The sequence below is a fragment of the Myxococcus sp. SDU36 genome, from assembly GCF_030168875.1.
GTDB classification, from domain to species: domain Bacteria; phylum Myxococcota; class Myxococcia; order Myxococcales; family Myxococcaceae; genus Myxococcus; species Myxococcus vastator.
The window spans coordinates 4,131,330-4,189,000 of the sequence record NZ_CP077414.1 but is presented as its reverse complement, the minus strand read 5'-3'; the positions used below and the strand labels follow the sequence as shown (position 1 = coordinate 4,189,000).

46 protein-coding genes (2 of these 46 cut by a window edge) are annotated in these 57,671 nt (G+C 69.6%); 28 read left to right on the top strand and 18 right to left on the bottom strand.

What is annotated here, in order from left to right; genetic code table 11:
* The 4 genes in view from KGD87_RS16470 to KGD87_RS16455 are tightly spaced (at most 5 nt apart) and all read right to left on the bottom strand, a layout consistent with a single transcriptional unit that may run on beyond the window.
* Window positions 1–2,192, bottom strand: partial view of an IPT/TIG domain-containing protein gene (locus KGD87_RS16470; RefSeq protein WP_284668354.1) — the 5' portion only. 1,123 nt of this gene lie to the left of the window's left edge; 2,192 of the gene's 3,315 nt are visible here — the first part of the coding sequence; the start codon lies at window positions 2,190–2,192; the stop codon falls past the left edge of the window.
* Window positions 2,193–2,197: 5 nt separating this feature from the next.
* The gene (locus KGD87_RS16465) at window positions 2,198–3,046 is read right to left on the bottom strand and encodes a sugar ABC transporter permease (RefSeq protein WP_284668353.1); all 849 of its coding nucleotides are present in this window, start codon (window positions 3,044–3,046) and stop codon (window positions 2,198–2,200) included.
* Complete coding sequence (locus KGD87_RS16460) at window positions 3,043–5,223, bottom strand: extracellular solute-binding protein (RefSeq protein WP_284668352.1); 2,181 nt, start codon at window positions 5,221–5,223, stop codon at window positions 3,043–3,045. The genes KGD87_RS16465 and KGD87_RS16460 overlap by 4 nt, the downstream gene beginning before the upstream one ends.
* Window positions 5,220–6,308: an ABC transporter ATP-binding protein gene (locus KGD87_RS16455; protein ID WP_284668351.1), complete on the bottom strand. Its 1,089-nt coding sequence runs from the start codon at window positions 6,306–6,308 to the stop codon at window positions 5,220–5,222. The genes KGD87_RS16460 and KGD87_RS16455 overlap by 4 nt, the downstream gene beginning before the upstream one ends.
* Window positions 6,309–6,559: 251 nt before the next feature.
* Here KGD87_RS16455 and KGD87_RS16450 point away from each other — a divergent pair, with 251 nt between their 5' ends.
* From KGD87_RS16450 to KGD87_RS16415, 8 genes are all read left to right on the top strand, one after another.
* A complete protein-coding gene (locus tag KGD87_RS16450) occupies window positions 6,560–8,986 on the top strand; it encodes a glycogen debranching protein (protein ID WP_284668350.1) in 2,427 nt (808 codons plus the stop codon).
* Window positions 8,987–9,025: 39 nt separating this feature from the next.
* Window positions 9,026–10,522, top strand: a complete 1,497-nt coding sequence (locus KGD87_RS16445) for a hypothetical protein (protein WP_284668349.1) — start codon at window positions 9,026–9,028, stop codon at window positions 10,520–10,522.
* 14 nt (window positions 10,523–10,536) lie between these two features.
* Window positions 10,537–12,882 (top strand): alpha-amylase family glycosyl hydrolase, encoded by a 2,346-nt coding sequence (locus KGD87_RS16440; RefSeq protein WP_284668348.1) that lies wholly within the window; start codon window positions 10,537–10,539, stop codon window positions 12,880–12,882.
* 54 nt (window positions 12,883–12,936) lie between these two features.
* Window positions 12,937–13,983, top strand: coding sequence for a uroporphyrinogen decarboxylase (hemE, locus tag KGD87_RS16435; protein WP_284668347.1), 1,047 nt, complete (start codon window positions 12,937–12,939; stop codon window positions 13,981–13,983).
* Window positions 13,984–14,117: 134 nt separating this feature from the next.
* The gene (gene fadI, locus KGD87_RS16430; RefSeq protein WP_284668346.1) at window positions 14,118–15,419 is read left to right on the top strand and encodes an acetyl-CoA C-acyltransferase FadI; all 1,302 of its coding nucleotides are present in this window, start codon (window positions 14,118–14,120) and stop codon (window positions 15,417–15,419) included.
* Complete coding sequence (fadJ, locus tag KGD87_RS16425) at window positions 15,419–17,659, top strand: fatty acid oxidation complex subunit alpha FadJ (RefSeq protein ID WP_284668345.1); 2,241 nt, start codon at window positions 15,419–15,421, stop codon at window positions 17,657–17,659. Before fadI ends, fadJ begins: the two co-directional genes overlap by 1 nt.
* 91 nt (window positions 17,660–17,750) lie before the next feature.
* Window positions 17,751–18,884: a mannosyltransferase family protein gene (locus KGD87_RS16420; RefSeq protein WP_284668344.1), complete on the top strand. Its 1,134-nt coding sequence runs from the start codon at window positions 17,751–17,753 to the stop codon at window positions 18,882–18,884.
* Window positions 18,881–19,549: a class I SAM-dependent methyltransferase gene (locus KGD87_RS16415; protein WP_284668343.1), complete on the top strand. Its 669-nt coding sequence runs from the start codon at window positions 18,881–18,883 to the stop codon at window positions 19,547–19,549. The genes KGD87_RS16420 and KGD87_RS16415 overlap by 4 nt, the downstream gene beginning before the upstream one ends.
* Here the strand turns inward: KGD87_RS16415 and KGD87_RS16410 are convergent.
* Together KGD87_RS16410 and KGD87_RS16405 are read right to left on the bottom strand one after the other, a co-directional pair.
* Complete coding sequence (locus KGD87_RS16410; RefSeq protein ID WP_284668342.1) at window positions 19,522–20,370, bottom strand: ChbG/HpnK family deacetylase; 849 nt, start codon at window positions 20,368–20,370, stop codon at window positions 19,522–19,524. The genes KGD87_RS16415 and KGD87_RS16410 overlap by 28 nt on opposite strands.
* A 9-nt stretch (window positions 20,371–20,379) precedes the next feature.
* The gene (locus KGD87_RS16405) at window positions 20,380–21,171 is read right to left on the bottom strand and encodes a glycosyltransferase family 2 protein (RefSeq protein ID WP_284668341.1); all 792 of its coding nucleotides are present in this window, start codon (window positions 21,169–21,171) and stop codon (window positions 20,380–20,382) included.
* A gap of 131 nt (window positions 21,172–21,302) precedes the next feature.
* Here KGD87_RS16405 and KGD87_RS16400 point away from each other — a divergent pair, with 131 nt between their 5' ends.
* The 5 genes from KGD87_RS16400 to KGD87_RS16380 all read left to right on the top strand — a co-directional run bounded on the left by KGD87_RS16400 (window position 21,303) and on the right by KGD87_RS16380 (window position 27,158).
* Complete coding sequence (locus KGD87_RS16400) at window positions 21,303–22,238, top strand: diguanylate cyclase (RefSeq protein WP_284668340.1); 936 nt, start codon at window positions 21,303–21,305, stop codon at window positions 22,236–22,238.
* A gap of 169 nt (window positions 22,239–22,407) precedes the next feature.
* A complete protein-coding gene (locus tag KGD87_RS16395) occupies window positions 22,408–23,991 on the top strand; it encodes an ATP-binding protein (RefSeq protein ID WP_163777540.1) in 1,584 nt (527 codons plus the stop codon).
* Complete coding sequence (locus KGD87_RS16390; RefSeq protein ID WP_284668339.1) at window positions 23,988–25,445, top strand: sigma-54-dependent transcriptional regulator; 1,458 nt, start codon at window positions 23,988–23,990, stop codon at window positions 25,443–25,445. Before KGD87_RS16395 ends, KGD87_RS16390 begins: the two co-directional genes overlap by 4 nt.
* Before the next feature lie 75 nt (window positions 25,446–25,520).
* Complete coding sequence (locus tag KGD87_RS16385; RefSeq protein WP_284668338.1) at window positions 25,521–26,366, top strand: NAD(+)/NADH kinase; 846 nt, start codon at window positions 25,521–25,523, stop codon at window positions 26,364–26,366.
* Between the two features lie 15 nt (window positions 26,367–26,381).
* Window positions 26,382–27,158 (top strand): YdcF family protein, encoded by a 777-nt coding sequence (locus KGD87_RS16380; protein WP_284668337.1) that lies wholly within the window; start codon window positions 26,382–26,384, stop codon window positions 27,156–27,158.
* 15 nt (window positions 27,159–27,173) lie between these two features.
* Here KGD87_RS16380 and KGD87_RS16375 read toward each other — a convergent pair whose 3' ends face one another.
* Window positions 27,174–28,784: a bifunctional metallophosphatase/5'-nucleotidase gene (locus tag KGD87_RS16375; RefSeq protein WP_284668336.1), complete on the bottom strand. Its 1,611-nt coding sequence runs from the start codon at window positions 28,782–28,784 to the stop codon at window positions 27,174–27,176.
* 242 nt (window positions 28,785–29,026) lie between these two features.
* Here KGD87_RS16375 and KGD87_RS16370 point away from each other — a divergent pair, with 242 nt between their 5' ends.
* A complete protein-coding gene (locus KGD87_RS16370) occupies window positions 29,027–30,937 on the top strand; it encodes an alpha-amylase family glycosyl hydrolase (protein WP_284668335.1) in 1,911 nt (636 codons plus the stop codon).
* A gap of 54 nt (window positions 30,938–30,991) precedes the next feature.
* Here KGD87_RS16370 and KGD87_RS16365 read toward each other — a convergent pair whose 3' ends face one another.
* The 4 genes from KGD87_RS16365 to KGD87_RS16350 are packed head-to-tail and all read right to left on the bottom strand — an operon-like array spanning window position 30,992 to window position 34,048.
* Window positions 30,992–31,738: an MBL fold metallo-hydrolase gene (locus KGD87_RS16365; RefSeq protein WP_284668334.1), complete on the bottom strand. Its 747-nt coding sequence runs from the start codon at window positions 31,736–31,738 to the stop codon at window positions 30,992–30,994.
* A complete protein-coding gene (coaD, locus tag KGD87_RS16360) occupies window positions 31,735–32,232 on the bottom strand; it encodes a pantetheine-phosphate adenylyltransferase (RefSeq protein WP_140794461.1) in 498 nt (165 codons plus the stop codon). Before coaD ends, KGD87_RS16365 begins: the two co-directional genes overlap by 4 nt.
* Complete coding sequence (locus KGD87_RS16355) at window positions 32,232–33,443, bottom strand: MFS transporter (RefSeq protein WP_284668333.1); 1,212 nt, start codon at window positions 33,441–33,443, stop codon at window positions 32,232–32,234. The genes coaD and KGD87_RS16355 overlap by 1 nt, the downstream gene beginning before the upstream one ends.
* Entirely contained in the window at window positions 33,440–34,048 is a 609-nt protein-coding gene (locus KGD87_RS16350) for a TetR/AcrR family transcriptional regulator (RefSeq protein WP_163777566.1), read from the bottom strand. The genes KGD87_RS16355 and KGD87_RS16350 overlap by 4 nt, the downstream gene beginning before the upstream one ends.
* Window positions 34,049–34,175: 127 nt before the next feature.
* On the opposite strand from KGD87_RS16350, the gene KGD87_RS16345 reads away from it, so the two are divergent.
* A complete protein-coding gene (locus tag KGD87_RS16345) occupies window positions 34,176–34,610 on the top strand; it encodes a hypothetical protein (protein WP_284668332.1) in 435 nt (144 codons plus the stop codon).
* 9 nt (window positions 34,611–34,619) lie between these two features.
* Entirely contained in the window at window positions 34,620–35,312 is a 693-nt protein-coding gene (locus tag KGD87_RS16340; protein ID WP_284668331.1) for a hypothetical protein, read from the top strand.
* Between the two features lie 12 nt (window positions 35,313–35,324).
* Here KGD87_RS16340 and KGD87_RS16335 read toward each other — a convergent pair whose 3' ends face one another.
* Entirely contained in the window at window positions 35,325–36,155 is an 831-nt protein-coding gene (locus KGD87_RS16335) for an alpha/beta fold hydrolase (protein ID WP_284668330.1), read from the bottom strand.
* A gap of 184 nt (window positions 36,156–36,339) precedes the next feature.
* Between KGD87_RS16335 and KGD87_RS16330 the strand changes: the two genes are divergently transcribed.
* On the top strand, window positions 36,340–36,681 hold the full coding sequence (locus KGD87_RS16330) for a hypothetical protein (RefSeq protein WP_284668329.1): 342 nt from the start codon (window positions 36,340–36,342) through the stop codon (window positions 36,679–36,681).
* 63 nt (window positions 36,682–36,744) lie between these two features.
* Here KGD87_RS16330 and KGD87_RS16325 read toward each other — a convergent pair whose 3' ends face one another.
* Entirely contained in the window at window positions 36,745–37,299 is a 555-nt protein-coding gene (locus tag KGD87_RS16325; protein ID WP_176411197.1) for an adenine phosphoribosyltransferase, read from the bottom strand.
* A 401-nt stretch (window positions 37,300–37,700) separates the two neighbouring features.
* On the opposite strand from KGD87_RS16325, the gene KGD87_RS16320 reads away from it, so the two are divergent.
* From KGD87_RS16320 to KGD87_RS16305, 4 genes are all read left to right on the top strand, one after another.
* Window positions 37,701–40,952 carry a DEAD/DEAH box helicase gene (locus tag KGD87_RS16320; protein ID WP_284668645.1) on the top strand — a complete coding sequence of 1,084 codons (3,252 nt, stop codon included), beginning with the start codon at window positions 37,701–37,703 and terminating at the stop codon, window positions 40,950–40,952.
* A 120-nt stretch (window positions 40,953–41,072) separates the two neighbouring features.
* Window positions 41,073–42,809: a DNA repair protein RecN gene (gene recN / locus KGD87_RS16315; protein ID WP_284668328.1), complete on the top strand. Its 1,737-nt coding sequence runs from the start codon at window positions 41,073–41,075 to the stop codon at window positions 42,807–42,809.
* A gap of 60 nt (window positions 42,810–42,869) precedes the next feature.
* Entirely contained in the window at window positions 42,870–43,667 is a 798-nt protein-coding gene (locus KGD87_RS16310) for a Stp1/IreP family PP2C-type Ser/Thr phosphatase (RefSeq protein WP_163785373.1), read from the top strand.
* Window positions 43,668–43,886: 219 nt separating this feature from the next.
* Window positions 43,887–44,804, top strand: a complete 918-nt coding sequence (locus KGD87_RS16305; protein ID WP_176410345.1) for a M23 family metallopeptidase — start codon at window positions 43,887–43,889, stop codon at window positions 44,802–44,804.
* Window positions 44,805–44,949: 145 nt separating this feature from the next.
* On the opposite strand, the gene KGD87_RS16300 is transcribed toward KGD87_RS16305, so the two are convergent.
* Window positions 44,950–45,654 carry a nucleotidyl cyclase domain-containing protein gene (locus KGD87_RS16300; RefSeq protein WP_284668327.1) on the bottom strand — a complete coding sequence of 235 codons (705 nt, stop codon included), beginning with the start codon at window positions 45,652–45,654 and terminating at the stop codon, window positions 44,950–44,952.
* 42 nt (window positions 45,655–45,696) lie between these two features.
* Window positions 45,697–46,719 (bottom strand): 23S rRNA (cytidine(2498)-2'-O)-methyltransferase RlmM, encoded by a 1,023-nt coding sequence (locus KGD87_RS16295; RefSeq protein WP_284668326.1) that lies wholly within the window; start codon window positions 46,717–46,719, stop codon window positions 45,697–45,699.
* A gap of 350 nt (window positions 46,720–47,069) precedes the next feature.
* Here KGD87_RS16295 and secA point away from each other — a divergent pair, with 350 nt between their 5' ends.
* From secA to KGD87_RS16265, 6 genes are all read left to right on the top strand, one after another.
* Window positions 47,070–49,892: a preprotein translocase subunit SecA gene (secA, locus tag KGD87_RS16290; protein WP_284668325.1), complete on the top strand. Its 2,823-nt coding sequence runs from the start codon at window positions 47,070–47,072 to the stop codon at window positions 49,890–49,892.
* A gap of 378 nt (window positions 49,893–50,270) precedes the next feature.
* Window positions 50,271–51,269, top strand: coding sequence for a 30S ribosomal protein S2 (gene rpsB, locus KGD87_RS16285; RefSeq protein WP_284668324.1), 999 nt, complete (start codon window positions 50,271–50,273; stop codon window positions 51,267–51,269).
* Between the two features lie 158 nt (window positions 51,270–51,427).
* Entirely contained in the window at window positions 51,428–52,081 is a 654-nt protein-coding gene (gene tsf / locus KGD87_RS16280) for a translation elongation factor Ts (protein ID WP_163782285.1), read from the top strand.
* A 217-nt stretch (window positions 52,082–52,298) separates the two neighbouring features.
* Entirely contained in the window at window positions 52,299–53,051 is a 753-nt protein-coding gene (gene pyrH / locus KGD87_RS16275) for a UMP kinase (protein WP_284668323.1), read from the top strand.
* 38 nt (window positions 53,052–53,089) lie between these two features.
* On the top strand, window positions 53,090–53,647 hold the full coding sequence (gene frr, locus KGD87_RS16270) for a ribosome recycling factor (RefSeq protein ID WP_163782281.1): 558 nt from the start codon (window positions 53,090–53,092) through the stop codon (window positions 53,645–53,647).
* Entirely contained in the window at window positions 53,647–55,200 is a 1,554-nt protein-coding gene (locus KGD87_RS16265; protein WP_284668322.1) for a diguanylate cyclase, read from the top strand. Before frr ends, KGD87_RS16265 begins: the two co-directional genes overlap by 1 nt.
* Here the strand turns inward: KGD87_RS16265 and cyaY are convergent.
* A complete protein-coding gene (gene cyaY / locus KGD87_RS16260) occupies window positions 55,188–55,520 on the bottom strand; it encodes an iron donor protein CyaY (protein WP_284668321.1) in 333 nt (110 codons plus the stop codon). The genes KGD87_RS16265 and cyaY overlap by 13 nt on opposite strands.
* A gap of 13 nt (window positions 55,521–55,533) precedes the next feature.
* Window positions 55,534–56,031: a SixA phosphatase family protein gene (locus KGD87_RS16255; RefSeq protein ID WP_284668320.1), complete on the bottom strand. Its 498-nt coding sequence runs from the start codon at window positions 56,029–56,031 to the stop codon at window positions 55,534–55,536.
* A gap of 189 nt (window positions 56,032–56,220) precedes the next feature.
* Here KGD87_RS16255 and KGD87_RS16250 point away from each other — a divergent pair, with 189 nt between their 5' ends.
* The gene (locus tag KGD87_RS16250; RefSeq protein ID WP_284668319.1) at window positions 56,221–56,886 is read left to right on the top strand and encodes a hypothetical protein; all 666 of its coding nucleotides are present in this window, start codon (window positions 56,221–56,223) and stop codon (window positions 56,884–56,886) included.
* Window positions 56,887–56,908: 22 nt separating this feature from the next.
* Here KGD87_RS16250 and KGD87_RS16245 read toward each other — a convergent pair whose 3' ends face one another.
* Window positions 56,909–57,671: the 3' portion of an FAD-dependent oxidoreductase gene (locus KGD87_RS16245; RefSeq protein ID WP_284668318.1), read on the bottom strand. It continues 3,017 nt past the right edge of the window; the window shows 763 of its 3,780 coding nt (coding positions 3,018–3,780); the start codon falls outside the window, past its right edge — the gene reads right to left on this strand; it ends in the stop codon at window positions 56,909–56,911.

The following is a 57,671-nucleotide window of genomic DNA, read 5'->3' as shown; positions in this document are numbered from 1 at the left end:
TTCACGTACGCGACGATGACGTGGCTGGCCGCCTCACCGGCGGTGTACGCCAGCGACTGCGGCGTGTTGTTCCCGTCCGGCCCCAGCTTGCAGTAGTTGACGACGTTGATGGCCTGCGCCTCCGTCACCGTGAGCGTGCCCGTCAGCGCGGCGTCGAAGCCGGTGGCCCCGCCGCTGTTGCCGTCCGCGTCGCACAGCAGGAACGCGCCATCGTTCACCTGGAAGCGATAGGCGAACCGGTAGCTGCCCGCCGTGCCCGGGTTGGGCAGCGTGGCCTCGTACACGTCATTGCTCCCGAGGTCCGACGCGTATTCGCCGCCCGTGGCCCAGCTCCACTGTGAGGACGTGGCCGGGTTCTCTCCGGCGGGGCCCCAGCCCAACTGACCCACGATGCCTTCGCCCTCGCCGGCCGCGTTCGTCACGCCCTGTACGTACACCTGCGCCTCTACCCGGCGGCTGGCCGTGGTGGTCGTCGTGTACGTCACCGTCTCCGGGGTGGTGTTCCCATCCGGCCCCAGCTTGCAGTAGCCGATGACGCGCGGGATGACGGGCTGGCCCGTCACGTTGAGCGTGCCGAGCTGGTCCAGCTCGAAGTCCTGGCCGCCGTCGTCCACGCCGTTGCCGTCGCACACGCGGATGGGGCCGCCGTCGTGGCTGAAGCGCACCGCGTAGCGGTACTCGCCGTTGATGGCCGGGTTGGGCAGCGTGCCCTTCCACTGGTCGTTGACCTCGAAGTTGTCCTGGTCGAAGGTCAGCTGGGCCGACCAGTTCCACAGCGGCGAGGTGCGCGGGTCCTCACCCACGGGGCCCCAGCCGAGCTGGCCCGCGAGGCCCGGCCCCGCGCCCTCCCTGTCCGTCACGCCCGGCAGGTTGACCTGGGCGTGCACCGTCTTCAGGCCCGAGGTCTGCGTCGTCGTGTAGTTGATGACCTCGGGCGGCGTCTGGTCGAGGCCAATCTTGCACCACGTCACCGGCGGCTTCGGCGCCTCGTCACCCACGGTGAGCGTGCCCAGCTTGGACAGGCTGAAGGTCAGCTCGCCCTCGGTGCTGTCGTTGACGCCGTCCACGTCGCAGAAGCGCCACGCGTTCTCGCTGATGCTGAAACGGTAGGCGACGCGCCAGGTGCCCAAGGTGCCCGGGTTGGGCAGGTCGGCTTCCCACTCGTCGTTGTTGCCGTGGTCCGTCTTGTACGTGGCGTTCACCCACGTCCAGCCGCCGTCGGTGCGCGGGTCCGAGTCCGCCGGGCCGTAGCCGAGCTGCGCCACCAGGCCCGAGCCCGCGCCGCTGCCCTGGGTGACGCCCGCCGCGTATACCTGGCCGGCCACCTTGATGAGCGTGGTGTCTCCCGGCCGGTAGAAGACGTTGAGCGGCCCGCGGTTGTTGTCCGGGCCCAGCTTGCAGTAGTCCACGCGCGGCCGGGAGATGAACACCCGGCGCAGCATGTCCTCCGACACGCCGTTGGCGCTGCCATCGCCGTCCGCCATCACCCACGTGGCGCCGTTGTCGATGGAGAAGCGCATGGTGACGACCCACTCGCGGCTCTCCCCGCCAATGGCCGGCTGGAGCAGCACGGTGCCCTGGTAGATGTCCGCCTCGCGGCTGTCGGAGTCCGCCTCGTAGGTGGCCTCCTCCCAGGTGTAGCTTTCCGGGTTGAGCAGCTCCGCGTCCGCCGGGGCGAAGCCCACCTGCGCGCGGATGCCGCCGCCCTGGCCCGTGCCGCGGGTGATGCCGGCCACGGTGACGGCGCCGCGCACGGTGGTGCCCACCGGCTGGCCGTTGCTGACCGCGTCCACGTTGCCGTTGAGCACCTCTGCCTGGTCGATGTTCGCCGACGGCGCGCCTTCGTAGGTGAAGCCGCCCACCAGGGTGCCGTGGGCGCTGTCGGGGTTCACCACGCGCACGTCCACCACGCCGGAAGTGGCCGTGGGGGTGTAGCCGTAGATGCGGTAGGTGTTGACCACCACCACCCGCAGGGCCTCCTGCTGGCCGAAGTACAGCTTCGCGCCTTCCTTGAAGCCGGAGCCGTAGACGTTGATGAGGGTGTTTCCCGCGACGGGGCCGCCCGAGGGCTGGACCTCCCGCACGATGGGCGCGTTGTCGCTGGGAGCAGGGCCTCCGTCTGAGTCATCGCCACAGGCGACGACCAGCAGAGGCAGGACGAGGAAGAGGGCACGGAGGCAGCGAGACGACATCGACATCACCCCTTGACGCCGCCAGCGGTCAACCCGCCGACGAGGTGTTTCTGGAGAGCGAAGAACAAAGCCATGACCGGCGCGGAGACGATGAGCGCGCCCGCGGCGAACTTGCCCCACTCCACCTTGTGCTCGCCGACGAAGCGCTGGAGCGCGACGGGCAGGGTGAAGCGGGACGGGTCATTGAGCAGCGTGGCGGCGAGGATGAACTCGTTCCACGCCGTCATGAAGGAGAAGAGCGCTGTCACGGCCAACGCGGGCCGGGCCAGCGGGAGCACCACGCGCACGAACACCTGGAAGGTGGAGGCGCCGTCCATCACCGCCGCCTCTTCCAGCTCGCGCGGCAGCGTGTCGAAGTAGCCCTTGAGGTTCCAGATGCAGAAGGGCAGGGCGGTGGTGGCGTAGACGAGGACGAGCCCCGTGAGGCTGTCCAGCAGGTGCAGCTTCTGGAGGATGCTGTAGATGGGCACCATCATCAGCGTCGCCGGGAACATCTGCGTCACCAGCAGCGCCTGCATCCCACCTTCCTTGCCGGGGAAGCGGAAGCGCGACAGCGCGTAGGCCGCGGACACCGCCAGCGTCAGGCCCACCAGCGTGGTGGCGCCGGCCACGATGATGCTTGCCAGGAGCTGCCGACCGAACACCCACCGCCCCGCCGCGTCCGTGCCGGAGAGCACCTGCCGGAAGTGCTCCAGCGTGACGGTGTCGGGGAAGGGGTTGGCGGTGAGCGCCAGTCCATCCGTGGGCGACAGCGCCATCTTCACCACCCAAAGCACCGGGTAGAGCGTGGCCATGCACAACAGCGTCAGCCCGGCGTGGATGGCGGCCATCTTCAAGCGCGAGGGGCGGTTCATCCCATCACCTCCGAGGACGACCGCATCAGGCGCCTGGTGAAGGTGGACCAGGCCAGCAACACCACGAAGATGAGGACCGAGTACGCCGCCGCGAAGCCGTACTGCTCGTTGCGCTGGAAGGCCCAACGGTAGGCTTCGGACACCAGGATGTCGGTGCCGCCACCCGGCTCACCGCCGGACACCAGGTAGATGATGTTGAACATGTTGAAGGTCCACACGCTGCCCAGGATGACGGCCGGCAGCATGGCGGGCTTCAGCAGCGGCAGGGTGATGCGGCGGAACTGCGTCCACTTGCTCGCGCCGTCCACCTCCGCGGCCTCGTAGAGCTCCTGGGGGATGGACTGGAGCGCGCCCAGCGCCACCACCATCATGAAGGGGAAGCCCAGCCAGGTGTTGGTGGCCACGTTGGCCGCGAAGGCCGTGGAGAAGCGCGTGAACCAGCTCACCGGCTCCAAATCCAGGGCCACCAGCAGGCCGTTTATGGCGCCGAACTGCCGGTGGAACATGCCCTTCCACATGAGCGCGGTGATGTAGTTGGGCACGGCCCAGGGGATGATGAGCAGCACCCGGTAGACTCCCCGCAGCTTCAGCAGCGGATCCTTCAACAGCAGCGCCAGGAACAGGCCGATGCTGACGTGGAGCACCACGTTGACCACCGCCCACAGCAGCGTCACGGCCAGCGTGAAGTAGAAGGACAGGGGCTCGGTGAGGCTGTAGCCGCGGCTGGCCAGGATGTCCACGAAGTTGGCCAAGCCCACGAAGGAGTACGCCCCTGCCTCGTGGTGGAACAGGGACAGGCTGAGGCCCACCGCGAAGGGGACGAACACCAGCACCGCCACCCCGGCCGCCGCGGGGGTGATGTACGCCACCGCCTGCGCCACGTCCGGATACCGCCGCTTGAAGGGCAGCGTCGCCGCCGGGCGCCGCAGCACATAGACGGACCCGCCCAGCGCCATGGCGCCCACCAATCCCAGCCAGGGCAGCGGGCTGGCCTCGGGCGGGCGCTCGCGGTGCAGCGCGCGGTAGCGCCGGTCCGCCAGCGCGCCCGCGTCCTGGGGCTCGGTGCCGCCCTGGAGCACGGCGCGCAGCGCCAGCTTCATGGGCTCCCACACGCGCGCCATCTCCAGCGTGTTGGGCATGGGCGTCGCGTGGCGGGCCGCCTCACGGAAGGAGGAGATGAGCGTGTCCTCCCGCACCTCGCGCAAGCGGTACGCGGCCACGTCCGCCGGAATCTGCCGGCCCACCGTGGCGCGCACGCGCGAGGCCTCGCCCAGCGAGATGAAGCGCGCCAGCGCCTGGGCCTGCTCCGCGCGCGCGGAGCGCGAGGACACGTAGGCCGTCTCCACGCCCAGGAAGGGGCGGATGGGGATGTTCGTGGCGCTCACCACCGGCAGCCCCACCACGCGGTAGTCCACGTCCGGGCCAATCTCCCCGGCGAACCAGGGCCCGCTGATGACCATGGCGGCGCGGCCGTCGTTGAAGAGGCTCTTCACCAGCGCGCCCGAGGCCTCCTGGGGAATGAAGCGCCGGTCCTGCAGGTCCTTCACGAAGGCCAGCGAGCGGGCCATGCCTTGCGTGTCGAAGCTCGCGCGGCCGGAGGCGTCGAACAGCTCGCCGCCGAAGCCGAAGACGAAGCCCGCGTGGAAGTAGAAGTCACCACTCTCGTAGGCCATGCCGAAGCGGCCCTCGCCCGCGTCCGACAGCGCGGGCAGCATCGCCAGCAGCGCGTCCGTCGTCTCCGGAGGCTGGGGCACGAGCTTCGTGTTGACGTACAGCGCCAGCGACTTGAGCGACATGGGATAGCCGTACACCTGGCCATCCACCTCCAGCGCCTCGATGGCGTTGGGGAAATAGTCGTCGCGCGCCAGGCCGCTGGCGGGAGCCACCAGGCGCTGCGCGTGGAAGTTGCGCAGCCGCTCGTGGTTGAAGATGAAGACGTCCGGGCCCACGCCATGCGGAATGGCGTTGGTCAGCTTGGCCGCGTAGGCGTCGTAGGGCAGGGCGAGCAGCTCCACCTGGACGCCCGTCTTCGCGGTGAAGAGCTCCGTGGCCTGGACGAGCGCCGTCTCCTCGCCGCCGCGGTACGCGTGCCACAGCTTCAGCGGCTTCGCCGTCTCCGGCGCCGCGTGCGCGCTCAGCGCCGTGGCGAGCAGCGCCAGCCCGAACCACCGGCTCACGACGCGACCTCCAACGGGGCGCGCTGCTCCGGATGGCGCAGCGCCACCGCGCCGTCCTGGGAGAAGACGTGCAGCGCGTCCGCCATGGGGGCCAGATGCACCTGGTCACCCACCGCGACGTTGACGCCCCTGTCGAAGCGCGCGGCCACCAGTCCGGCCTCCGTGGTGACGAAGGCGTACCCGTCGAAGCCCAGGCGCTCCACCGCGTCCACGGTGCCGGTGAGCGGCCCCTGGGCCACCACGCGCAGGTCCTGGGGCCGCAGGCCGAGCAGCACCGTGGCTTGCTCGGTGGGCACGTCCGCGGGACAGGGCAGGGTGAAGCCCTTGCCGGTAAACCGCGCCCCCTCGCGCCGCGCCTCCAGGAAGTTCATGGCGGGCGAGCCGAGGAACCCCGCGACGAACTGGTTGGCGGGGCGGTTGTAGAGCTCCAGCGGCGGTCCCACCTGCTGGAGGAGCCCGCCATTGAAGACGGCCACGCGGGTGGCCAGCGTCATGGCCTCCACCTGGTCGTGGGTGACGTAGATCATCGTCGCGCCCAGCCGGCGGTGCAGCCGCGCCAGCTCGCCGCGCATCTGGACGCGGAGCGCGGTGTCCAGGTTGGAGAGGGGCTCGTCGAAGAGGAAGACCTTGGGCCTGCGGACGATGGCGCGTCCCATGGCCACGCGCTGGCGCTGGCCGCCGGACAGGGCCTTGGGCTTTCGCTCCAGCAGGTGGCGCAGCTCCAGCATCCCGGCCACCTCCTGCACGCGCGCGTCAATCTCCGCGGCGGGGAACTTCCGGAGCGTCAGGCCGAAGGCCAGGTTCTCCCGCACCGTCATGTGCGGGTAGAGCGCGTAGGACTGGAACACCATCGCCACGTCGCGATCACGCGGCGGCACGTCGTTCACCCGGGCGCCCCCGATGCGCACCTCGCCCGCGTCCACCTGTTCCAGTCCCGCGATGAGCCGAAGCAGGGTCGTCTTCCCGCACCCGGAGGGGCCGACCATCACCAGGAATTCACCTTCGCCCACCTGAAGGTCCACGCCCTTCACGATGAGGTTCTGGCCAAACGACTTCTTGATCCCACTCAGGGTGACTTCGGACAAGTCGTGCTCGGAAATTGACGGGGAGACGGTCGCGCACCTTACCCGGACGCTCGTCTTTTCCTCAAACCTCCTTGGTTGCACGCACTGCGTCATCCATGGGTGTGCACCACTGAACGGAGGGCGCTCCCCATGCGAAGCCGGGGCCCTGCCTTGTCAGCCACGGAAGGCGCTTGTTATGGAAGCGGGGTTTTATTGCCGGGCAGAGTCATGTCCGGACCTCGAGGTCAGCCTACCTGATGCGCACTCCCAGAATGTCCCGTCTCGTGGGCGCGGTGCTGTCCACCGCCCTGTTCGCCGCTGGCTGTAGCGAGAGCGACTACGTCCGGCTGTACCACGGTGAGGCTCGGGCCCCGAGCTACTCGGTGGACGACATCGAGTCCCTTCGCCAGATTGGCCCCACGTACGTGGACAAGGGCGTGAACTTCGCCCTGTATTCGGAGAACGCCACCCGGCTGGAGCTGCTGCTCTTCGAGGACCCGGAGAGCAACCGCCCGGCGCGCACCTACGAGATGACGCGCTACGGCGACGTGTGGAGCGTCTACGTGGAAGGCGTGGGCGCGGGGCAGCACTACGGCTTCCGCGCGTGGGGCCCCAACTGGGAATACGACCCGCGGTGGTTCCCCGGGTCCATCCACGGCTTCAAGGCGGACGCGGACGTCTACGGCAACCGCTTCAACCCGAACAAGCTCCTGACGGACCCGTACTCCAAGGCCCTGCACCGTGACCACGACTGGGGCAAGGGCAGCACGGCCAGTGGCCCTGCCCGCACGGAGGTGACGTACGCGGCCTCCGCCAAGAGCGTGCTCGTCAAGGACGGCGACTACGCGTGGGGCGAGGTGGAGCAGCAGTGGCGCGCCAACCGCCAGGACGAGCACTGGCAGGGCCACGGCTGGCAGGACCTCATCGTCTACGAGGTCCACGCAAAGGGCTTCACGGCGGACCCCGCCAGCGGCGTGCGCTTCCCCGGCACCTACCGCGGCTTCGGTGAGAAGGCGGCCTACCTGGCCGAGCTGGGCATCACCGCGGTGGAGCTGCTGCCCATCCACGAGAAGCCGCTGGACGGTGGCTACTGGGGCTACCAGACCATCAACTTCTTCGCGCCCGAGGTGTCCTACGCGGCCTTCAAGGAGCCGCACCAGGTCATCAACGAGTTCAAGTGGATGGTGGAGCAGCTCCACAAGCACGGCATCGAGGTGCTGGTCGACGTCGTCTACAACCACACCGGCGAAGGCGGCCTGTGGCGCGAGAAGCTGGAGACGGATGACGTCATGCCCGGCGAGCCGCTGGAGTCCCTGGACCCCGCGGAGACGGCCGGCCTCTATTCGTTCCGCGGCATCGACAACCAGGCGTACTACGCGCTCAACCCGGACCGCCGCACGTACTGGAACAACACCGGCGTCGGCAACCAGATGCGGCCCAACCACCGGCCCACGCGCAAGCTCATCATCGACAGCCTGCGCTTCTACGTGGAGGAGCTCCACGTGGACGGCTTCCGCTTCGACCTGGCGCCCATCCTGGGTGAGCGCGACGGCGACTACAACCGCTGGGACGACCCGCGCAACACCGTGCTCCAGGACGTCATCGACGACCCGGTGCTCCAGAAGTACAACACCCGCATCATCGCCGAGCCTTGGAGCGCGGGCGGCTGGTACTGCATGCCGCTGGGCGAGTTCCCCAACTCCAAGACGCAGCCGGGCAACGGCTGGTACGAGTGGAACGGCCGCTTCCGCGACTGGTGGCGCGCGTTCATCAACCAGGACGGCTGGAAGCTCAACTCCAACGAGGGTTCGTTGTGTGGCCGGCCCGGCACGGTGGACGGCGGCTTCCTGATGTACGGCAGCCAGGAGTGGTTCGAGCGCAACGGCCGCCGCCCGTATCACTCCATGAACTTCATCACCGTGCACGACGGCTTCACGATGTACGACCTGTTCGCGTACGAGGAGAAGCAGAACCGCTGCGGTCCGCTGAACCCGGTGTGCTGTGACAACCCGAACAGCCCCTTCTGCGACAAGGTCAGCGGCGAGGAGCACAACCGCTCCCGCAACTGGGGGCCCATTGGGGACGAGCGCGCGGAGAGCATGCGCCGGCAGATGATTCGCAATGCCTTCATGTCGATGATGATCAGCCACGGCACGCCGATGATTCTCGGCGGCGACGAGTGGATGCGCACGCAGCTGGGCAACAACAACGCCTACTCCACGCTGTCCGACAACGCCTTCAACTGGTACCAGTGGGGCGCGTACCTGGCGCGCGACGAACGCCACCGCATGTTCGAGTTCGTGAAGGCCGCCATCCGCCTGCGCAAGGAGCACGCCTACGCCTTCGCGCCGAAGGACTACGGCACGGGCGCGCCGCTGGCCTGGAAGAGCGCCCAGAACACCGAGGCGGCGTGGGACAGCAAGCAATTGATGATTCACTACCACGACGCATCCTACGGGCCGGAGCTGCTGGTGCTCATCAACATGGAGCCCCGCGCGGTGGAGTTCACGCTGCCCGAAGGCCGCAAGTGGACGCGGCTCATCGACACGCAGGCGTACTTCGACAGTCCGGCCTATCTCACGACCGCGGGGCTGGACAGCCGGTCCACGGGCAACGCGTGGCTGGATGTCCCGTCGCCCGTGAACGGTCCGACGTATGGGATGCCGGAAAGAACCATCGTCGTCCTGCGCGCGGAGTAGGGCAGGCAGCCAAGGTTGCGCTATAAGCAGGGCCCGCCCATGCGAGTCCTGCCTGCGCGCCTCGGCGCCCTCCTGTTGACGTTCCTCCCACTCGTTGCCCTGGCCGATGCTCCTCGAGATCGCTTCGGGGCCGCGGGTTACTTCCGCATCATGACCCGCCCGGACTTCTCGGGCGGCTCCGGTCAGCTGGGCTATTACTGGCTCTACGGCCGGCTTCTCAATGAGAGCCCTTACGGCGAGCTCAACCTCCGGCTGGATGCGCTCCAGGCCACGCCGGGGTCCGATGAGGTGTGGGCCGAGGTCCACTCCCGTATCTCCGGCACGTCGTTCCGTTCAGCGGACCCCGGCAACGGCTCGCTGGTGAACTTCAGCGCCGACTACCTCTTCGTCCGCGCCGGCAACATCCTGCTGGACCGGGTGACGTGGCAGCTGGGCACGCTCGAGGACCGCTGGAACGACCTGCACGTCTACGACCAGCGCCCCGGCACGGTGCTCTGGGACACGGTGGGCCTGTCCGGCACGTACCAGGGCGACCGCTACGACGTCCTCCTGGCGGTCGGTGACAGCGGCTACACGCTGCGGCCCCGGAACTACAACACGGTGCTGACGGGCGCCGCGTCGTTCCGCTACCGGCTGATTCCCGGGCACCTGGAGGTGGGTATCCGCGGTCAGGTGGGCTACGAGCCCGCGGTGCGCGGCAACCGGAACGCGCTCTACGCTTCGCCCGGGACCAACTACGAGGACTTCGCGCGGCGCGAGGTGGTGCGGCGCTACTTCGAGGCCAACCCGGGCGTGGAGGACCTGGTCCCGGACCTCCAGGCGCGCAGCGCGCTGTCGTACCGGGCCATGGGCTACGTGGGCTTCGGCAATGTGGGGCCGCTGGTGTGGAGCAACATGTACCTCACCTTCGAGAAGCGCCACCCCCAGCCCTTCTACACGGAGAACTTCCGGGGCCGGGATTGGACCGTGTTCGTCACGGACCAGACCGACGAGCGCTACGACGCCAACCTCGGCAACGAGGCCTACCTGCGCATCATCCCCGACAAGCTGGAGGCGCTCTGGGGCGTGTGGGCCGGCTACTCGTTCAACAAGGACAACGAGATCCTCGCGGGCGAGGACAACCGCGTCATCGCCTCCACGGTGCTTCGCCTCCAGTACTTCCTCACCGACAGGGTCCACCTCCTGGTGGAGAGCAGCCTCGCGCGCGAGAAGAGCCTGAACGGCAACCTCTACCGCAACCACGTGGACTCGGTGTTCACCAGCACCGGCGGCATGGCGGACGCGCGCGGCCTGGAGTTCGGTGACAGCGACACGCGCGACACCTGGCAGTTCAAGGCCGGCGTGGTGCTCAACCCCACGGGCCGCAGCATCTACGCGCGCCCCAGCCTGCGGCTGCTGTACGGGCTCCAGCGCTCCACCCAGCACGCGGCGTTCGGCAACTCCTTCGTGGACAGCCTGGACCAGTACAACGTTTACGTCGGCCCCGAGCGTCACTGGCACTCGGTGGTCGCGATTGAGGCCGAAGGATGGTTCTGACAAGGCGATGGAGCGTGGTGGTCTCCCTCACGGCGGCGCTGGCCGCGGTGACGCTCGCGGCGTGTCTGCCCCGCGCGGCGCCGCCGCCCCTGGCGCCCATTGGCACGGTGGTCGCCGTGGCCTACGTGCGGGATGACGCGAGGCGGGCCGGCGTGGTGGCGGACGTCCCGGAGGGACTGAAGCAGCGCATCGCGGAGACGCTGGCCAAACGCAACCTGCGCGCGGAGGTGGTGCCCTACGCGGACTACGCCGCCTACTTCGCGAAGGTGCGCGACTCGCAGCGCCGCTTCGAGATGCTGAAGGCGCTGACGCCGGAGGCGCCGCTGCACCTGCTGGTGGAGACGCGGGTGACCTTCTTCAGCCAGGTGGGTGGCCGCTTCTCGTGGGACATCTCGGTGCGGACCACGGGCGCGCGCGCGGACTCCGCCATGGCGCCCACCGTCGTCAGCCAGGACTACGGCGCGGCGCTCCAGTTCGACCAGCAGCGCGAGGACGACGCGCAGCTGGAGGTGGCCCCGCAAATCGCCAGTCAGGCGGGCGCGCTGTTCGACTCCTTCCTGGCCTCGCCCTTCCTGGTGCCGGACACGGACGGTGGCCCGGGCACGGTGCCGGGCCTCAACGCGCCGGCCGGGCCGGGCATCGAGCCGGGCAAGAGCACGCCGGTCGCGCCCCAGCCCTACCGGGGCTCGTGGGAGCCGCCGGCGGGAGACGCGGTCTACTTCGTGATGGTGGACCGCTTCTCCAATGGAGACCCGAAGAACGACGGCGTGGTGGACCTGGAGGACGCGCAGGCCTTTCACGGCGGAGACCTGCAAGGTGTCATTGACCGGCTGGACGGGCTGCGGCAGCTCGGTGTCCGCACGGTGTGGCTTTCACCCGTCTTCCAGATGCGCACCGACACGTTCTACGGGTACGGCGCCTTCCACGGGTACTGGGTGGAGGACTTCGGCCGGGTGGAGCCGCGCTTCGGAGACGAGGCGCTGCTGAAGACGCTGTCGGCGGAGCTGCGGCGCCGGGACATGCGGCTGGTGCTGGACGTGGTGCTCAACCACGTGGGGCCGGAGACGCGCCTGTCGCGTGAGCGGCCCGACTGGTTCCATGGCCAGGGCCCCATCAAGGACTGGAGCGATTCGCGCGAGCTGGTGATGGGGGACGTGCACGGCCTGCCGGACCTCGCCGTGGAGAAGGAAGAGGTGTACGCGCACCTGCTGGCGCATTCGCGCCGGTGGGTGGACGTGCTCAAGCCCGCGGGCTTCCGGCTGGACGCGGTGAAGCACATGCCCACCTCCTTCTGGGCTCGCTACAACGACGACCTTCGCCAGCACGCGGGGCCGGACTTCCTGCTGCTGGGGGAGATGCTGGACGGCGACCCGGTGCTGCTGTCGGACACGATGAAGGAAGGCCGCTTCGGGACGATGTTCGACTTCCCGTTGGCCTTCGCGCTGGTGGATGTCTTCTGCCGGGACCGCTCCCCGTCGCACCTGGGCGCCATCCTCTTCAACGACCGGCTGTACCCGGCGCCGGGCTCGTTGGTGACGATGGTGGACAACCACGACCTGCCGCGGGTGATGAGCGAGTGCGGCGGTGACGTGGAGCGGGTGAAGCGGGCGCTGGCGGTGCAGCTCACCGCGCGCGGCGTGCCGGCGCTCACCTACGGCACCGAGGAGGGCCTGACGGGCGCGAAGGAGCCGGAGAACCGGGGCGACATGCGCTTCACGAACCACCCGCTGCGCGCATGGATTGGCGGGCTGCTGGCGTTGCGGCGGGGCAGTGAGGCCCTCCAGCGTGGCGAGACGTTGATGCTCGCCGCCCGGGAGGACCTCTTCGCCTACGCGCGCGTCACCGCCGACGAGGCCGTGGTCATCGCCGTGAATACCCGTGACAGCGCCGTGGACGTGCCGCTGCCGGACGGGCTGGCTGGCTCGAAGCTGGAGCCGCTGGCCCTGGCGCCGCCGCTGGCCGCCGGGGATGTGGGCTCCGTGCGCGTGCCCGCCGGTGAGGTGGCCCTGGCGCGGCTGACGCCCCAGACGGCGGGCGGCTTCGCCCCGGCGGCGAAGCTCGCGGGCCTGCGGTGGCGGGGGATGGGCTCGCGGCGCACGGTGGAGCTGGCCGTGGAGGACCCGGCGGTGCGGCTGGTGGGCAGCGGGCCGGAGCTGGGCGGGTGGAAGCCCGAGCGCTCGCTTCGTCCAGGGCCTGACGGCTTCGCGCTGTCGCTGCCCGTGGGCGCCGTCTTCGAGTACAAGCTCCTGCGCGACGGCTCCCAGGGCACGCTCGACTGGGAGGACGGCGCCAACCGCCTGTTGTTCGTGGACGAAGGCACCGGACCGCTGCGCCAGACGCTGGCGTGGAGCCGGCGCTGACCGCACCTGCTTCCCTTCGCCCCGCCTGGAGCGGGGCCCACTCCGAGGTCCGAAGTGAACGACCGACTCCTCCGCGCGGCGCGCCGCCAGCCCACTGACACGACGCCGGTATGGCTGATGCGCCAGGCGGGCCGCTACCTGCCCGAGTACCGGGCCATCCGCGGCAACATCGCCTTCCTGGACCTGTGCAAGCACCCGGACCTGGCGGCGGAAGTCACGGTGCAGCCGGTGACGCGTCTGGGCGTGGACGCGGCCATCATCTTCTCCGACATCCTCATCCCCGTGGAGGCCATGGGCATCACCCTGGAGCTGGGGGACAAGGGGCCGCACTTCCCCAATCCCGTGCGCACCGCGGCGGACATCGACAAGCTGGGCGTGCCGGACCCGGTGGAGGGCACCGGCTTCGTGGCCGAGGCCATCCGCCGCACGCGCAAGGCGCTCAATGACTCCGTGCCCGTCATCGGCTTCGCGGGCGCGCCCTTCACCCTGGCCGCGTACATGGTGGAGGGGGGCGGCTCCAAGAGCTACATCCTCATCAAGCGGCTGATGTTCGAGCAGCCCGAGCTGGCGCACCGCCTCTTCGGCAAGCTCACCGACACGCTCATCCCCTACCTGAAGATGCAGGTGGAGGCGGGCGCGAGCATCGTCCAGATTTTCGACTCGTGGGGCGGCGAGCTGTCGCCGTGGGACTACGAGCGCTTCTGCATGCCGTACCTCAAGCGCATGGTGTCCGAGCTGAAGGCCACCGGCGTGCCCGTCATCGTCTTCGGCGTGGGCATGTCCACGCACCTGTCGCTGCTCAAGAGCACCGGCGCGGACGTGGTGGGCCTGGACTGGACGCTGCCCATGGACGAGGGCCGGAAGGTGCTGGGGCCGGACGTGGCGGTGCAGGGCAACCTGGACCCGCTGCACCTGTTCCTCCCCCGGGAGGAGCTGGATGGCCGCGTGCAGGACATCCTCCGCCGCGCGGGCCCTCAGGGGCACATCTTCAACCTGGGCCACGGCATCCTCCCGCCCACCGACCCCGAGTCCGCGAAGTTCCTGGTGGAGGCCGTCCACCGCCACGGCGTGGCGCTGCGCCAGGGCACGCTGGGGGCGTAGGGTCGTTTTCACCCCCCGCGGCCAGCCCCGCGGGGAGTGTCCACCGATTGATTTTTGAATCAACGGATGATTGACGCGACGCATTGCCGCTCGTTAGATGCCCACCTCCCGACGTCGCTGGAGGTGAGGCACACATGGCAAGCGAGAAGCGCAACGGCCCCCGAAGGGTGGCCATCGTCCGCGGCCTGCGGACCCCGTTCGTCAAGGCGGGCTCCGTCTTCTCGGCGCTGACGGCGCTGGATTTGGGCCGCCTGGTGGTCCAGGAGCTGGTCCAGAAGACGGACCTGGACCCGAACGTCATCGACCAAGTGGTGTTCGGTCAGGTCATCCCCACATTGACGGCGCCGTCCATTGCCCGCGAGGTCGTCATCGCGGCGGGGCTGCCGAAGACGATTGACGCCTTCACGGTGTCGCGCGCGTGCGCCACGTCCATCCAGGCGATGACGACGGCGGCCAACGCGATTGCCATGGGCGAGGCGGACGTCATCATCGCCGGCGGCACCGAGTCCATGTCGGACGCGCCGATTTTCACCAGCCGGCCGCTGGCCCACGCGCTGGTGGCGGCGTCCAAGGGGCGCTCGCTGCCGGACAAGCTCAAGCCCTTCCAGCGCCTCAAGGCCAAGGACTTGCTGCCGGTGCCCCCGGCCATCGCCGAGTACTCCACCGGCATGACGATGGGGGAGAGCGCGGAGAAGATGGCCAAGGAGAACGGCATCTCCCGCGAGGAGCAGGACCGCATCGCCTTCAACTCGCACCGCAACGCGGCCAAGGCGTGGAAGGACGGCCTGTTCGACAACGAGGTCATGCACGTCGTCGTGCCGCCGAAGTTCGACAAGACGGCCGAGCGCGACAACATCGTCCGTGAGGACACCAGCATGGAGGCGCTGGGGCAGCTCAGGCCGGCGTTCGACCGCAAGTACGGCACGATTACGGCGGGCAACGCGTCGCCGCTGACGGACGGCGCCGCGGCGCTGCTGCTGATGAGCGAGGAGAAGGCGCGCGCGCTGGGCTACGAGCCGCTGGGCTTCCTGCGCAGCCACGCCTACGCGGCCACGGACCCGGGCGACCAGCTGCTCCAGGGGCCGGCCTACGCGGTGCCCACGGCGCTCAAGCGCTCGGGCATGAAGCTCTCGGACATCGACCTGGTGGAGATGCACGAGGCCTTCGCCGCGCAGGTGGCCAGCAACATCCAGGCGCTGGCGTCCCCGGCCTTCGCGAAGAAGGCGGGCTGGAGCGCGCCGGTGGGCGAAATCGACCGCGAGCGGCTGAACGTGACGGGCGGCTCCATCGCCATTGGCCATCCCTTCGGGGCCACGGGGGCGCGCATCGTCACCCAGGCCCTCAACGAGCTGAAGCGTCGGAACAAGAACACGGTGATGTGCACCGTCTGCGCGGCGGGCGGCCTGGGCGCCGTCGTCATCCTGGAGCGTGCGTGATGGCCACCAAGGCGGAAGAGCTCGAGGTGAAGCAGGGCTTCTCGTACCAGGTGGAGGACGGCGTCGCCGTCATCACCTTCGATTTGCCGGACTCCCCGGTGAATACGCTGTCGCCGGAGACGGGCGAGGCCTTCCTGCGCGTCATGACGCGCGCGGAGCGCGAGCCCGAGGTGAAGGCCGTCGTCTTCACGTCCGGCAAGAAGGACTCGTTCGTCGCCGGGGCGAAAATCGACTTCCTGCAGACCATCAAGACGGCGGAGGAGGCCACCGCCATCAGCCGCAACGGACAGGAGGGCTTCGACAAGCTGGACGCCTTCCCCAAGCCCGTCGTCGCGGCCATCCACGGCGCCTGTCTGGGCGGCGGCCTGGAGTGGGCGCTGGCGTGTGACTATCGCGTCGCCACCGACAGCCCGAAGACGTCGCTGGGCCTGCCGGAGGTGCAACTGGGCCTGATTCCGGGCGCGGGCGGTACCCAGCGGCTGCCGGCGCTGATTGGCGTGCAGGCGGCGCTGGACCTCATCCTCACCGGCAAGAGCCTCAAGCCCGCGAAGGCGAAGAAGCTGGGCGTGGTGGATGAAGTGGTGCCGGCGCCCATCCTCCGCGCCATCGCCGTGCGGCGCGCGAAGGAGCTGGCCGAAGGGAAGCTGAAGGTGGACCGCCGTCACGGCCAGGGCTTCAAGGGCGTGGCCGCGAGCGGCAAGGCGAAGGGGCTGGCGGGCTTCATCCAGGGGCTGGCGAACAAGGAGCTGTGGGCGGAGGTGGCGCTGGAGGACAACCCGCTGGGCCGCAAGGTCCTCTTCGACCAGGCGCGCAAGCAGCTCCTGAAGAAGACGCGCGGCAAGTTCCCCGCGCCGGAAAAGGCGCTTCAAGTTGTGCGAGTGGGCCTGGAGTCGGGCCACAAGGCGGGCCAGGAGGCGGAGGCGAAGGCCTTTGGCGAGCTGGTGGTGTCGGACGTCTCCAAGCGACTGGTGGAAATCTTCTTCGCCACCACGGCGCTGAAGAAGGAGAACGGCACCTCCAACCCGGGCGCGAAGCCGCGCGAGGTGAAGAAGGTGGCGGTGCTGGGCGGCGGGCTGATGGGCGGCGGCATCGCCTACGTCACCAGCGTGCTGCAAGGCGTGCCCGTGCGCGTGAAGGACAAGGACGACGCGGGCGTGGGCCGGGCGATGAAGCAGGTGCAGTCCATCCTGGATGAGCGCGTGAAGCGCCGCTCCCTCACCCGCCGCGAGGCCACGGCGAAGTCGGCCCTGGTGACGGCGGGCACGGACTACAGCGGCTTCAAGTCGGCGGACCTGGTCATCGAGGCGGTGTTCGAGGACCTCAAGCTCAAGCACCGCATCATCGCGGAGGTGGAGGCCGTCACCGGCGACCAGACCATCTTCGCGTCCAACACCTCCAGCATCCCGATTACGGAGCTGGCCAAGGGCAGCCGCCGGCCGGCGCAAGTCATTGGCATGCATTACTTCAGCCCGGTCCACAAGATGCCGCTGCTGGAGGTCATCACCCACGCGGGCACCGCGGACTGGGTGACGGCCACCTGCGTGGAGGTGGGGCGCAAGCAGGGCAAGACGGTCATCGTCGTCAACGACGGGCCGGGCTTCTACACCTCGCGCATCCTCGCGCCGTATATGAACGAGGCGGCGTATCTGCTGGCGGAAGGCGCGGACATCGCGGAGCTGGACCGCGCGCTGGTCGAGTTCGGCTTCCCCGTGGGCCCGATTACGCTCCTGGACGAGGTGGGCATCGACGTGGCGCAGAAGGTGGGCCCCATCATGGAGGCCGCCTTCGGCAAGCGCATGGCGGCGCCCAAGGCCCTGGAGAAGGTGGTGGCCGACGGCCGCCTGGGCCGCAAGACGCAGAAGGGCTTCTACGTGTACGAGGACGGCAAGAAGCAGGAGGTGGACAGCTCCATCTACGCCCTGCTGCCACACGGCACGGAGCGCCGCTCCTTCGACCGCGCGGAGATGGCGGAGCGCGTGGTGCTGCAGATGGTCAACGAGGCCATCCGCTGCCTGGGCGAGGGCATCCTCCGCAGCGCGCGTGACGGCGACGTGGGCGCCATCTTCGGCCTGGGCTTCCCGCCCTTCCTCGGTGGCCCCTTCCACTACGTGGACAGCCGCGGCCCCGCCGAGGTGCTGCGCAAGCTGGAGCACTACCACGACAAGCTCGGGGAGCGTTTCGCCCCCGCGCCGCACCTGGTGGAGATGGTGAAGACGGGCAAGACGTTCTACCCGCGCTGAGCCATTCCAGTGACTGCACCCGGGAGTCCCACGTATCAGGGGCTCCCGGGCTTGACCGGAGGCCGTCTCTGGCCCGAGCCTCCCGGGCCGAATGGCACGCTCCGCGTCCCGCACCATCGCCCTCGTCGTCCTGTCGGCAGTCGTGGCCTGTGGCGCGGCCGCCACCGCCGGGGCCTGGCACTTCTTCCACAAGGACCCCAGCAACCCCGTCGTCCGGCTGGACGAGTACTTCACCATGGGCTGGGTGGCCTGGGATTCCAGCTGGTACATGCGGATTGCGCAGGAGGGCTACCAGTTCGTCCCGGGGCAGCAGAGCTCGGTGGCGTTCTTCCCGCTGTACCCGCTGCTCATCCGCGCGGTGGAGTCGCTGGGGCCCAACGTGTACCAGTCCGGCGTGTTCATCACGCTGCTGTGCGGCCCGCTGGCGCTGGTGCTCTTCACCGTCTGGGCGCGCAAGCTGACGGACGAAGACACGGCGCTGAAGGCCGGGCTGCTGATGGCCTGCTACCCCTTCACGCTCTACTTCTACGGCGCCATGTATTCGGACGCGCTGTTCGTCCTGCTGGTGATTGCGGCCTTCCTGCTGCTGGAGCGAGGGCACCTGGGGCCCGCCGTCCTCGTCGCGGCGGTGGCCACCGCGGCCCGGCCCGTGGCGCCCGCGGTGGTGCTGGGCCTGCTGGTGCGCCGGCTGGAGTGGAAGCACGCGCGAGGCGAGAAGTGGAGCGCGGTGGACTTCCTGCCGGTGCTGTCGGGCCTGGGCTTCGGCGCGTACATGCTCTTCTTGTGGCACCAGTTCGGTGACCCGGTGGCCTTCGTGAAGGTGCAGGGCGCGCCCGGCTGGGAGCAGATTCCCGGCTGGCACACGTGGCTGAAGGTGAGCTGGTTCGAGCGCGTCGTGCTGGCGCCGCAGGACAAGCGCGAGGCCCTCCGGCTGGCCGCGCACGCCTTCTTCACGGTGCTGGCGCTGGCGTTGGTGTGGCCCACGCGCAAGCTGTTGGGGTGGGGCTACGCCGTCTACGTCCTGGCCATCGTCGGGTTGCCCGCGTGGTCCACCAAGGACTTCATGGGCATGGGGCGCTACCTGCTGTCCGCCTTCCCCGTCTTCCTCACCGCGGCGATGCTGCTGCGCGAGCGGCCTTTGCTGCTGCGCGGGGCGCTGGCGGTGGGCGCCGCGTCGCTGCTCGTCCTCTCGTGGGCCTTCGGCGCGGACTACTACGTCTCATGAGCGCACTCCTCGAACAGGCCCTCCTTCGCTACGACGGGCTGCCCGTCGCCGAGCGCTTCCACGTCCACGCGCGGGCCTTCTCCGCGCCGCTGCTGGCCATGGCCGCGCGCACGCCGGGCGGCACCGTGGCGGACATCGGCTGTGGGCATGGGCTGCTGTCCGCGCTGCTGGCCCTGGAGGACTCGGGCCGCATCGTGCATGGCGTGGACCCGGACTCGCGCAAGGTGGCCTGGGCTCGGCGGGCGCTCGCGGGCCAGCCCAACGTGCGCATCGAGGAAGGCACCGTGGAGGAGACGCTGGCCCGAGGGGCTTCGGGTCGCTTCGACGCGGCGGTGGTGTGCGATGTGCTGTACCTGCTGCCGGAGTCGAAGTGGCCCGGTTTCCTCTCCACCGTGCGGGGCCTGCTGAAGCCCGGCGGGCGGCTGCTGCTCAAGGAGGTGGAGGGGGACGGCTCCTGGAAGCACCGCAAGGCGCTGACGCAGGAGTGGGTGATGGTGTCACTGCTGGGCCGCACGAAGGCCAGCGGCGGCATGGCGCTGAAGCCGCGAGAGGAGCTGACGCGCTACCTGAGGGACGCGGGCTTCGAGGTTCGCGAGGTGGTGGACCTGGGCCAGGGCTACACCACGCCGCATGTCCTCTACGTGGCGGAGAACAGCGTGCCGTAGCTGTGAAGCTCGACGCCGCGCTCCTGCAGCCGCGCCTTCACCCGCGGGCTGGTGAGCGCCGCCAGCTCCGCTTCCCAGCCGTAGCGCCACGCCGGGTCCTCCGGAACATGCGGCGTGCCTTCACCCGGGTGGCAGCCCAGCTCGAAGTCGCCCGCGGGCAGCGCGTCCACCACCGCGAGCAGGGCGGCCTCGTCCAGCATCCCCGCCTCGAAGACGCCGCCCGCGCTCACCCGTCGCACGCCCTGGGGCGCCCGAGGCGCGGCGCGCGCGAGCACGGCCAGCACCGTGGCCTTCAACGCAGGCCCAGGCGTCCTCAACCAGCGAGGGCGGGGGAGGGCGTCCGGCCAGCGCAGGGGCAGCCCTTCGCGCGCGGCCAGGGACTCCACCAGGGGCCGCACGCCGGGCAGCAGGTGCAGGTGTTGGTGCCCGTCCAGGTGGTCCACCGTCACGCCCAGCGCGCGGGCCCGCTGAAGCTGCGCGGAGAGCTCGCGCGCAAGCTCGTCCCGGCGCACCTGTCCGGTGAGCCACGCGCGAGCGAAGTCGGCCCAGCCGCCCCGCATCCGGCCGTCCGGCGCCACCGTGGGCACCTCATGCGCGGGCGCCGCGGGCGGCAGCCGCGAGGAGAGGGCCAGATGCAGTCCCACCGCGAGCCGCGCCTCCTTCGCGCGGGCGGCGGCCTCGGGCGCGGTGGGGCCCGTGGCCAGCAGCGTGGCGCTGGTGACGATGCCGTCGCGGTGCGCGCGGAGGATGCCCGCGTCCAGTGAGGCGTGGAGCCCCAGGTCGTCCGCGTTCACCACCAGGCGCGTGAGGGGGCGCGTCATGCGAAGGGCTCAGCCGCGCGCCGTGCGGGCCGGCGCCGCCGCGTGGAGCTGCTGCACGGAGGGCGGCAGGCGCACCGGGTGTACCGGCGGCTGCGGCGCGCGCATCTTCGGGTAGAGCCGCATCAGCTCGCGCACCATCTTCGCGATGACGGAGGGCGAGGCCAGCGTGGACACGCCGCGCGTGCGCGGAAAGTAGTCCACGCCCATCTGGAACACCCGGAAGCCCTGGCGGATGGCCTTCACCACGAGCTCCGCGTCAATGAACGAGCCCTGGCTGTGCAACTCCATGGCCTCCAGCACGCGGCGGTGCATCACCTTGAAGCTGAAGTTGACGTCCTTTATCTGGATGTCGAACAGCGACCGGATGAGCATGTTGTAGACGAACGAGTAGACGATGCGCTTGGGGCCCTCGCTCGTACGGTCGAACCGGAAGGCGCAAATCATGTCCGCCTCCAGGTACGACATCAGGTGCAGCGCCCGCTCCAGCTCGCGCATGTCCCAGGGCAGGTCCACATCGGAGTATACGACGATGTCCTTCGTCGAGGCCGCCAGCCCCGTGCGCATGGCGCCACCCAGCTTCAGATTCACGGGGTGGTGGATGACACGCAGCTGGGGAACCTTCAGGGCCAGCGCCTCGCAGACCTCACGGGTACGGTCCGTGGACGCGTCGTTGACGACGATGATTTCGAAGTCGTCCGTCAGCGCCGGCAGGACCTCCAGCGCCCGGCTGACGGCACGCTCGACGTAGTCCTCTTCGTTCCAGGCGGGGAAGAACAGGCTGATGCTCGGGTATTGGGCCACGGGCGACCTCGGCGGACGGACCTGCGGAGTTGGCGGCTCGCTAGCAGAGAATCCGGTTTTTATCCATTGGCAGGGGTCGCACTCCGTCGCACTTCTGTGCTACCGTGAAATCATCATTTTGCGGGGACACTGTGAACTCCAGGCCCTTCACCCTGCTGGTAGTGGACGACTCGCAGTCGACGTTGCCTCGGTTGGCCCGCGCGTTGGGCCCGGAGGAGTTCGCCCTCCGAATCACCGCCCACGGCCCGGAGGTGCCGAGGTTGGCGCGGGAGGTATCGCTGGTGGTGCTCTGCCCGGGCGAGGACGCCCAGGCCAGCCTGGACCTGCTCGAACGCCTGATACCCGGGGAAGGCCCGGTGGGTCCCCCCGTGGTGCTCCTGGCCCCACCCGAGCCCAGGGAACTCGGGCTGGAGGCCCTGCGTCGCGGCGCCGAGGTCGTTTTTGACCCATGGGCGCCGGATGAACTGGTGGCCCGGGTGCATCGCGCCCTGTCCGCGCAGACCCGGATGGAGGCGCTCTCCGCCCAGGTGAGCGAGCTGCAGCGGCTGTCGTCGACGGACGGCCTCACGGGCGTCCACAACCACCGGCATTTCCAGGAGCGGCTGAGGGAGGAGTTCCGCCGCGCCCAGCGCTACGACGACGCCCTGTCGCTCATCCTGCTGGACTTGGATTACTTCAAGGAAATCAACGACAAGTACGGCCACTCCGCGGGCGACGGCGTGCTGCGCGACGTGGCCGCCGCGCTCACCCGGGGCGTGCGCGAGACGGACCTGGTGGCCCGCTATGGCGGAGAGGAGTTCGCGGTGCTGCTGCCCCGCACCCACCTCACCGGGGCGCTCACCGTCGCCGAGCGGGTCCGCCGCGAGCTGCGGGCCCTGCGGCTGGAGGTGGAGGACGGCCTGCAAGTCACCGCCTCATTTGGGGTTTCCTGCTTCCCCCACCGCACCGTCCTCACCCCGGAGCAGCTGCTCCTGACGGCCGACGAGGCCCTCTACCAGGCCAAACGGGATGGCAGGGATCGCATCTGCCTGCATCCCCAGCTCCCGGTCGGTCCGCTCGGAACCTAGCCCGGGTCAAAGACCCGGGGTCTACATTGACCCATTTGGTGGGGATGGGTCTAGTGTGACTCGGTGTTGTTTCGCGCCAGGGAAATGTCAAGGCCCGTGATTCCAGACTGTTGGGCAGGGAGTTTCTGCTGGCAGGGTCATTGCACTTGTCCAGAGGCGGAAACAATTCATGGGTTCTCAAGCCGCACATGTCCACGGCCAGCCGGCCGAATCGCCACGAGGGCGGCTGCTCCTGGTCGACGACGAGGAGAACATCCTCAAGTCCATCCGCCGGGTGCTGCGCCGCGGCGACTGGGACATCGAGACGGCGACGGACGCCGAGCAGGGCTTGCGGGCGGTGGAGGCGTTCCACCCCGAGGTCGTCATCTCCGATTTCCGCATGCCGGGGATGAATGGCGTCGATTTCCTCACCCGGGTGAAGCAGCAGGAGCCGCGGGCCCAGCGCATCATGCTGACGGGCCAGGCGGATCAGCAGGCCATCGAAGAGGCCATCAACCGGTCGGAAATCTTCCGCTTCATCTCCAAGCCCTGGAACGACAGCCACCTGGTGTTGACGGTGAAGAGCGCCTTCGAGCAGTACGCGCTCCAGGCGGAGAACGAGCGGCTGTACACGGTGACGCAGGCGCAGAACGCGGAGCTGAAGCTGCTCAACGCGGACCTGGAGGAGCGCGTCGCCCAGCGCACGCGCATGCTCAGCCAGGCCAAGCGCGAGTGGGAGCTGTCCTTCGACTGCATGGAGACGCCGCTGTGCGTGGTGCGCGCGCGGGACTTCGCGGTGCGGCGGGCGAACCTCGCGTACGCGGACGTGGCGGGGCGCTCCATCGAGGAGATTCCCTCCGACACCACGTGCTACCGCTACCTCTTCGGCCGCAACGAGCCCTGCACGGGCTGCCCGCTGCCGGCGGCGGTGGAGAGCGGCAAGGGCGCGCGCGGTGAGGTCCGCCAGGGCGGGCGCACCTTCGTGGTGGCCGCCTACCCCATGGCGGGGGACGAGCGCGTCGTCTGCACCTACCGGGACGTCACCGAGGAGCAGTCGATGACGCGGCGGCTCATCGAGACGGAGAAGATGGCCGCGGTGGGCCAGCTCGCCGGCGGGGTGGCGCACGAAATCAACAACCCGCTGGGCGGCATCCTCGCCTTCGCGCAGCTGATGTCGCGCGACGCGGGCCGCAGCAAGGCGGACCTGGAGTCGCTGGGCCTCATCGAGGAGAGCGCGCTGCGCTGCAAGCGCATCGTGGAGAGCCTGCTCAAGTTCAGCCGCCACAGCCGCGTGGAGGACCGGCGGCCCTTCGACTTGTCCAAGTGCGTGGAGGACGCGGCGGTGCTGTTCCGCGCGCAGCTCAAGTCCATGCCCACGGTGGAGCTGTCGCTGGGGCTCGCGGACGGCCTGCCCCAGGTGTACGGCGATCCCGGCCAGCTCGCCCAGGTGGTGCTCAACCTGCTGCAGAACGGCCTCCAGTCGCTGCCCACGCGTGAGGGCAAGCTGAAGCTGGAGACGGGTCGCGAAGGCGACCGCTGCTTCTTCGCGGTGACGGACACCGGCACGGGAATCGAGCAGAAGCACCTGCCTCGCATCTTCGAGCCGTCGTTCACCACCAAGGCCCCGGGTGAAGGCACCGGCCTGGGGCTCTCCATCGCCTACCGCATCGTCCAGGACCACGGGGGCAGCTTCCACGTGGACACCCAGGTCAGCCAAGGCTCCTGCTTCACCGTTTTTCTGCCCATCCCCCTGCAGTTGGAGAGGTTGCCGTGAACCAAGTCAAGCGCGCCAAAGTCCTCGTCGTGGATGACGACTCCGTCGTCCTCAAGGCCGTGACGCAGATTCTCCAGCGCGAGGGCCACCCGGTGGTGGCCATTGACGACGCGGTGGAGGGCCTGACGGCGGCGAAGGACCCCACCATCGACGTGGTCGTCCTCGACATCAAGATGCCCAACCTGTCCGGCATGGACCTCTTGCGCGGCATCAAGGCGGACCGGCCGGACGTGGAGGTCATCATGATGACGGCCTTCGCCACCGTGGAGACGGCGGTGGAGGCGGTGAAGGCGGGCGCGTACGACTACCTCACCAAGCCCTTCGAGAACATCGACGAGGTCAGCCTCACGGTGGCCAAGGCGGCCGAGCGCAAGGCGCTCAAGGACCGCACCCGCGCGCTGGAGGAGGCCCTCACGGTCCGCAGCCAGTTCGAGGACCTCATCGGCCAGTCCACGCAGATGCGCTCCGTCTTCAAGCTGGTGGAGACGGTGAGCCACTCCACGGCCACGGTGCTCATCCAGGGTGAGAGCGGCACCGGCAAGGAGCTGGTGGCCCGCGCCATCCACTACCGCAGCGCGCGCAAGGACAAGCCCTTCGTGGCCGTCAACTGTTCGGCGCTGACGGAGACGCTGCTGGAGAGCGAGCTCTTCGGCCACGTGAAGGGCAGCTTCACCGGCGCCACCGGCAACAAGAAGGGCCTCTTCGAGGCGGCCGACGGCGGCACCATCTTCCTGGATGAAATTGGTGATGTGCCCCCGGCCACCCAGGTCCGCCTGCTGCGCGTGCTCCAGGAGGGCGAAGTCAAACGCGTGGGCGCCAACGAGCCGGTGAAGGTGGACGTGCGCGTCATCGCCGCCACCCACGTGGACCTGTCCCGCGCCAAGGAGCAGGGCAAGTTCCGCGAGGACCTCTTCTACCGCCTCAACGTCATCACCATCGACCTGCCGCCCCTGAGGGACAGGCCCGAGGACGTGCCCCTGCTGGCGCACCACTTCCTGAAGGTCTACGCCTCCAAGGCGGACAAGAAGGTGACGGGCATCTCCCCGCGCGCCATGGAGGCCCTCACCTGCAACCGGTGGACGGGCAACGTGCGCGAACTGGAGAACGTCATCGAGCGCGCGGTGGTGCTGACGGGCAACGAGGTCATCGACGTGGAGGACCTGCCGCCGGGCTTCCAGTCCGCGCCCCAGCCGGACTCCACGGTGGAGGTGTTCAGCCTGGCACACCTGCCCTACGCCCAGGCCAAGCGCCTGGCGATGCGGGCCTTCGAGCGCCGGTACCTGTCCGCGCTGCTGGAGAAGAACAACCAGAACGTCTCCAGCGCCGCGCGCGCGGCGGGCGTGGACCGCTCCAACTTCCGCCGTCTGCTCAAGCAGTACGAGGTGGCCGGCAGGTCCATGAAGCCCCGCGTGGCCTCCCAGGACGACGGCGAGGTGATGGAAGCCGCGTCCTGACGTGTGTCGGCCGGCGGGCACCCGGGCGTTTCCCATGCCCGCCCGGGGCCCTCCTGGACTAGAAGGCGGGGTTGCGTGCAGACCCTGGCAATCGTCGCGAAGAGGGACAAGCCCGAGGCGGCAGCGCTCGCGGCTCAAATCCGTGAGCGGTACCCCCACCTGACGGTGCTGGCGGACCGCTCGCTGGCCCATGAGCTGGGCTGGCCGCGGGTGGATGACCGGGAGCTGGTGACCCGGGCGGACCTGATGGTGGTGCTGGGCGGTGACGGCACGCTCATCTACGCGGCGCGCCTGCTGGGCGGCCGTGGGGTTCCGATTCTGGGCGTCAACCTGGGCAGCCTGGGCTTCATGACGGAAGTCCCGGTGGAAGAGCTGTACCCCATGCTGGACCAGGTGCTCGCGGGGCGCTCCCAGGTGGACTCCCGGATGAAGCTCACCTGCCGGCTGCTGCGCGGCGGCAGGGTGCTCATCGAGGACGAGGTCCTCAACGACGTGGTCATCAACAAGGGCGCGCTGGCGCGCATCGCGGACCACGAGACGTCCATCGACGGGGTGCCGATTACGACCTACAAGTCGGACGGCGTCATCCTGGCCACGCCCACCGGCTCCACGGCGTACTCGCTGTCGGCGGGCGGGCCCATCGTCCATCCGTCCGTGGACTGCACCGTGCTGTCGCCCATCTGCTCGCATGCGCTCACGCAGCGCTCCATCGTCGTGCCGGCGGACCGGACCATCCGGGTGACGCTGCGCAGCGAGACGGCGGACACGTACCTGACCATTGACGGCCAGACGGGCCACGGGCTGCAGGGCGGGGATTGCATCGAGGTGGTGCGCTCGCCCAACCGGGTGAACCTGGTGCGCAACCCGAAGGTGGCCTACTTCTCCATCCTCCGGCAGAAGCTCCACTGGGGCGAGCGCTGAGGGGCGCCGGGCGCCGTGTTCCTGTTCCTGTCGAAGGTGTTGGACTTGCTGCTGGCGCCGCTCTCCTGGGCGCTGCTGCTGTGGCTGGCGGCCTGGGGGCTGCGGCGGCGCCGTGAGCGGCTGTCGCGGGTGCTGAGCGTGCTGGGCGGGGGCGTGCTGTACGCCTTCTCCATCGAGCCGGTGGCCATGGGGCTGATGCGGGCGACGGAGGCGGGGGCGGCGCGGACCTTCCAGCCGGGCACCCCGTATGACGCCGTCATCGTCTTGGGCGGAGGGTTGGACCCGGCCGCCACGGAGCGCACCGGCGTGCCGGAGTACAACGCGGCGGTGGAGCGGGTGCTGCGGGGCTTCGAGCTGCTGCGCGAGGGCCGGGCGCGGCAGGTGCTCATCTCCGGCGGTTCGCTGGACCCGAGGCCCGAGGCGGTGGTGGAGGCGGACGTGCTGCTGCGGCAGCTCCAACAGTGGGGCATTCCGGAGGGACGCATCGTCACGGAGGGGCGCAGCCGCAATACGCGGGAGAACGCGGTGGAGTCGGCGCGCATCATCCAGGAGCGCGGGTGGAAGTCCCTGCTGCTGGTGACGAGCGCCGCGCACATGCCACGCGCCGCGGGGTGCTTCGCGGCGGTGGGGCTGCGGCCGGACCTGTTGCCGGTGGACTCACGGGCGTCGAAGACGCCGCTGCGGCGAATGAGCTGGTTGCCCAGGGCAGGGGCGCTCAACCTGAGCACCGACGCCCTGCGCGAGCTGGCGGGGCGCGCGGTGTATCGCGTGCGAGGCTGGACGGCGCCCTGAGCGCCGCGCTCCGTCCTACTTCAGCGGCGCGAGCGGCTGACGCGCGTCAGGCGCCAGTGCGCCGGTGCCAAGCCGGCAGATGCGGCCATCCGCCTGGGCCCGCGGCGACGGCGTGCCGGTGCGGAACGCCTCCGCCAGCACGTCCAGCGGCGAGTTATCCGTCACCCTGGCCGGCGTGGACGGCTGGTTCTTCAGCATGTCGTAGCCATCCTTGCCGCTGGCGAGGAAGCTCAGCGTGGCCAGCCGGTACGTGGCCGCGGTGTCCAGCGGCTTGCCGCCCACCTTCACGCCCAGCACCCGCTGGCCGGCGGGCCGGTCCGAATCGAAGGTGAACGCCAGCCCGGACACCTGCGGAAAGCGGCCCGGGCGTGAGTCCTCGCGGCTGAGGCTGACGCCGTTCTCCAGCGCCGCGCGCAGCGTGTCGCCCTTCACCTCCAGCACCACCAGCTCATCCGCGTACGGCAGGATGGCGTGCAAATCCCGCCGCGTCACAGCGCCCGCGGGCAGCACCGCGTCCGCGCGCAGCGCCCCGGCGTTGATGAGCGCCACGTCCGCCCCGGCCGCCGCGCGGAAGGCATCCGCGACGAACGAGCCCAGGTTCGTCTCCTGCGTGCGCACCAGCGCGGACCGCGCCTCCAGCGCCACCGGGGTGCGGCCCACGTGCTCGGACAGCCGGTTGAACAGCGCGGCGTAGGGCCGCATCGCCGCGTTGAAGGCGGCGTCCTCCGGCACCTGGCGCGTCACCGGCAGCGTCTGCCACGTCACCTGGCGCACCGTGGCCGTCGCCGCGTCCACGTCCAGCGTGAGCCGGCCCAGGTCCACCGCGTCCGCCGCCACCTTGAAGATGGGCGTGCCCGTGCCGCGGTCCTCCAGCGCCTCGTGGTCATGCCCCCCCAGCACCGCGTCCACCCTGACGCAGCGGGTGAGCGCCCGGTCCTGGTCCGCCGTCAGGTGGGTGAGGGCCACCACCACCTGGGCGCCGGCCTCGCGCAGCTTCGCCACCGCGCCTTGGGCCGCCTCGCAGACGTCCCCGAAGAGCGTGTCCTTGCCGGCCTTGGTGGTGCCCTTCGTCTCCTGGATCACCACGCCGAAGAGGCCCAGCTTGATGCCACCCAGCTCGCGCACCGCGGAGGCCTGCACTCCCGCGAAGAGCCCCCCCGACTTCGCGTCCCTCACGTTGGCCCCAAGCCACGTGAAGCGGGACTCGCGGATGCGCTCGCGCAGCACGTCGTCGCCGAAGTCGAACTCGTGGTTGCCCAGCACCGCGTAGTCCAGGCCGAACGCATTCCACGCGTCCACCATGTGCCGTCCCTTGAGCGCCTTGCCGTCCACCTCCACCAGCGACTCCACGGACGGAGACAGCGTGTCGCCCCCCATCAGCGTCAGGACGTGGGGCGTCTCGCGAAGCACCTGCTTGCGCAGCGTGGCGGCGCGGGCCATGCCTCCCCGTCCTCCCTCGACGGCCTGCACCTGGTAGACGTCCGCCAGGTGCAGGAGCGTCAGGCGCACCGTGCCGGAGGGCTGCGTGGGTGTAGGGGATGGGGCGCTCGTGGCGCATCCGCTGGCAAGGACGGCGGCCAACGCGAGCAGGGCCTCACGTCGGGCCAGCGCGGTCTTCTTCGTCATCGTGCGTCGCTCTCCCCAGCGCGCTCCCTGGGTGGGGCGCAACGTGCGGGGCGTATCGCACTCAGGCGTCAATGGCGAGCACCGGGGACTTCACGCGCCGTGTCACACAGCGGCCCGGGTGGGTCGCTGATACATCCAACGCGACTCGGTATGGTGGAAAGTTACAGATTCCGGGCAGACCCGTTTGCGCTGAATTCACGCCGGTTGCTAGGACGCTCCCTGACCAAGGGAGGTTGTCATCCATGATGCACTGCAACAGGTGGGGCGCGCTCCTGCTGGCCGGTCTGGTGGCCGGCTGCGGGGAGTCCGCGTTCGAAGCGCAGCAGGGTTCGACGGAAGAGACGGCCGTCATCAGCCAGCAGCTCAGCTCGTCCACGCGGCCCGGCATGGGCGCCACCGTCTATGCGGGTGGCACCACGTTCCGGACCTGGGCACCGCTGGCGAGCCGGGTGTTCGTCTCCGGCGATTTCAACGGCTGGGGCACCTGGATTGAGCTGGGCAACGAGTTCAACGGCAACTTCTCCGGCGACGTCGCGGGCGCGGTGAAGGGCCAGAAGTACAAGTTCATCACCCGCAACCAGTGGGGCAGCGACGCGTGGCGGGCGGACCCCCGCTCGGCGTGGCAGGAGAACTCCACCGGCTCCAGCATCATCTACGACCACGGCGAGTACTGGTGGAACGCGCAGCAGTTCAGCACGCCGGCCTTCAACGAGATGATCATCTACGAGCTGCACGTCGGCACGTTCAATGACTCGCCCGGCTGGGGCCCTGGCAACTGGAACAGCGCGATTGCCAGGCTCAACCACATCCGGGACCTGGGCGCGAACATGGTCAAGGTCATGCCCGCGTACGAGTTCGCCGGTGACTTCTCCTGGGGCTACAACGCGGCCTTCCCGTTCGCGCCGGAGAGCGCCTACGGCCACCCCAACGACATGAAGCGCTTCGTGGACGAGGCGCACCTGCGCGGCATCGGCGTCATCTTCGACGTGGTGCACAACCACTACGGCCCCAGCGACCTGCCCATGTGGTGCTACAGCGGTGACTGCCTGGGCTCGGGCGGCGAGTACTTCTACAACGACTCGCGCAAGAGCACGCCCTGGGGGGACACGCGTCCGGACTACGGCCGCCCCGAGGTGCGCGCGTACATCCGCGACTCGATGATGAACCTGCTCCACAACTTCCGTGGCGACGGCCTGCGCTGGGACGCCACCAAGTACATGCGCACGCAGAATGGCAGCGACGCCACCGCCATCCCCGACGCGTGGCGCGTGTTCCGCTCCATCAACCGGGAGATCAACTCCACGCAGCCCTGGAAGATCAGCATCGCCGAGGACTTCGGCGGCGGTGACTCCATCACCAACGGCTCCTCGTCCGACACCTCGGGCGGCGCGGACTTCGACTCGCAGTGGGGCGGCGACTTCGTGCACGCCATCCGCGCGGCGGTCATCGCGCCGAACGACAGCGGCCGTGACATGAACTCGGTGAAGAACGCCATCACCCAGCGCTACAGCGGGCGGCACACCGCGCGCGTCATCTACTCGGAGAGCCACGACGAAGTGGCCAACGGCAAGGCGCGCGTCCCGGAGGAGATCTGGCCGGGCAACGCGGGCAGCTGGGCCGCCAAGAAGCGCTCCACGCTGGCCGCGGGCGTCGTCTTCACCTCGCCCGGCATCCCCATGATCTTCCAGGGCCAGGAGTTCCTCGAGGACGGCTACTTCCAGGACACGGACCCGGTGGACTGGGGCAAGAACAGCACCTACGGCGGCATCCGGACGCTGTACCGCGACCTCATTCGCCTGCGCCGCAACTGGTTCAACAACACGCGCGGCCTGCGCGGGGGCAACGTCAACGTCCACCACGTCAACAACAGCGGCAAGGTGATTGCGTACCACCGCTGGGAGAGCGGCGGGCCGGGGGATGACGTCGTCATCGTCGCCAACTTCAGCGGCACGTACTTCCCCAGCTACAACATCGGCTTCCCGCGCGGGGGCATGTGGTACACGCGCTTCAACAGCGACTGGAACGGGTACTCGGGCGACTTCGGCAACACGGCGTCGATTGACACCGTGGCCTACAGCGGCGCGAAGGACGGCCTGTCGCACAACGCGTCGTTCGCCATCGGTCCCTACTCGCTGGTCATCTTCTCTCAGTAGCGCCTGACGGCACCGGGCGCCCGGGGTGGAGTCTCCCGGGCGCTCGTTCATGCCTCAGACGTTGTAGCGCCGACCCTGCGCGAGCGGTTCGATGACGCTCGCGCTGGTGTCGAAGTCATCCGGGTAGTGGATGAGCCGCATCCGGGCGCGCAGCTCGGCGGGCAGCGCCGCCAGCTTCTCGTAGGGGGTGTGCACGCCATGGTTCGTCTCGTGGATGATGAGGTCCGCCTTGGAGAGCCAGTCGATGAGGCCCTCGTCGTAGGCGGTGTCCGCGCTGTACCCCAGGCAGCGGCCCCCCGCGTGGATGCGCAGCGCGGTGGTGGGGACGTGGTGGTACGTCATCCGGCTCTCGATGAGGAAGGGCCCGTGCCGCACGGCGGTCTCCGTGGAGAGCGGCGTGTGGTCGAAGTAGTCCTCGAAGTGCTTGTCGTTGGGCGGCTCCCCGCGCCGCTCGATGAGGCACTCCATGCCCGCGGCCAGGTTTCCTTCCCATAGTCGGTCCGCGACGGCGGGGTGGGCCAGCACCTCCAGCTTCCGCTGCAGCACGAAGAAGGAGAAGTAGCCCAGGCTCTCCAGGCCCGACGCGTGGTCCGCGTGCAGGTGGGTGAGGGCCACGGCGCTGACGCGGTCCGCGTCCAGGGGCACGCCGGAGGACTCGGACGCCTCGCGCATCATCTTCCGGATGGGGTGCGGGCAGTCCACCAGCAGGACCTGGTCCTCCGCCTCCACGGCGAAGCAGGACGAATAGCGCAGGGCGGAGAAGGCGTCGCCGATGCCAAGGGTGAGGAAGGACAGGCTCAAGGCAGGCTCCGGAGGGAAGGGTCGAGTCGCTCCCGAAGCTTCGCCGCGACGGCCGGTGGACAGAAGGCGGAAACGTCCTCGCCGCGCGCCACGCGCGCCTTGAGTCCGCTGCTGCTCACCTCGGCCAAGTGGGCTTCGGCTGGAAGGAAGAGGGTGGACAGCTCGGGCGCCAGCGCGCGGTTGTTCTGCGCCAGCGTCGTCTCGAACTGGGCGTCCGTGGCGCCGCGCACGCCGCGCAGCAGGACGCTGGCGCCGATGTCCCGCGCGAAGTCGACGATGAGCCCCTGCGTGCGGGCCACGGTGACGTTGGGATGATGCGCCACGGCTTCGCGCAGGAGGGCCACGCGCTCGTCGGCGGACAGCAGGCTCTCCTTGTCCGGGTTGACGGCCACCACCACGACGACGTGGCCGAAGAGGCGGGCCGCCTGCCGGACGACGGACATGTGGCCGGCGGTGACGGGGTCGAAGCTGCCGGCGTAGACGGCGATGGTCATCACGACACCTCGGGAGCGGCCTCGGAGGCCAGGCTCCGGGGCGGGTGGAAGGTGAGGGCGGCGTACAGCGTGCCCGCCGCGCACAGGAACGCGGCCAGCATGAAGTGGCCGGCGTAGCCCAGGGCCTGGGCGCTGAAGCCACTCAGCGCGGCGGCGGCGCCCGTGGCCAGCACCACCAGGGAGGCCTGCACGGTGTAGTCCGTGGCGGCGTGCTCCGGACGGCAGGCGTCCATCATCGCGGTGAAGACGGCCGCGGTGGCCATGCCGCTGGCCACGTGCTCGACGCCGCAGACGAGGGTGAGCAGGGCCAGGGACGTGGGGCCCTGGGCCGCCAGGGCGTAGAGCAGCACCGCGCCGGCCTGGAGGACGCCAAAGACGAGCAGCGCCCGTCGCCGCCCGAGCCGCACCACCAGGCCGCCGCCCAGCAGCGCGCCCACGAGCCCCGCGGTGAAGCCCACGCCGCCGAGCATCCACCCAATGGCCGTCAGCGACAGGCCCGCGTCGACCAGGAAGGTGCGCAGCATCCCGGTGGCCAGGGCTTCACCCGCCTTGTAGACGACGAGCAGCGTGAGCCACGCGCCAGCCCCTGGGCGCTTCAGCCACCACCGCAGTCCCAGGCTCTGCGCGGGCGGCGGCGCGGTGGGGGGCTCGCGGAAGCGGGCGATGGGCACGGTGGCCAGGAGCAGCAGCGCGCCCAGCGCGAGGAACGTGGGGCGCCAGCCCACCGCGTCGAAGACGGCGAGCATCACGCCTCCGCCCAAAATCATCCCGACGCGGTAGGCCGCCACCTGGATGCCGTTGCCCCAGCCGCGCTCGGCCGGCGCGAGCAGCTCCACCGCCAGCCCGTCCGTGGCCACGTCCTGCGTGGCGGCCAGGAGGTTGATGCCCAGCACCGCGGCCATCAGCAGCCGCGTGTCCAGGCCGCCTTCGGGGAGCGCGAGCGCGAGCAGGAGCCCCGACGACAGGCACTGCAGCGGCAGGATGTAGCCGCGCCGCCGGCCCCACCTCGCCGAGCCGTGCCGGTCCATGGGCGGGGCCCAGAGGAACTTGAGCGCCCAGGGCAGGGCCAGCAGGTGCGCCAGGCCGATGGAGGGCAGCGACAGGCCATGGTGGCGCAGCAGCACGGGCAGGGCCTGGGTGAAGAAGCCGAACGGAAGCCCCTGCGACAGGTAGAGGCTGGAGAGCAGCCCCAGCTTGGTGGCCGTCTTCATGCGTCCTCCTTCGCGCCGGCCGAGTCCAGCAGCCCCGCGGCCATGCGCTTCACCGTGCTGGCGGCGGAGCCCGCGGGAACGAGCCCCGGGACGCTGGCGGCGAGCACGAAGTAGCCCTGCACGGCGGCGAACAGCCCGGCGGCCAGCGCGGGCGCCTTGCGCCGCCCCACCACGGCGGCGACGAGCGACGTCAGGTGCTCCAGGTCGGCGCGCACCACCTGCTCGTAGACGGCCTGGACTTCGGGCTGACGGATGGCCTCCGCGCTGATGGTGACCCAGCTGGCGACGGCCGCCGGGGCCGCGTCGTCGCCCGTGGCGAGGAAGGCCTCCACGAAGGCCTCCACGCGGGCTCGGGCGTCCGGGCCCTTCACCCGCTCCAGCCGCGCCGCCACCCGCTGCCGCGCCCGCGCCGCGAGCTGCTCCACCAGCGTGAGGAGAATCTCCTGCTTGTCGCTGAAGTGGTAGTGCACCAGCCCTGGGCTCAACCCCGCCGCCTTCGCGATTTCACCCACGGAGGCGCGCTCGTAGCCGCGCTCCGACATGACCTTCAGCAGGCCCGCGACAATTTGCTGACGGCGCTCCTCGGTGTTGGATGGGCGGGGCATGGCGACCTGTTTATTGGTTGATTGACCAACCTATAAGCAGGACGGGGCCGGGCGTCAATCCCACCTGCCCCTGGGGGCGAGCGCCACGAAGGTGGATGGAGCCCCAGGCGCTGCTAGCGTGGGGCGCATGACACGAACCGCCCGCCGCTGCCGCGGGGTGATGCTGACGGGAGTCATGGTGGGCCTCTGCCTGGGCGTGCCGGGGGCCACCTGGGCCCTGCCGCCGCCGTGCGGCCCCAATGACCCGCCTGTTTCCTGCGACGCGAAGATGGTCGCCCTGAAGGTGCAGGATGGTCGGGGGACAACCGCCCTCCGCGTCGAGTCCGGAAACGAGGTCCATGTGCGCTGGCCTGACTGGAAGGGCACGTTGCGCGTGCTGACGACTCGCAATGATTCTGGGAGCTACGAGGTCTCCGTGGGGCTGCCGGGAAAGACCACGTCCCTGAAGCGCGCGGTCCTCAAGAAGAAAGGAGCGGCGCTCACGCTCGTTCCCGGCAAGGACGTGCCCGCGGGCTACTTCGGCGCGGCGGGGCACCCCGTGAAGTTCATTCTCGATGAATGAGGTGTGGCCGTGAACCTGCTTCGCTTCGCGCTCCTGGGGCTCGTCGTGGCCTTGGCATTCTCCGCCGGGGTCTGGTTCAGCAGTGATTCCGTCACGTCGCAGGTGCCGACCGTGCCGGCCGGGGAAGCCGTCGTCCAGGCCTCCGCCGCTGTCGCACCCGCCGCGCGCCCCGCACCTCGTCCGTCGGAGGCTCCGAAGCGGGACGCGTCCGCGTCCGCGCCAACGGTGGCACGTGAAGCCACCGTGCTTCGCAGGTTCCCGGAGCCGGTCACGCCTCCCTCGGTCGAGCCCAAGTCCGAGCAGGACACGGCGCCCGAAGAACGGCCCCTCGCCTTCGCGCCCGAGCTGCCCGAGCCCTTCACGCCCAAGGGCTTCGAGCGCGTGGCCTTCCGTGCCGCCAACGAGTGCGGGATGGGGCTCGACGTGGTGGCGGTGGACTGCTCCGAATTCCCCTGCATTGCCTGGACGCAGGCGAAGGACGACACCGTGCAGAAGTTCTCCATGTCGGAGTGCGCCCCCTGGGAAGAAGCCTTCGAGCACCGGACGATGGTCGTCGCGAGTACGCAGTCCAAAGAAGGCGGCTCCGGTGCCCGGTACCTGGCGTGGATGCCGCTACCCGTGGACCCCGAACTCCGGCGCATCGCCATGCGGCGCGCCCGGGAGCGCACCGATGGCATGAAGGAAGCCCTGGGGTTGCGGTAGCCCCGCGCCGCCTCAGGCCGGAACGGCGCCCGCGTGGATGAGGACCTCGCGCGCGGAGACGAGCGCCTCGATGCCCGCGGCCACCATGTCCGGCACCTCCAGCGCCGGGAAGTGGCTGGTGGCGGGGAGCTTCAGCACGTGGAAGCCCGGATGCTCCACGCCGAAGTCCACCTGCGCCGCCAGGTAGTCGTGTGACTCCGGCCGCGCATACAGGTGCATCGTGAGCGGCATGGGCTCTAGCGCCGCGAGCGCTCGCAGCGGAGAGCGCTCGCGGGCGTAGGCCGCTTCAATCTCCCGCCCGGCGCGGGCCCACATGGCCTCGTCGAACGCGCCCATGTCATCGCGCACGAAGCGGCGGATGGCGTCGTCGTCGAGCCCCTCCAGCCCGCTCCGGAGCAGGCTGTCTCGCACCTCGCGCCAGCGCTCCGTCTGGAGCCCGCGCACGGCGCGGAGGAAGGCTGGGGTGGGATCCGTGGCAATCCAGTCCAGCAACACCATCCGTGGCACCCGCGCGGGGCCCAACGCCCGCCGCAACTCGAGCGCCCACCAGCCCGCGTGGGACATGGCCACGGGGACGATGTGCCGCGCGCCGCTGGCCTCCACGACCGCGAGCAGGTCCTCCAGCACCGTGGCGCTATCGAAGTCGGTGCCCCCGCCCTCGGACTCGCCGTGCCCCCGGAGGTCCACGGACAGGACGCGCCGGAAGGCGGAGCAGCGGGGAAGCAGCTTCTGGAAGCTGGCCCGAGTGGTGCACCACCCTGGGATGAAGAGGAGCGCGGGCTCGCCCTGGCCCACGTCGTCGTAGCGGATGCGAGCGCCGCCGCGGGTGTGTACTTTCGGCATGTCGTCCCCTCCGTGGAAGCGTTGGTTGGTTCTCGTCGGAGGGTGCGCAGGCCCGGTCCTCATGTCAGCAGGCGACACGGCAGGGGCCGCTCCGGCCGGGCGGAGGGCCGCTGTCTCAACTATTTCATGTTTCGCGTATTATCCTGCTTCGTTTCCCGGGATGACCCCGGCAGGAGACATTCGCATGCAACTGAAGTCGCTCATGGGGAGTTGTGTACTCGCGGTCGCCGTGCTGCTGGCGGGCTGTGGTGGGACGGAGCTGGAGACGGCCGTCTCCGAGGACCTGGGCGTCCAGGAGGGCGCCATCAGCCTCTGTCTGCCGGGGGCTCCCGCGGGTTCGCTCTGTGGCAACGGCGGCACCTGCGTCTATGAATACCGGACCCAGACCTCGGCGCCCTGTCGTCCGAAGTGCTCGGCGAGCGGAACGTGTAGCGGCTCGCAGGTGTGTTGCCCCGGGCCGAACCTCCCGTACTGCATGCCGGCTTACCCTGGTTGCTCGCCGCTCATCTCCCCGCCCATGCCGTAGCCCCAGCGCGGCGTCGCGCTCCGGCGGGAGACGCCGGAGCGCTTCACTGTCCGCAAGCGCCGCTCAGAAGGTCAGCAGCGTCGTCACGCGCTCGCGCCCCAGCCGGTTGGGGCCTTCGAGGAAGTCCAGGCTGAGGAGGAAGCTGAAGCCCACCAGCTCGCCGCCGAGCCGGGACACCAGCTTCGCGGTGGCCTCCGCCGTGCCTCCCGTGGCCAGCACGTCATCCACGACTAGCACGCGCTCGCCCTGGAGAATGGCGTCCTCGTGCATCTCCACGCCGTCGGAGCCGTACTCCAGCGAGTAGCGCTCCACCACCGAGCGGTGCGGCAGCTTCCCCGGCTTGCGCGCGGGCACGAAGCCCGCGTTGAGCGCCAGCGCGATGGGGGCGCCCAGCAGGAAGCCTCGGGCCTCCACGCCCACCACCTTCGTGATGTGCTGCCCCCGGAAGGGCGCCGACATGGCGTTGACGACGCGGCCGAACAGGCGCGGGTCCGCCAGCACGGGGGTGATGTCCTTGAAGACGATGCCGGGCTTGGGGAAGTCCGGCACGTCCCGGAGCCGGGCCTTCAGGTCGGCGACGAGGGTGGTGTCGGTCAGGCTCGGGACGGGCAGGTTCATGGCGTGCGCTCCAGCGGGGGAGGAAAAGCGGTGGGGCGGGGAAGGGGAGGACCGGGAGGCGAGGGGCTCGGACGGCCGCCTGCTCTGTCGCCATGGCGACAACCCCCTTCCGGCTGGGGGCATTTGTCGCGCGAAAGGGCCTCCCGGGTGGGAGGCCCGCCTCTGGGGGGAGGGACGGCGCGTCGGCTCGGCGCGCCGGACGCTTCCCCGAAGAGCGGGCGGGTTTCGGAGGCGCGAAAGCGGACGGTCCGGGCCATGGCGGGGGTTGATGCTCTCACAGCTTGATGCCAGCGGCGGATTCTGCTGGCGGACGCATTGATTTTTCCCGCGACCGGGAGCCTCGTTGCTGTGGTAGTTCAACGGGTTCCCCGGCGATTTGGAGCCTGGGGCCTGTGCCAGCCGTGCAATCCACCGCCGATATTCGAGAGATCCTCCCGCCTCAGGACACCCAGTGGCTCCGTGCCCTGAAGGCCGAAGTTCAACCCACGACCTTCAAGCAGGGGCGAGAGGTGGCGGAGTCGCGCCGCGTCTTCGGCCTCAATCGTGAAGGGGACCGCATCAGCGCCCAGGTCGCCGGTTCGTCCGGCGAGCGGTATCAGACGGCCCTGCATCTGGGTAACGGCCGAGCCACGTCGACCTGTACCTGCCCGTCGTGGAATGCCGAAGGCCCCCACTGCAAGCACGTGGTGGCCGCGGCACTCATCTACGCCGCGCGCTTCCGTCCGCCCGGACCGCCCGCGCCTCGCCCGGCGGAGCCTGTCGCCGCCGCTCCCGAACCGAGGGAGGCCGTCATCGATGACGAGCCTCATGTGGAGCCGATGCAGTCGGGCGGCGACCCGGTCAGCCTCCCGGCCCTGGCCAAGGTGGAGAGCTGGCTCGGTCTGTCTTCTCAGCCCGACTACGAATTCTTCTACCGCCTCACGGCCGCCAGCACGGGGAACGGCAGCACCCGGCAGTGGATTGTCGACGTGCGCCGGCAGGACGCGCAGACGAAGGGGCCCATCCACGTCAAGCGCCTGCTGCAGACGGGGGGCCGCATCTCCCCCGCGGACGAGCGCGTCTTCATACTGCTGTCGCGCCACGAGCACCGCTATGACTCGCGCCTGGTCCTGTCCGACGAGGAGCTGAGCGAGGCGCTGGAGCTCCTGCGCCACCGCCGCGTCATCTACCGTGGCACGGCGCTCATCAACACCGAGGTGCCGGTGCGGCCCCAGATTCATCTGGAGTCCCGCCCGGACGGCGCCACCGCGCGCATCGAGCTGCTCTTCCCGGACAACGCGAGCTACGCGCTCAAGGACGTCATCCTCCTGTCGGGCCGGCGCACCTGGGTCATCCAGGCGCAGAACCTGCACCCGGTGGAGCCGGACTTCCCGCCGCGGCTGTTGCGCAAGTGGCTGCTCGAGCCCAGCATGTCCTTCCCCTCGGGGCAGCTGGACCGGGTGCTGACCTTCTTCGCCGCGCACCTGCCGCGCTTCCGCATGGCGCTGAAGGCGGACGACATCGACGTGGACGAGAGCGTGGAGCCTCGCTTCATGCTCACGTTGGAGGGCAACCCCGAGCGCGTGAAGGTGCAGCTGGCCGCGAAGTACGGCCACACGACGGTGCCGGTGTCCCCCACGGCCACGCACCTGGGCTACGCCAGCGGCGTGGGCGGGGACAGCCGCAAGCTGTACCGGCGTCGCGAGGAGCTGGAGCGCGGCGCGGGGAAGCTGCTGTTGGAGCTGGGCCTGCGCTTCGAGCCGCAGGCGCAGGTCTTCGACGCCACGGCCGACACCGCGCTGGAGTTCTGGGCTCGGGGCCTGGCCTCGCTCCCCGAGGACTGGGAGCGCTTTGGCGTGCAGGCCCCCAAGGTGCGCCTGCGTCCCAATCTCAAGCCGCGCATCCGCGTGGGCATGAGCGGCGTGCAGTGGTTCGATTTGGACGCGGAGTTCGTCACCGACGACCAGGCCGTGGACCTGGGCGCGGTGCGCATGTGGCTGGACTCCGGCCGCCGCTTCGTCCCCCTGAAGGATGGGAGCTTCGCGGAGGCGGACCCCGTCGAAATCAAGCGCGTGGCGGACCTGCTCGAGGAAGCCGGCGCGCTGCCGGGCCGCTCGCGCACGCGGCTGCCGCTGCACCAGGCCGTCGCGTTGGACCTGCTGGCGGACCTGGGGGAGTTCACCGAGGTGGAGGCCAAGGCGCGCCAGGCGATGCTGGAGCTGCGCGAGACGGCCGGCGTGCCGAAGGTGTCCGTGCCCGAGGGGCTCCAGGCCACGCTGCGCCACTACCAGGAGGCGGGCCTGTCCTGGCTCTGGTTCCTGCGCCGCCACGGCCTGTCCGGCATCCTCGCGGACGACATGGGTCTGGGAAAGACCATCCAGTCGCTCAGCCTGATGCAGAAGGTGGCCAACGAAGAGGGGCGCAAGCCGTCGCTCGTGGTGGCGCCCACCAGCGTGCTGGCCAACTGGGAGCGCGAGGCCGAGCGCTTCACGCCGGGCCTCAAGACGATGGTGTGGCACGGTCAGGACCGCAAGGAGCGGGCCGAGGACCTGAAGGACATGGACCTGGTCCTCACGTCCTACGCGCTGGTGCGCCGTGACCTGGACCAGCTGTCCCAGGTGGGCTTCCGCTACATCATTCTGGACGAGGCGCAGAACATCAAGAACGCGGGCAGCGCCACCGCGCAGGCGTGCAAGGCGCTCCCCAGCGAGACGCGTCTGGCGCTCACCGGTACGCCCCTGGAGAACCGCCTGTCGGAGCTCTGGAGCATCTTCGACTTCCTGATGCCGGGCTTCCTCGGCAGCGCGGAGGGCTTCGGGGACCGCTACGAGCAGCCCATCCAGGTGGCCAACGACAACATCGCCAAGGACCGGCTGCGCCGCCGCATCCAGCCCTTCATCCTGCGTCGCCTGAAGACGGAGGTGGCCAAGGACCTGCCGCCCAAGACGGAGAGCGTCGCCTGGTGCGAGATGGAGCCCGGTCAGGCCGCGCTCTATCGCGAGGTGCTGGATGAGAGCCGCCGCAAGGTGCACGAGAGCATCGAGAAGGTGGGCTTCAAGCGCAGCCGCGTGTCCATCCTGGCCGCGCTGATGCGCCTGCGTCAGGTGTGCTGCGATCCACGCCTGCTCAAGATGCCGCCCGGCACCCTGATGCCGCCCAGCGCGAAGGTGGAGCGCTTCCTCCAGTTGGTGGAGGACCTGGTGGCGGAAGGCCACCGCGCGCTCGTCTTCAGTCAGTTCACGGAGATGCTGGAGCTGCTGAAGCAGGAGGCGGACAAGAAGGGCCTGCGCTACCTCTACCTGGACGGTCGCACCAAGGACCGCATGGGCAAGGTGGACGAGTACAACAACCCGGACGGTCCGCCGCTCTTCTTCATCTCCCTCAAGGCGGGCGGCACCGGCTTGAACCTCACCGCGGCCGACTACGTCATCCACTTCGACCCGTGGTGGAACCCCGCCGTGGAGGACCAGGCCACGGACCGGACGCACCGCATCGGCCAGACGCGCGCCGTCATCAGCTACAAGCTGATTACCCGTGGCACCGTGGAGGAGAAGATCCTCGCCCTCCAGCGCCGCAAGCGCGAGCTGGCCGCTGGCGTGCTCGGCGGGGACACGGACGAGCTGGGCCGGACGCTCACGGAGCAGGACATCCAGGAGCTCTTCACGGAAATCTAAGGACTTGCGAGCTTGGGGGCCCGCCATCCGTGCGCTCAACCCGAACGCCTGTGCAGTGTCAGTCGGACCTGCTAGGGTGTTCAGGTACCAGAGCCGTCGTACGGACATTGGAGGGCGCGCGTGCTGCTGGGTCTGCGGATTTCGAACGTGGCGGTGATCGAGGAGGTGGAGGTGGCGTTCGGAGCCGGCCTCACCGTCCTCACGGGTGAGACAGGTGCGGGCAAGTCCATCCTCGTGGATGCACTGGGCCTTTTGCTCGGGGGGCGCGCCGACGCGGATGTCATTCGCGCCGGCTGTGAGGAGGCGTCCGTGGAGGGCGTCTTCGCGCGGACTCCCGCGTTGGAGACCCGGCTGGAGGAGCTGGGTCTGCCGGACCTGGGGGATGAGGTGCTCGTGCGCCGGGTGCTGGGACGCACCGGGCGTGGCAAGGCCTACGTCAACGGCTCGCTGGTGACAGTGGGCGTGCTGGGCAAGCTCACGCGCGGGGCGGTGGACATCGCCGGCCAGCACGAGCACGTCAGCCTCTTTGATTCGGGCCTGCACCGGGTGCTGCTGGACCGGTACGGCAACCTGGCGGAGGGGTTGGCGGCCTACTTCCGGGAGTACACCGGCCTGCGCGAGGTGGACGCGCGCATGGAGGCACTGGGCGGAGACGAGGCCAAGGTGCGCGAGCGCGCCGAGTTCCTGCGCTTCCAGCTCGACGAAATCACGCGCCTGGACCCGGAGGCCGGCGAGGACGCGCGGCTGGACGCGGAGCGCAAGCGGCTGGGCGGCGCGGAGAAGCTCAAGCGCCACGCCGCGGAAGCGGAGCTGCTGGTGGCCGGTGAGGAGCAGTCCGCCGTGGAGACGGTGGGCCGCGCGCTGGGGCTGGTGCACGAATCCGTGAAGTGTGACGCCACGCTGGCGCCGGTGGCGCAGGCGCTGAGCACCGCGCTGTCGGAGCTGGAGGAGGCACAGCGCCGGCTCAACCGCTATGTGGAGGGGCTGGAGTCGGACCCCTCGCGGCTGGCGGACGTGGAGGAGCGGCTGGACGCGCTCAAGCGCCTGTGCCGCAAGCACGGCACGCACCTGGAGGGCCTGCTGAAGAAGCAGGGCGAGCTCGAGGTGGAGCTGGGCACGCTGGAGAACCGGAAGGAAATCCTGGAGGAGCTGGCCGCCGACCGCCGCAAGGTGGAGGAGCGGGCCCGGAAGGCCGCCGCGGCGCTGACACGGGCGCGCACGGCCTGCGCGGTGACGTTCGCCGCGCAGGTGCGTGAGGGCCTGGGGCAGCTGGCCATGGGCAAGGCGGCCTTCGAGGTGCGGGTGACGCCGTCGGAGTCGCTGCGCCCGGACGGCGCGGACGACGTGGAGTTCTTCTTCAGCGCGAACCCCGGCGAGCCGCCGCGCGCGCTGGCGAAGGTGGCCTCTGGCGGCGAGGCGAGCCGGCTGCTGCTGGCGCTCAAGAAGGCCCTGGCCGACAGCGACGGGGGCGGGTGCTACATCCTGGACGAAGCGGACGCGGGCGTCAGTGGCGCCATCGCGGACGTGGTGGGGCGGATGATCAAGGACGTGAGCAGTCACCGTCAGGTGCTCTGCATCACCCACCTGCCGCAGGTGGCCGCCTATGCGGATGCACACCTGCTCATCCGCAAGGGCCTCAAGGGCGAGCGCACTGTCTCCGAGGTGGTGGTGCTGGAGGCAGGGGCGGAGCGGACCCGGGAGCTGGCACGGATGATGTCGGGCGTGGAGGTGACGCGTGAGGCCCTGGGAGCGGCGGAGGCCCTGGTGCGTTCGGCCAACAGGGCGCTGGGGACCCGGGCCCGCAGGGAGTCCGGACCGGAGGGGAGCCCCCGGGGTCGGCTCCGACGCACTGCGTGAAGTGCGTCAGGTGCATCCGCGTCCTTGCCCCATCCTTGGGCCTCACATAGCATCCCGGGTGTGTCCAGCACCGCAGGGCAGACCGCGGCCTCCCGCTTGAAAATAATCTCCGCCGGCCTGACGGATGTCGGGCGTAAACGTAATCACAACGAGGACAGCTTCCTCATTGATGATGAGCTCCAGCTCTACGTCGTGGCCGACGGTATGGGCGGCCATGCGGGCGGCGGTACTGCGTCCCGCATCGCGGTGGAGACCATCGACAAGGAGATGCGCCGGGCGCGGGAGGGCAAGGACAACCCCTTCCTTTCCGTCCCGAACCTCCAGGACTCTCCGATTCCGGAGGCGCTGCGCACCGCCGTGGAGCGGGCCTGTCTGGCCATCTTCACGGCCGCGCAGGAAGACGCGCGGCTGTCCGGCATGGGCACCACCGTCATCTCCCTGGTGGTGCGCGACGAGCACGTCTTCTTCGCCCACGTGGGTGACAGCCGCGCGTACCTCATCCGCGGCGACCTCATCCAGCAGATCTCCGAGGACCACTCGCTGGTCAACGAGCAGATCAAGGCGGGGATGATTACCCCGGAAGAGGCGAAGCACTCCCGCTACAAGAACATCATCACCCGCTCCGTCGGCTTCGAGGAGGAGGTGCAGGTGGACGTCATGGGGCTGGTGTCAGAGCCCGGCGACGTCTTCCTCCTCTGTTCGGATGGCCTCGCGAACATGATGGAGGACCGGGAGATCCACGAGAGCGTGGTGAAGTCGCGGACCTTCGAAGAAGTCCCCCAGCGTCTCATCGACTTCGCCAACGAGCGTGGCGGCGACGACAACATCACCGTCATCGTCGTGCGAGTAGAGGCCTGACACACCAGGAGTCTGGACGTGGCCGACAGACCTCCCTGCGGGTCTGTTGACCTTGACACTCTTGGAATCTGAGTGGTAGCTGCCCCAACGTTTCCAGCCGAGTCGAAATGCCGGTGGGCGACGAAGCGGGAGGGGTAGGCGGCGGGGGGAGGTGTTGCGCGCGAGCAAGCGACTTAGCTTGCTGCGCCAGTAGTCCCACGCAAGCAGGGGAGCTGTCCCGTGGCGAAAAAGTCCTTCACACTGATGGTGATTCCGGACCACGACGCTCCGGTCAAGCGGTACACCATCCAGCGGTCCTTCTTCACCCAGGTGGGGATGGGACTGATGCTCGTGGTGGGACTGGGCGTGGGTGCGAGCGTGCACTACTTCCAGGTGGCCGCGGACGCCTCCGAGAACCGCATCCTTCGCGAAGAGAACCTGACGCTGCGCTCGCAGCTCAAGTCGGTGCGTGAGCGCATCGAGCACATCGGCTCCACGTTGGACCGGGTGGAGCGCTTCGACCAGAAGCTGCGCGCGGTGACGCTGCTGTCGGATCCGCAGCGCAACCTGGCCATGGGCCCGACGGAGCCCGAGGCGGGCACGTCCGCGCCGGCCACCGACACGCAGTTCACGCAGCTGACCTCCACGGAGACGCCCAAGGCGCTGATGGGCCGGTTGGACCGGCTGAGCGCGGAGGCCACCCGCCAGGAGCAGAGCCTCCAGGAGCTGCAGGCCTACTTCCAGGACCAGAAGTCGCTGCTGGCCTCCACGCCGTCCATCTGGCCCGCGCGCGGCTGGGTGACGAGCGATTTCGGCTCGCGCCTGGACCCGTACACCGCGGACCGTGTCATGCACGGCGGCATGGACATCGCGGCGCCACACGGCAAGGAGGTCTTCGCGCCGTCGGACGGCACGGTGGTGTTTGCGGGCCTCGAGGGCGGCTACGGCAACGTGCTCGTCATCGACCATGGGTACGGCATCAAGACGCGCTACGGCCACCTGTCGAAGATGCTGGTGAAGGCCGGCGACAAGGTGAAGCGCGGCATGCACATCGCCGCCGTCGGCAACACCGGCCGCTCCACCGGCCCGCACCTCCACTACGAGGTCCGCGTCAACGGCATCGGGCAGAACCCGCGCAAGTTCATCCTCGAGGAGTAGTCCGCGCGGAGGATGACGCCTCGGTGGTTCGTCGAGGCGCCTCGCTGCGGACGCAAAGGGACGCGCTCCCGTGGAAGCCCGAAGGGCTCCGGGCGCGCGTGCAGTCGCCGTTCCAGCCAGGATGGCCCGGCGCTGCCTCACGGCGTCAGAGCGTCGCGGGGCCTGGGATGGAGCCATCCAGCCGGATGCGCCTGCGCTGAAGTCCCTGCGCGCGGCCGGTGCGCTCCATGACGTGGGTGCGCTCCAGCTCCGCCCACAGCAGCGGTCCCAGCACCTGCCAGTGTGAAGGCGCGTCCACCGTCAGCTCCAGCAGGCTCACCGTCCACGAGGGCACGTCCGCGTCGGGCGTCTCCTGCGGCAGCACCCGGCGTACGTCCCGCGCCAGCCGTTCACGCGTGGGGGCGGCGAGGTGCTCCTCCACCGTGAGCTGCGACGTCGGCACGAGCAGGGCGGCGAAGGCGTCCGCGTGGATGCGCACCACCTTCGCGCCAGGGTACTGCGCGCAGAGGGACTCCACGGTGGCGCGCAGCACCGCGTCCCCGGTGGGGAAGCCGAAGCGGGCGTTGACGTTGATCATCCCCTGCACGTCCGCGATGACGGCGCCCACGCGCCACCCGTCATGATGGCCGTGGGTGGACACGTCGTACTCCTCCTTGAGGAGACTGCCCTGGGTGAGCGCGGGCACCTGGAGCGCGCCCGTCTTCGCGTCCGGCTGGCCGCGCCGGGCCTGCTCCGCCTGGACGAGCACCTCCACGGCGGCCTGCACCGGGGCCTGGGGGCTGCGGGTGAGCACCCAGGGGTGGAGGGCGATGAGGGCGGTGGCCGTGGCGTCGTCGAGCGGGTAGGGCATTGCGCTCCTTGTGTAGCGCGTCCACCGCCGGAGCGCAGGGCCTCACTTCATCTTGTGCGCGGTGACGGTGACCTCATCCCGGTCATGGTAGAGCTGGCGGACGGTGAGCCCCTCCCAGCCGCCCTCCTGGACGAGCGTGTGGCGCACCCGCAGCAGCAGGGGGTTCTTGTCCTTCATGGGCAGCTTGATGTTGGCCACCAGGTGCTGCGCCCAGCCGCGGCGGCCCCACTTGGCCAGCAGCTGCGCCACTTCCAGGGGGCGCCAGGCCATGTCGCAGAAGAGCCAGTCCGCCGGCGCGTCGGGCGCATAGGCGAAGGCGCTCTCCTGGACGTGCTTCACGCGCGGGTTCCCCGTCAGCGCTGGCATCAGCCGCGCGGGGTCCACCGCCACCACCTTCGCGCCACGGCTCACCAGTCGCTGCGTCCAGCCGCCCGGCGCCGCGCCCAGGTCCACGCACACGTCGCCGCGCCCGGGCTCGAAGGCCAGTCCGTCCAGGGCCTCCTCCAGCTTCATGGCCGCGCGTGACGGCGCGTCTCCAGCCCGCCGCATGCGCCTGCGTCCGCCCGCCGCCAGGGACACGGCCTCGCGCGCGTGCACGGCGCCCACCACCGTCACGTCGTCCGGCGCCACGCACAGGGACACCAGCAGGGCGCCGGCCTCGCGCGCCCGCTGAGCGTCCTCGACGCGGCGCCCTGGCGGCAGCCTGGCGCACACGGCGGACTCCAGCGCCTCCGCCACGGGCGCCAGGGCGTTGCCACGCGGGGTGTCGGGCGTGAAGGCCTGCACCGCCCAGGGCGCCCGCCCGGGAAGCGCCAGCACGGCCCGGGCCGCGGCTTCGGCGATGGCTTCGGGGCTGTTGGCCGTCAGGGTGGCGGCCACCTGATAGCCCGCGCGCGCGAAGGCGGGCGGAGGGCCGGAGACGGCGTCACTCTCCACCAGGGCCTCGCCCAGCAGGCGGGGCCCGGCGCCGGCCCACTCCAGCTCCTCGAAGAGGTGGGCCTCGAAACCCGCGCGGCAGGTCCACAGCCAGCGCCCGGGCCGGGCGGCCATCGTCCGGGCGGGCATGGCGGGGACCTTGGCCCGGGGAGGGACTTTGGGAGCGGGCGGCGCGGTGCGTGCAGGGGGCTTGCCCCCGGGGGCAGGGCCCTGGCGGTTGGCCGGCGGTCCGGGTCGCCCCGGGTGACGGGAGGGAGGTCGTCGTGAAGGCCGGGAGGGGCCTCGGCGTTGATTTCGTGTGGGGGACATTGCGTGGGCCGGGTTCCGCTTTACTCTGAGCCGCTGCGTGGTGGGCGGCCTGCCGAGTGGAAGTTTCGGCGGACGCACGTGGTTTCCATAAGTTTCTCCCTTACACCTCCAGGGATTTCCCTTCACTCGCCGCCGTCCTTCGAGGATTCTCCGGCGAGAGAGCCGACCGAATGATCGAATGGACGCTGAAGAAACTGATTGGGACCAAGAACGAGCGTGAGCTCAAGAAGAGCCACGCGAAGGTCGCCCGGGTCAATGAGCTGGAAACCCGTATGCGGGCCCTCAAGGACGAGGACTTCGTCTCCGAGACGAACCGCATGCGGCAGGAGATCCAGAACGGTCGTTCGCTGGACGACCTGCTCTTCGAGGCCTTTGCCATCACCCGCGAGGCGGCGCGCCGCGTCATCGGCCAGCGTCACTACGACGTGCAGCTCATTGGCGGCATGTTCCTCCACGAGGGCTGCATCGCGGAGATGCGCACCGGTGAAGGCAAGACGCTGACGGCGACGCTGCCCACCTACCTCAACGCGCTGTCCGGCCGGGGCGTGCACGTCGTCACGGTGAACGACTACCTGGCCCGCCGCGACGCGGAGTGGATGGGCCGCGTGTACCGCTTCCTGGGCATGACGACGGGCTGCGTGCTGCACGAGCTGAACGACAAGCAGCGGCAGGAGTCGTACCGCTCGGACATCACCTACGGGCAGAACAACGAGTTCGGCTTCGACTACCTGCGCGACAACATGAAGTTCCGCTTGCAGGACTACGTCCAGCGCGAGCTGAACTTCGCCATCGTCGACGAGGTGGACTCCATCCTCATCGACGAGGCCCGCACGCCGCTCATCATCTCCGGCCCCACCGAGGACAGCACCGACAAGTACTACCGGGTGGACCAGGTCATCCCCGGGCTGGTGCCGGACCAGGACTACACCCTGGATGAGAAGCACCGCTCCGTGTCGCTCACGGATGACGGCATCGAGAAGCTCCAGAAGCGGCTGGGCGTGGGCAACCTCTACGACCCGGGCGAAATCGAGATGCTGCACCACGTGGATCAGGCCCTGCGCGCGCACACGCTCTACAAGCGCGACAAGGACTACGTGGTGAAGGACGGCGAGGTCGTCATCGTCGACGAGTTCACCGGCCGCCAGATGCCGGGACGCCGCTGGTCGGACGGCCTTCATCAGGCCATCGAGGCCAAGGAAGGCGTGAAGATCGAGAACGAGAACCAGACGCTCGCGACCGTCTCGTTCCAGAACTACTTCCGCATGTACTCCAAGCTGGCCGGCATGACGGGCACGGCGGACACGGAGGCGGAGGAGTTCGCCAAAATCTACAACCTCGACGTGCGCGTCATCCCCACCAACCGTCCGCCCATCCGCAAGGACCTGCAGGACGTGGTGTACAAGACGGAGCGCGAGAAGTTCGAGGCGGTGGCGGCGGAAATCGAGGAGCTGCACAAGGCGGGGCAGCCGGTGCTCGTGGGCACGGTGTCCATCGCCAAGAGCGAGGTGGTGGCCAGCTTCCTCAAGAAGCGCGGAATCCCCCACAACGTCCTCAACGCCAAGCAGCACCAGCGCGAGGCGGACATCGTCGCGCAGGCCGGCCGCAAGGGCGCCGTCACCATCTCCACCAACATGGCCGGCCGTGGAACGGACATCCTCCTGGGCGGCAACGCGGAGGTCCTGGCCAAGTCGTCCATGGGCCCGCCGCCCGAGCCGCCCACGTCGGCCCCGGACGGGCAGCCGCTGGACCTGACGGCCTACGAGGCGGAGCTCGCGGCGTGGGAGCAGAAGCTCGCCGACACCAAGGCGAAGCTCGAGGAGCAGACGAAGAAGGAGCGCGAGGAGGTCCACGGCGCCGGCGGCCTCTTCATCATCGGCACCGAGCGCCACGAGTCGCGCCGCGTGGACAACCAGCTGCGTGGCCGCGCCGGCCGCCAGGGTGACCCGGGTGGCAGCCGCTTCTTCCTGTCGCTGGAGGACGACCTGATGCGCATCTTCGGGTCCGAGCGCATCCAGGGCCTGATGGAGCGGCTGGGCATGGAGGAGGGCGAGGTCATCGAGCACGTGTGGCTGTCACGTGCCATTGAGGGCGCCCAGAAGCGGGTCGAAGGCCACAACTTCGACATCCGCAAGAACCTCCTCGAGTACGACGACGTGATGAACCAGCAGCGCCGCACCATCTACAAGCTGCGCCGCCAGGTGCTGGCCGCGGGCGCGGGCGTGCCGCTGGTGGAGTACGACGAGGACCCGAAGACGCGCATCAAGACGCGCTCCGAGCGGACGGTCAGCTGGGCGGACTTCCGCGAGCTGATTCTGGACTCGATGGAGGACGTCATCGTGTCCCTCACCGACACCTACGCGCCCACCCGCGGCGTGGAGGGCTGGGACATGGCCGCGCTCCAGCAGGGCGTGAAGGAGACCTTCAACCTCGAGATGAACTTCGAGGGCGTGGGCAACCGCGAGGAGCTCCAGGAGCACATCTACAAGGCGGCGGAGAAGATCTTCCAGGCGCGCGACGAGGAGTTCGGCGAGAACTTCATGCGCTTCCTCCAGTACAACTACCTGGCGACCATCGACCGGCTCTGGAAGGACCACCTGCTGGCCATGGACCACCTGCGCCAGGGCATTGGCCTGCGCGGCTACGGCCAGAAGGACCCGAAGCAGGAGTACAAGAAGGAGGGCTACCAGGGCTTCATCCAGATGCTCTCCGCCATCAAGGCGCAGTTCGTCACCCAGCTCATGCACGTGCAGCCCCGCTCCGCCTCCAGCGCGGCGGAGGAGGCCGCCCGCATCCAGCGCCAGCTCGCGCAGCAGCAGCAGAAGGCGGTGGCGGGACGCGCCACGGCGGACGGCAAGCTGGATGAGGGCTCGGTGGCCGCGGCGGCTCGCCCGGCGGGGGCCAGCAAGCCGGCGGTGGGCCGCAACGACCCCTGCCCCTGCGGCAGCGGCCGGAAGTACAAGAAGTGCCACGGCGCCTCGGAGGCCAGCGTCTAGGACGCGGGCTGTCTGACAAGTCACCATGCAGGACGCCGGCGCGGCGCCACCCCCTGAGGAGGCACCGCGCCGGTGCTGTGCTGGCGGGGCAAGAGGGCCTCGCTGGGACGGGAGGAGGGCAGGGGAGCGGCAGGCGCGGTCCCTGCCCGGACGGGCGGTGCGGCGAAGCTTGCGCGGCCCGGAGGGGTTCTGTTAAGGACCCCCCGCCCCAAGGGATGGGGTCGGGGGGACGTCCACCCCAGGCAGGACCCACTACTCACACGTTCGTGCCGGTCGCCGGTGCCTCTGTGGGTGAGCGCCTCTCCTCGGAGAGGGACTCCCCCGTGGTCGTTTCGGCCGGAAGGTTTCTCGAACGTGGCGGAACAACCGGAGAGACACATGGAAACGCAGGACACGCAGACGCAGCAGCAGGCGATGGCCGCCGCCGGTGGCATCACGATGAGGCAGCTCCTGGAGGCCGGTGTTCACTTCGGCCACCAGACGAAGCGCTGGAACCCGAAGATGAAGCCGTTCATCTTCGGCGCCCGCAACGGCATCTACATCATCGACCTGCAGAAGACGGTCGTGATGGCCCGCTCGGCGTTCCGCTTCGTGGCGGACATCACCGCGCGCGGTGGCTCGGTGCTCTTCGTCGGCACCAAGAAGCAGGCGCAGGACGTGGTCCGCGAGGAGGCCGCGCGCGCCGGTCAGTACTTCGTCACCAGCCGCTGGCTGGGTGGCACGCTGACCAACTTCAAGACCATCAAGCAGGGCATCGACCGCCTGAAGACGCTGGAGAAGATGTCCGAGGACGGCACCTTCGAGCGCCTGCCCAAGAAGGAAGTCGCCCTGCTCGAGCGTGAGCGCGAGAAGCTGGAGAAGAACCTGGGCGGCGTGAAGGAGATGTCGAAGCTGCCCCGCTGCGTCTTCGTCATCGACCCGAAGAAGGAGCACATCGCCATCCACGAGGCGAGCCGCCTGGGCATCCCGGTCATCGGCCTGGTGGACACCAACTGCGATCCGGACGGCATCGACTTCGTCATCCCGGGCAACGACGACGCCATCCGCTCCATCAAGCTCTTCACCTCCAAGATCGCCGAGTCCTGCATCGAGGGCGCCGCGCGTTACCGCGCCTCGGGCGCCGCCGAGCGCGACGAGCAGGAGGAGCGCGAGGGCCATGACCGTGGTGACCGCCGCGACGACCGCCGTGGCCCGCGCCGTGGTGACCGCCGCGACGACCGTCGCGACCACCGGGGTGGTGACCGTGGTGGCGACCGCCGTGGCCCCCTCGTTGAGATGAGGACCGCTGCCCCTGTCGCCGCTGCCCCCGAGGCCGCTGCCCCCGAGGCCGCTGTTCCCGAGGCCGCTGCTCCCGCGAGCGAGCCGGCGGCCGAGTAGCCGTCCCTTTCTCACGTCAGTGCCGAAGCGGCCGGGTGGCGCCTGTTCGGGCCAGCTCCCCGGCCGCCTCTGTTTCCCTGGTGCCGCAGTATCCCCTTGAACTTGCAATGCTTCGCCCGGCGCGGTGCGCCCTGGAGTGGCGGAGGCAGGAGACGACGATGGCCGAAGTTAGCGCCCAGATGGTGAAGGAGCTCCGCGAGCGGACCAACGCGGGCATGATGGACTGCAAGAAGGCGCTCGCCGAGTCCGGTGGCGACTTCGCCAAGGCCGAGGAGTGGCTGCGCAAGAAGGGCATCGCCAAGGCCGCTGGCAAGGAAGGCCGCGTTGCCGCCGAGGGCGTCATCGGCACCTACGTTCACGGTGGCCGCATCGGCGTCATCGTCGAGGTGAACTGCGAGACGGACTTCGTCGCTCGCAACCCCGACTTCCAGGAGCTGGTGAAGGACGTGGCCATGCAGGTCGCTGCGGCCAGCCCCAAGTTCGTCCGTCGTGAAGAGGTCCCCACGGACAACCTGGACAAGGAGAAGGAGATCCAGCGCGACATCCTCAAGCAGCAGGGCAAGCCTGAGGCGATGCTGGAGAAGATCCTCGTCGGGAAGATGGAGAAGTACTACGAGGGCGTGTGCCTCGTGGACCAGCTCTGGGTGAAGGACGACAAGAAGAAGGTCGGCGAGATGATCTCCGAGCGCGCCGCGAAGATTGGCGAGAAGGTCTCCGTGCGCCGCTTCGTCCGCTACGAGGTGGGTGAGGGCATCGAGAAGAAGAAGGACGACCTCGCCGCCGAAGTCGCCAAGACGCTGGGCCAGGCGTAAGGCCTCCGCGGTCCCCATGGGGCCGCGAGCCTGGACGCAGGGCTGACAAGGGCCGCGCGCACCGGAACCACCCCTCACGGGGCGTCCGGGCGACGCGGCCCTCGCTTTTGCGGGTCTGATTGGCCCCTCCCCGTGCGACCGCCAGCGGACGATGTCGGGCGGGCCCACCGACTCCAGCGTTGATCCCTCGCGGAGCGGGGGATAGAAGCGGTGGCGCATGTCCTCCGACACGAAGAAGCCGCTCCCGTATAAGCGCATTCTCCTCAAGCTCTCGGGCGAGGCCCTGATGGGGGAGGGGAAGTACGGCATCCATCCGCCCACGCTGATGGGCATCGCCGAGGAAGTCATCGAGGTGGCGCAGGCCGGCGTGGAGGTCGCCCTGGTGATTGGCGGCGGCAACATCTTCCGCGGCGTCGCGGGCGCCACGGAGGGCATGGACCGCGCCAGCGCCGACTACATGGGCATGCTGGCCACCTGCATCAACTCCATGGCCATGCAGGACGCGCTGGAGAAGAAGGGCCTGCACACGCGCGTGCTGTCCGCCATCAAGATGGAGCAGATCGCCGAGCCGTACATCCGCCGGCGCGCGGTGCGCCACCTGGAGAAGGGCCGCGTGGTGATTTTCGCGGCGGGCACCGGCAACCCGTACTTCACCACCGACACCGCCGCCTCGCTGCGCGCCATGGAAATCAACGCGCAGGTCATCCTGAAGGCGACCAAGGTGGACGGGGTGTACAACGCGGACCCGAAGAAGGACCCCACCGCGCGGCGCTACCGGTCGCTGACGTACATGGACGTGTTGAAGCAGAATCTCAACGTCATGGACTCCACGGCCATCTCGCTGTGCATGGACAACAAGCTGCCCATCATCGTTTTCGACCTGACGCAGCAGGGCAACATCCGCCGCGCGGTGCTGGATGATGGGGACATTGGTACGTTGGTGGGTGGCAACGAGACGGTCTGGGCCTGAGCCCAGACTCACCGGCAAGCACTCAAGGAGAGAACGCAATGAGTGGAGACGTCGTCGCCGAACTGAAGGGCCGTATCGACAAGTCGCTCGAGGGCCTGCGCACGGACCTGACGAAGGTCCGCACGGGCCGCGCCAGCATCGCCATCCTGGATGGCGTCCGGGTGGACTACTACGGCACGCCGACGCCGCTGTCAGGCGTGGCCAGCGTGAACGCGCCCGAGCCCCGGCTCATCACCATCAAGCCGTGGGAGAAGAGCGTCCTCAAGGACATCGAGAAGGCGCTGCGCGAGGCGAACCTGGGCATCAACCCGATGAACGACGGCGAGATGATTCGCCTGCCCTTCCCGCCGCTCACCGAGGAGCGCCGCAAGGACATCGCCAAGCAGGTGAAGAACAAGGGCGAGGAGTTCAAGGTCGCCATCCGCAACCTCCGCCGCGACGCGAACGAGGCGCTGAAGACGCAGCTGAAGGACAAGAAGATCACCGAGGACGACCACAAGCGCATCACCGAGGTCGTGCAGAAGCAGACCGACGCGGGCATCACGCAGGTGGATGAAATCGTGAAGAAGAAGGAGAAGGAGGTCATGGAGGTTTGATGTCCTCCATTGTCCTCGCCGAGCCCTCCGCACCGGTGGCGGGTGCGCTGCGCCGCTACCTGGAGGCCGCCGGTCACGAAGTGTCCTGGGTGAGCAGCGTCGACGAGGCGCTGCGCACGGTGCGGGAGCGCACGCCCACCGTCCTGCTGGCGTCCGGAACGGGCGCCCTGGACGGTGAGGCGCTGTGCCGGAGGATGCGGGCCGAAGGCCTCGCCGCGCCGGTGTTGCTGTTGTACTCGCCGGAGGAGGAGCAGGCGGACACGCGCGCCGCCCAGGCGGGCGCGGACGGGTGCCTGGTGGGGCCGCTGAAGCGCCCCACGGTGCTGACGTGTGTGTCCCTGCTCGTCCAACGCGAGGAGGCGCTGCGGCGGGTGGCCTCCGCGGGCCCACGGCCGCCGCCCCCTCCGTTCGGTGGGGCCTCTCACGACGGCGGACCTCCGCCGCTGCCGGGCGCGTTGGGCGGGCGGATGGTTCCGCCACCGCCGCCGCTGGACGACGTGGGTGCGCCTATCGAGAGCGCGGAGGCGCGGGGCATGCCCCCTCCGCCGCCGCTCGACGAGGAGGCATCGGAAGCCGGGAGCGCGCAGGCGCTGGTGGCGCCAGCTCCGCACCAGGCGGATGCACCGTCGCCCGAGGGCCGCGGCGCGGAGACCGCGTCACTGCCACCCGAGCTGGACGAAGAGCCCATCACGTCGCCGTCCGCCGGGGCGGGCAACACGGCCCTGGATGCGGGCGCTGCGCCTGCCTCGGCCACGCAGGCTGCCGAGGAAGACGACCTCCCGCTGCTCCACGCGGAGCCCGTGGACGACGAGCAGGGTGACGCCGGACAAGGGGCCGACGACAGGCCCGCGGCTGATTCGGCGGCGAAACCCTCGGACTCTGGCGCCGCATCCACGAGCGTGCCTGACGCCTCCACCGCGGCACCAGCGGCCAGCGCTCCGCCTCCCTCGGTGGGGGCCCGGCACTCCGGCTCCTTCCCCGCGCTGGCTCCCACGCCTGTTCCGGGCGGCAGCCGCATCAGCCGGTCCGACCTGGCGGCGATCGGCTCCTCTCCGGACTTCGAGTTCCTCAAGCGGCTGATGTTGATGGAGGTGAAGCGCAGCCGGCGCTACCGCTACCCCATCGCCGTGCTGCTGGTGGACATCGACAAGTTCGCGGAGAAGGCGGCGCCCCTGGCCCCCGCCGCGCGGAAGCTCGCGCTCGCCGAGGCCCTGGGCCTGCTCGTGTCCGGCGTGCGCGACATCGACGTCGCCGTGCCCCTCTCGGACAGCCGCTTCGTCGTCTTCCTGCCGCACACACCTCGCTCCGGCGCGCTGGTGGTGGGGCAGCGCCTGCGCGAGCTCATCAAGTCCCTGACGGCCTTCGAGGGCGCCAGCGCCTCCGTGGGCGTCGCCGTCTCCGAGCCCCCGCCGGGCCGTGGACCCGTGGCGGGCGCGCTGGCTCAGGTCAGCTTCGGCAGCCTCCTCAAGGAGGCCGGTGAGGCCCTGCGTCGCGCTCAGGCCGCGGGTGGGGATTGGGTGGAAGCCGCGAGCGGCAGGACTCAGCCGGGGTAGACGAAGTCCGCGCCGGTGATGCCGCGGACAACGTCCGCAACGAACGACATCAACTCCAGGCCCCGGCCCTTGTCGTCCTTCCAGGTGCCGGTGGCCGCGTCGTAGTCGAAGTGGATGCCCTGACCGCGGCCCGCCACCCAGACCTGCCGCACGGCGCGCTGGGTGTTGACGATGCACTTCTCCCGCGAGGCCGCGGTGAGCGTCACCATGTCGCCGGTGCTGTCGGCTTCCAGGATGTCGGGGTCAATGGCATCCGCCGCGACGAGGATGCGCTTGAACGCGGCGGAGACCAACTGGTTGTAGCGAGCTTCGTCCATCATGGCCGCGACGGCCTCACTGGATGATGTCGAGCACCTGCTGACCCGGGGCGGCGTAGAACAGGAACTTGAACGGCGGTGAAGACTCCCCCTCCGCGCGCTCCAGGCCGATGACGGTGCCCGGGTTGACGGGCTTGGGGAAGGACTGCATGCCGAGCAGATGGGCCGCCAGGGCGCCCATGGACGGCTGATGACCCACGAGGACGAGGTTCTCGTCGGCGTACTCGCTGAGCACCGGCTCCACCGCGCCCACGGGCATGTCGGGCAGCAGGCAGCGATGCACCTTCAGCGGGCCCTCGAACCTGGCGGAGATGGAGAGGATCTGCGCCGTCTGCACCGTGCGAACCAGCGGGCTGGTCAGGATGCGCCCCACGGGACCAATGCGCTCGGTCAGCGAGGCGAAGTGCTGGGCGGTGCTGGTGCGAGACTTCGCGGTGAGGGCGCGCGCCTCGTCACCGAGACCCTCGGGGATCTCCGCGTCCGCATCCGCGTGCCTAACCAGGAAAAGCCTCAAATTCCCTCCACCGCTTTCGACAGAACCGCGGTTCGTACACGAGCGCGGCGGGGTTGGTCAAAGGTAATGCGGCGATTGTTCAGTGGCCGGAACAACCCCACCGTGACAGACAGAGGCGGGACGCCTCTCACCGCCCAGGTTGCCGAAGCATACATGAGGGGCTGACATGTCCCGTCTGGAGGAACGCGCGTGCGCAAGGTGCTGTGGGGACTGTGGCTGCTCGTGGCCTTCTCGGCCTGCAAGAAACCCGAGGACGCCTCCGGGCCGCCCGCCGGGGTGGTGGGCGAGCAGGCTCCCAGCGCTCCCGACAGTGTCGTGGAGGCCGGCCCCTACCCGGTGACGAAGGAGAAGCTGGACGCGTACGTGGGCTACCAGCGGCGCATGCTGGAGGTGTACGGCTCGCTGATGAAGGGCCTGCAGAACCTGGGGGCGCTGGTGGACGCCGGCACCCCGGAGGCCATGGCCGCCGCGCGCGAGGGTTTGAAGGTGGTGGAGGCCAAGGCCAAGGCGGAGGCCGAGGCGCGCCGCGAGGCCCAGCTCTCCGAGGCGGACGTCAACGGCATCGCCGAGGTCGTCACCGCCGTCATCAGCCAGCGGCAACTGGGGCGCACGCTCCAGTACGAAGAGGAGCTGAAGAAGCTGGAGGCGCTCCAGGCGAAGCTGCCGCCCGAGCAGCAGCAGGGCATGGCGCCCCAGGTGGCGTCGATGCGCGCCCAGGTGGAGGCCTTCCAGACGCTGGCCGACGCCCGCAGAGCGCATGGCGATGCGAACGTCGACGTCGTCCTGACGCGCGAGGAAGACCTCATCCAGAACTATCAGGAGATGATTCGCGTCTTCACCGGCACGCGCCGGTGAAGACGGGCACGGCCCGCTCGCCTCAGACGCGCTTGAGGTGCGGGGCCTGCTTGAAGAGCTGCGCCAGGTAGACGTCGGCGACCTTCTCCATGATGGTGTTGCCGCGCAGGCGCTGCCGGAGGTTGACGAAGTCCACCTGGTCCAGCCGCTGGTCCTGGTTGTAGCAAGAGAACACCCACGTCTCCTTGCCCGTCACCGGGTCCACGTGTCGCTGGAGGCACTGGGCGCAGATCTCCTTCATCATGCACTGCATCGGCGAGTTGATGGAGCCGATGGCCTCGTGTCCCGGCTTGAGGTGCGGCTGGAGGACGCCGTGCCGGGCCTCGGCCACCGCGCGCATCATTCCATCCGAGCCGATGGCGATGATGCGGTCCACGTCCGCCAGGGAGACGACGGGCGCGGGGCCCAGCTTGCCCTCCGCGTAGGCCACCATCGCCTGCACCACGTTGCCCCGGAACGCCGAGTCCTGCGGCCGGCGCGGCTCAATCGTGTCCCCGGTGTCCACGGACCACACAATCTGGTCCGTGCCGGCCTCGATTTCGTCGTGCTTGAAGGAGTCCGACTTCTGCCGGTAGCCGGCGAAGTACACGACGCGGCAGCCGGCCGCCTTGAGCGAGCGGGCGATGGAGAAGAGCACCGCGTTGCCCAGGCCGCCGCCCACGAGCACCACCGTCTCGTCGTGGCCAATCTCCGTGGGCGCGCCGGTGGGGCCCATCAGCACCACGGGCTCACCGGGCTTGAGCGCGGCGCACAGGCGCGAGGACGAGCCCATCTCCAGCACGATG

Coding starts and splice junctions, on each gene's coding strand:
- KGD87_RS16265 (WP_284668322.1), top strand. CDS start 53,647: ATGTCCTCCATTGTCCTCGCCGAGCCCTCCGCACCGGTGGCGGGTGCG.
- KGD87_RS16330 (WP_284668329.1), top strand. CDS start 36,340: ATGCAACTGAAGTCGCTCATGGGGAGTTGTGTACTCGCGGTCGCCGTG.
- fadI (WP_284668346.1), top strand. CDS start 14,118: ATGGCAAGCGAGAAGCGCAACGGCCCCCGAAGGGTGGCCATCGTCCGC.
- KGD87_RS16420 (WP_284668344.1), top strand. CDS start 17,751: ATGGCACGCTCCGCGTCCCGCACCATCGCCCTCGTCGTCCTGTCGGCA.
- KGD87_RS16355 (WP_284668333.1), bottom strand. CDS start 33,443: ATGAAGACGGCCACCAAGCTGGGGCTGCTCTCCAGCCTCTACCTGTCG.
- fadJ (WP_284668345.1), top strand. CDS start 15,419: ATGGCCACCAAGGCGGAAGAGCTCGAGGTGAAGCAGGGCTTCTCGTAC.
- KGD87_RS16375 (WP_284668336.1), bottom strand. CDS start 28,784: ATGACGAAGAAGACCGCGCTGGCCCGACGTGAGGCCCTGCTCGCGTTG.
- KGD87_RS16465 (WP_284668353.1), bottom strand. CDS start 3,046: ATGAACCGCCCCTCGCGCTTGAAGATGGCCGCCATCCACGCCGGGCTG.
- pyrH (WP_284668323.1), top strand. CDS start 52,299: ATGTCCTCCGACACGAAGAAGCCGCTCCCGTATAAGCGCATTCTCCTC.
- cyaY (WP_284668321.1), bottom strand. CDS start 55,520: ATGATGGACGAAGCTCGCTACAACCAGTTGGTCTCCGCCGCGTTCAAG.
- frr (WP_163782281.1), top strand. CDS start 53,090: ATGAGTGGAGACGTCGTCGCCGAACTGAAGGGCCGTATCGACAAGTCG.
- KGD87_RS16415 (WP_284668343.1), top strand. CDS start 18,881: ATGAGCGCACTCCTCGAACAGGCCCTCCTTCGCTACGACGGGCTGCCC.
- KGD87_RS16335 (WP_284668330.1), bottom strand. CDS start 36,155: ATGCCGAAAGTACACACCCGCGGCGGCGCTCGCATCCGCTACGACGAC.
- tsf (WP_163782285.1), top strand. CDS start 51,428: ATGGCCGAAGTTAGCGCCCAGATGGTGAAGGAGCTCCGCGAGCGGACC.
- KGD87_RS16395 (WP_163777540.1), top strand. CDS start 22,408: ATGGGTTCTCAAGCCGCACATGTCCACGGCCAGCCGGCCGAATCGCCA.
- KGD87_RS16345 (WP_284668332.1), top strand. CDS start 34,176: ATGACACGAACCGCCCGCCGCTGCCGCGGGGTGATGCTGACGGGAGTC.
- KGD87_RS16300 (WP_284668327.1), bottom strand. CDS start 45,654: ATGCCCTACCCGCTCGACGACGCCACGGCCACCGCCCTCATCGCCCTC.
- rpsB (WP_284668324.1), top strand. CDS start 50,271: ATGGAAACGCAGGACACGCAGACGCAGCAGCAGGCGATGGCCGCCGCC.
- secA (WP_284668325.1), top strand. CDS start 47,070: ATGATCGAATGGACGCTGAAGAAACTGATTGGGACCAAGAACGAGCGT.
- KGD87_RS16410 (WP_284668342.1), bottom strand. CDS start 20,370: ATGACGCGCCCCCTCACGCGCCTGGTGGTGAACGCGGACGACCTGGGG.
- KGD87_RS16445 (WP_284668349.1), top strand. CDS start 9,026: ATGCGAGTCCTGCCTGCGCGCCTCGGCGCCCTCCTGTTGACGTTCCTC.
- KGD87_RS16450 (WP_284668350.1), top strand. CDS start 6,560: ATGTCCCGTCTCGTGGGCGCGGTGCTGTCCACCGCCCTGTTCGCCGCT.
- KGD87_RS16350 (WP_163777566.1), bottom strand. CDS start 34,048: ATGCCCCGCCCATCCAACACCGAGGAGCGCCGTCAGCAAATTGTCGCG.
- KGD87_RS16325 (WP_176411197.1), bottom strand. CDS start 37,299: ATGAACCTGCCCGTCCCGAGCCTGACCGACACCACCCTCGTCGCCGAC.
- coaD (WP_140794461.1), bottom strand. CDS start 32,232: ATGACCATCGCCGTCTACGCCGGCAGCTTCGACCCCGTCACCGCCGGC.
- KGD87_RS16295 (WP_284668326.1), bottom strand. CDS start 46,719: ATGCCCGCCCGGACGATGGCCGCCCGGCCCGGGCGCTGGCTGTGGACC.
- KGD87_RS16370 (WP_284668335.1), top strand. CDS start 29,027: ATGATGCACTGCAACAGGTGGGGCGCGCTCCTGCTGGCCGGTCTGGTG.